This is a genomic window from Lentzea sp. NBRC 105346 (assembly GCF_030269605.1).
Taxonomy (GTDB): Bacteria; Actinomycetota; Actinomycetes; order Mycobacteriales; family Pseudonocardiaceae; genus Lentzea.
Map to the genome: position 1 here is coordinate 56,725 of NZ_BSTQ01000016.1, position 56,223 is coordinate 112,947.

Annotated in this window: 56 protein-coding genes (2 of these 56 cut by a window edge); 28 read left to right on the plus strand and 28 right to left on the minus strand. The window is 69.1% G+C overall.

Annotated elements, in window-relative coordinates; all coding sequences use genetic code 11:
- The 4 genes from lanKC to QSK35_RS30135 form a co-directional block, all read left to right on the plus strand.
- On the plus strand, window positions 1–324 hold the 3' end of the coding sequence (lanKC, locus tag QSK35_RS30120; protein WP_285750942.1) for a class III lanthionine synthetase LanKC. 2,259 nt of this gene lie to the left of the window's left edge; only the last 324 of its 2,583 coding nucleotides appear in the window; its start codon lies beyond the left edge, outside the window; the stop codon is at window positions 322–324.
- A gap of 36 nt (window positions 325–360) precedes the next feature.
- The gene (locus tag QSK35_RS30125; protein WP_285750943.1) at window positions 361–519 is read left to right on the plus strand and encodes a SapB/AmfS family lanthipeptide; all 159 of its coding nucleotides are present in this window, start codon (window positions 361–363) and stop codon (window positions 517–519) included.
- A 140-nt stretch (window positions 520–659) separates the two neighbouring features.
- Window positions 660–2,309, plus strand: a complete 1,650-nt coding sequence (locus QSK35_RS30130; protein ID WP_285750944.1) for an ABC transporter ATP-binding protein — start codon at window positions 660–662, stop codon at window positions 2,307–2,309.
- Window positions 2,310–4,040 (plus strand): ABC transporter ATP-binding protein, encoded by a 1,731-nt coding sequence (locus tag QSK35_RS30135; protein WP_285750945.1) that lies wholly within the window; start codon window positions 2,310–2,312, stop codon window positions 4,038–4,040.
- On the opposite strand, the gene QSK35_RS30140 is transcribed toward QSK35_RS30135, so the two are convergent.
- On the minus strand, window positions 4,015–4,518 hold the full coding sequence (locus QSK35_RS30140) for a DUF3145 domain-containing protein (protein ID WP_285750946.1): 504 nt from the start codon (window positions 4,516–4,518) through the stop codon (window positions 4,015–4,017). The genes QSK35_RS30135 and QSK35_RS30140 overlap by 26 nt on opposite strands.
- 199 nt (window positions 4,519–4,717) lie before the next feature.
- Window positions 4,718–6,076 carry a S8 family peptidase gene (locus QSK35_RS30145; protein ID WP_285750947.1) on the minus strand — a complete coding sequence of 453 codons (1,359 nt, stop codon included), beginning with the start codon at window positions 6,074–6,076 and terminating at the stop codon, window positions 4,718–4,720.
- Between the two features lie 153 nt (window positions 6,077–6,229).
- Between QSK35_RS30145 and QSK35_RS30150 the strand changes: the two genes are divergently transcribed.
- Window positions 6,230–7,471, plus strand: coding sequence for a hypothetical protein (locus tag QSK35_RS30150; protein WP_285750948.1), 1,242 nt, complete (start codon window positions 6,230–6,232; stop codon window positions 7,469–7,471).
- Between the two features lie 9 nt (window positions 7,472–7,480).
- Window positions 7,481–7,840: a VOC family protein gene (locus QSK35_RS30155; protein WP_285750949.1), complete on the plus strand. Its 360-nt coding sequence runs from the start codon at window positions 7,481–7,483 to the stop codon at window positions 7,838–7,840.
- On the opposite strand, the gene QSK35_RS30160 is transcribed toward QSK35_RS30155, so the two are convergent.
- The 4 genes from QSK35_RS30160 to QSK35_RS30175 form a co-directional block, all read right to left on the minus strand.
- Window positions 7,837–9,156, minus strand: a complete 1,320-nt coding sequence (locus QSK35_RS30160; protein WP_285750950.1) for a dihydrolipoyl dehydrogenase family protein — start codon at window positions 9,154–9,156, stop codon at window positions 7,837–7,839. The genes QSK35_RS30155 and QSK35_RS30160 overlap by 4 nt on opposite strands.
- Before the next feature lie 790 nt (window positions 9,157–9,946).
- On the minus strand, window positions 9,947–10,588 hold the full coding sequence (locus tag QSK35_RS30165) for a TetR/AcrR family transcriptional regulator (protein WP_285750951.1): 642 nt from the start codon (window positions 10,586–10,588) through the stop codon (window positions 9,947–9,949).
- A 58-nt stretch (window positions 10,589–10,646) separates the two neighbouring features.
- The gene (locus tag QSK35_RS30170; RefSeq protein ID WP_285750952.1) at window positions 10,647–10,880 is read right to left on the minus strand and encodes a DUF6343 family protein; all 234 of its coding nucleotides are present in this window, start codon (window positions 10,878–10,880) and stop codon (window positions 10,647–10,649) included.
- A gap of 1 nt (window position 10,881) precedes the next feature.
- On the minus strand, window positions 10,882–11,481 hold the full coding sequence (locus tag QSK35_RS30175) for a hypothetical protein (RefSeq protein ID WP_285750953.1): 600 nt from the start codon (window positions 11,479–11,481) through the stop codon (window positions 10,882–10,884).
- Between the two features lie 146 nt (window positions 11,482–11,627).
- Between QSK35_RS30175 and QSK35_RS30180 the strand changes: the two genes are divergently transcribed.
- Window positions 11,628–12,056 (plus strand): MarR family winged helix-turn-helix transcriptional regulator, encoded by a 429-nt coding sequence (locus tag QSK35_RS30180; RefSeq protein ID WP_285750955.1) that lies wholly within the window; start codon window positions 11,628–11,630, stop codon window positions 12,054–12,056.
- Window positions 12,057–12,161: 105 nt separating this feature from the next.
- The gene (locus QSK35_RS30185; protein WP_285750957.1) at window positions 12,162–14,390 is read left to right on the plus strand and encodes a HelD family protein; all 2,229 of its coding nucleotides are present in this window, start codon (window positions 12,162–12,164) and stop codon (window positions 14,388–14,390) included.
- An 86-nt stretch (window positions 14,391–14,476) separates the two neighbouring features.
- Here QSK35_RS30185 and crcB read toward each other — a convergent pair whose 3' ends face one another.
- The 3 genes from crcB to QSK35_RS30200 are packed head-to-tail and all read right to left on the minus strand — an operon-like array spanning window position 14,477 to window position 15,607.
- On the minus strand, window positions 14,477–14,809 hold the full coding sequence (crcB, locus tag QSK35_RS30190) for a fluoride efflux transporter CrcB (RefSeq protein ID WP_502881740.1): 333 nt from the start codon (window positions 14,807–14,809) through the stop codon (window positions 14,477–14,479).
- Window positions 14,809–15,183, minus strand: a complete 375-nt coding sequence (locus QSK35_RS30195) for a fluoride efflux transporter FluC (RefSeq protein ID WP_285750960.1) — start codon at window positions 15,181–15,183, stop codon at window positions 14,809–14,811. The genes crcB and QSK35_RS30195 overlap by 1 nt, the downstream gene beginning before the upstream one ends.
- The gene (locus tag QSK35_RS30200; protein WP_285750961.1) at window positions 15,167–15,607 is read right to left on the minus strand and encodes a MarR family winged helix-turn-helix transcriptional regulator; all 441 of its coding nucleotides are present in this window, start codon (window positions 15,605–15,607) and stop codon (window positions 15,167–15,169) included. The genes QSK35_RS30195 and QSK35_RS30200 overlap by 17 nt, the downstream gene beginning before the upstream one ends.
- 56 nt (window positions 15,608–15,663) lie before the next feature.
- Between QSK35_RS30200 and QSK35_RS30205 the strand changes: the two genes are divergently transcribed.
- The 3 genes from QSK35_RS30205 (at window position 15,664) to QSK35_RS30215 (ending at window position 19,462) form a co-directional block, all read left to right on the plus strand.
- Window positions 15,664–16,653: an MFS transporter gene (locus tag QSK35_RS30205; RefSeq protein WP_285750962.1), complete on the plus strand. Its 990-nt coding sequence runs from the start codon at window positions 15,664–15,666 to the stop codon at window positions 16,651–16,653.
- 65 nt (window positions 16,654–16,718) lie between these two features.
- Window positions 16,719–17,516 carry an SAM-dependent methyltransferase gene (locus QSK35_RS30210; RefSeq protein ID WP_285750963.1) on the plus strand — a complete coding sequence of 266 codons (798 nt, stop codon included), beginning with the start codon at window positions 16,719–16,721 and terminating at the stop codon, window positions 17,514–17,516.
- A 65-nt stretch (window positions 17,517–17,581) separates the two neighbouring features.
- Window positions 17,582–19,462 (plus strand): diguanylate cyclase domain-containing protein, encoded by a 1,881-nt coding sequence (locus QSK35_RS30215; protein ID WP_285750964.1) that lies wholly within the window; start codon window positions 17,582–17,584, stop codon window positions 19,460–19,462.
- Here the strand turns inward: QSK35_RS30215 and QSK35_RS30220 are convergent.
- The 6 genes from QSK35_RS30220 to QSK35_RS30245 form a co-directional block, all read right to left on the minus strand.
- Window positions 19,449–20,807 (minus strand): NAD(P)(+) transhydrogenase (Re/Si-specific) subunit beta, encoded by a 1,359-nt coding sequence (locus QSK35_RS30220; RefSeq protein ID WP_285750965.1) that lies wholly within the window; start codon window positions 20,805–20,807, stop codon window positions 19,449–19,451. The genes QSK35_RS30215 and QSK35_RS30220 overlap by 14 nt on opposite strands.
- Window positions 20,804–21,079 (minus strand): NAD(P) transhydrogenase subunit alpha part 2, encoded by a 276-nt coding sequence (locus QSK35_RS30225; RefSeq protein ID WP_285750966.1) that lies wholly within the window; start codon window positions 21,077–21,079, stop codon window positions 20,804–20,806. The genes QSK35_RS30220 and QSK35_RS30225 overlap by 4 nt, the downstream gene beginning before the upstream one ends.
- Window positions 21,076–22,170: an NAD(P) transhydrogenase subunit alpha gene (locus tag QSK35_RS30230; protein ID WP_285750967.1), complete on the minus strand. Its 1,095-nt coding sequence runs from the start codon at window positions 22,168–22,170 to the stop codon at window positions 21,076–21,078. The genes QSK35_RS30225 and QSK35_RS30230 overlap by 4 nt, the downstream gene beginning before the upstream one ends.
- An 18-nt stretch (window positions 22,171–22,188) precedes the next feature.
- The gene (locus tag QSK35_RS30235) at window positions 22,189–23,361 is read right to left on the minus strand and encodes an APC family permease (RefSeq protein ID WP_285750968.1); all 1,173 of its coding nucleotides are present in this window, start codon (window positions 23,359–23,361) and stop codon (window positions 22,189–22,191) included.
- A 12-nt stretch (window positions 23,362–23,373) separates the two neighbouring features.
- The gene (locus tag QSK35_RS30240; protein WP_285750969.1) at window positions 23,374–24,564 is read right to left on the minus strand and encodes a nitric oxide synthase oxygenase; all 1,191 of its coding nucleotides are present in this window, start codon (window positions 24,562–24,564) and stop codon (window positions 23,374–23,376) included.
- A 182-nt stretch (window positions 24,565–24,746) separates the two neighbouring features.
- Window positions 24,747–25,841, minus strand: a complete 1,095-nt coding sequence (locus QSK35_RS30245; protein ID WP_285750970.1) for an FAD-dependent monooxygenase — start codon at window positions 25,839–25,841, stop codon at window positions 24,747–24,749.
- Between the two features lie 136 nt (window positions 25,842–25,977).
- Here QSK35_RS30245 and QSK35_RS30250 point away from each other — a divergent pair, with 136 nt between their 5' ends.
- The 4 genes from QSK35_RS30250 (at window position 25,978) to QSK35_RS30265 (ending at window position 29,617) form a co-directional block, all read left to right on the plus strand.
- Window positions 25,978–26,535, plus strand: coding sequence for a TetR/AcrR family transcriptional regulator (locus QSK35_RS30250; protein ID WP_285750971.1), 558 nt, complete (start codon window positions 25,978–25,980; stop codon window positions 26,533–26,535).
- A 100-nt stretch (window positions 26,536–26,635) separates the two neighbouring features.
- A complete protein-coding gene (locus tag QSK35_RS30255; RefSeq protein WP_285750972.1) occupies window positions 26,636–28,204 on the plus strand; it encodes an ABC-F family ATP-binding cassette domain-containing protein in 1,569 nt (522 codons plus the stop codon).
- A gap of 19 nt (window positions 28,205–28,223) precedes the next feature.
- Window positions 28,224–29,426 carry a cytochrome P450 gene (locus QSK35_RS30260; protein WP_285750973.1) on the plus strand — a complete coding sequence of 401 codons (1,203 nt, stop codon included), beginning with the start codon at window positions 28,224–28,226 and terminating at the stop codon, window positions 29,424–29,426.
- Window positions 29,423–29,617, plus strand: a complete 195-nt coding sequence (locus QSK35_RS30265; RefSeq protein ID WP_285750974.1) for a ferredoxin — start codon at window positions 29,423–29,425, stop codon at window positions 29,615–29,617. The genes QSK35_RS30260 and QSK35_RS30265 overlap by 4 nt, the downstream gene beginning before the upstream one ends.
- Here the strand turns inward: QSK35_RS30265 and QSK35_RS30270 are convergent.
- Window positions 29,607–30,245 (minus strand): TNT domain-containing protein, encoded by a 639-nt coding sequence (locus QSK35_RS30270; RefSeq protein ID WP_285750975.1) that lies wholly within the window; start codon window positions 30,243–30,245, stop codon window positions 29,607–29,609. The two genes, QSK35_RS30265 and QSK35_RS30270, sit on opposite strands and share 11 nt — an antisense overlap.
- A gap of 28 nt (window positions 30,246–30,273) precedes the next feature.
- Between QSK35_RS30270 and QSK35_RS30275 the strand changes: the two genes are divergently transcribed.
- Window positions 30,274–31,068, plus strand: coding sequence for a phospholipid scramblase-related protein (locus QSK35_RS30275; RefSeq protein ID WP_502881741.1), 795 nt, complete (start codon window positions 30,274–30,276; stop codon window positions 31,066–31,068).
- An 18-nt stretch (window positions 31,069–31,086) separates the two neighbouring features.
- Here QSK35_RS30275 and QSK35_RS30280 read toward each other — a convergent pair whose 3' ends face one another.
- The 6 genes from QSK35_RS30280 to QSK35_RS30305 all read right to left on the minus strand — a co-directional run bounded on the left by QSK35_RS30280 (window position 31,087) and on the right by QSK35_RS30305 (window position 39,121).
- A complete protein-coding gene (locus QSK35_RS30280; RefSeq protein WP_285750977.1) occupies window positions 31,087–34,023 on the minus strand; it encodes an AfsR/SARP family transcriptional regulator in 2,937 nt (978 codons plus the stop codon).
- A gap of 228 nt (window positions 34,024–34,251) precedes the next feature.
- The gene (locus tag QSK35_RS30285) at window positions 34,252–35,223 is read right to left on the minus strand and encodes an NsdA family TPR-like regulatory protein (RefSeq protein ID WP_285750978.1); all 972 of its coding nucleotides are present in this window, start codon (window positions 35,221–35,223) and stop codon (window positions 34,252–34,254) included.
- Between the two features lie 293 nt (window positions 35,224–35,516).
- Window positions 35,517–36,707, minus strand: a complete 1,191-nt coding sequence (locus tag QSK35_RS30290) for a cytochrome P450 (protein WP_285750979.1) — start codon at window positions 36,705–36,707, stop codon at window positions 35,517–35,519.
- A 56-nt stretch (window positions 36,708–36,763) separates the two neighbouring features.
- The gene (locus tag QSK35_RS30295; protein ID WP_285750980.1) at window positions 36,764–38,629 is read right to left on the minus strand and encodes a bifunctional polysaccharide deacetylase/glycosyltransferase family 2 protein; all 1,866 of its coding nucleotides are present in this window, start codon (window positions 38,627–38,629) and stop codon (window positions 36,764–36,766) included.
- Window positions 38,623–38,748 carry a hypothetical protein gene (locus tag QSK35_RS30300; protein ID WP_285750981.1) on the minus strand — a complete coding sequence of 42 codons (126 nt, stop codon included), beginning with the start codon at window positions 38,746–38,748 and terminating at the stop codon, window positions 38,623–38,625. The genes QSK35_RS30295 and QSK35_RS30300 overlap by 7 nt, the downstream gene beginning before the upstream one ends.
- Window positions 38,732–39,121, minus strand: a complete 390-nt coding sequence (locus QSK35_RS30305; protein WP_285750982.1) for a DUF6542 domain-containing protein — start codon at window positions 39,119–39,121, stop codon at window positions 38,732–38,734. The genes QSK35_RS30300 and QSK35_RS30305 overlap by 17 nt, the downstream gene beginning before the upstream one ends.
- Before the next feature lie 34 nt (window positions 39,122–39,155).
- Between QSK35_RS30305 and QSK35_RS30310 the strand changes: the two genes are divergently transcribed.
- A complete protein-coding gene (locus QSK35_RS30310; RefSeq protein WP_285750983.1) occupies window positions 39,156–40,223 on the plus strand; it encodes an LCP family protein in 1,068 nt (355 codons plus the stop codon).
- Here the strand turns inward: QSK35_RS30310 and QSK35_RS30315 are convergent.
- Window positions 40,220–42,493 carry an ATP-binding protein gene (locus QSK35_RS30315; RefSeq protein ID WP_285750984.1) on the minus strand — a complete coding sequence of 758 codons (2,274 nt, stop codon included), beginning with the start codon at window positions 42,491–42,493 and terminating at the stop codon, window positions 40,220–40,222. The two genes, QSK35_RS30310 and QSK35_RS30315, sit on opposite strands and share 4 nt — an antisense overlap.
- 176 nt (window positions 42,494–42,669) lie before the next feature.
- Between QSK35_RS30315 and QSK35_RS30320 the strand changes: the two genes are divergently transcribed.
- On the plus strand, window positions 42,670–43,446 hold the full coding sequence (locus QSK35_RS30320) for an STAS domain-containing protein (protein WP_285750985.1): 777 nt from the start codon (window positions 42,670–42,672) through the stop codon (window positions 43,444–43,446).
- A 60-nt stretch (window positions 43,447–43,506) separates the two neighbouring features.
- On the opposite strand, the gene QSK35_RS30325 is transcribed toward QSK35_RS30320, so the two are convergent.
- The gene (locus QSK35_RS30325) at window positions 43,507–43,890 is read right to left on the minus strand and encodes a hypothetical protein (RefSeq protein ID WP_285750986.1); all 384 of its coding nucleotides are present in this window, start codon (window positions 43,888–43,890) and stop codon (window positions 43,507–43,509) included.
- Window positions 43,891–44,048: 158 nt separating this feature from the next.
- Here QSK35_RS30325 and QSK35_RS30330 point away from each other — a divergent pair, with 158 nt between their 5' ends.
- The 5 genes from QSK35_RS30330 (at window position 44,049) to QSK35_RS30350 (ending at window position 47,532) form a co-directional block, all read left to right on the plus strand.
- Window positions 44,049–44,942, plus strand: a complete 894-nt coding sequence (locus QSK35_RS30330; RefSeq protein WP_285750987.1) for a tetratricopeptide repeat protein — start codon at window positions 44,049–44,051, stop codon at window positions 44,940–44,942.
- 91 nt (window positions 44,943–45,033) lie between these two features.
- Window positions 45,034–45,420, plus strand: coding sequence for a hypothetical protein (locus QSK35_RS30335; protein ID WP_285750988.1), 387 nt, complete (start codon window positions 45,034–45,036; stop codon window positions 45,418–45,420).
- Window positions 45,417–45,551, plus strand: a complete 135-nt coding sequence (locus tag QSK35_RS30340) for a hypothetical protein (protein WP_285750989.1) — start codon at window positions 45,417–45,419, stop codon at window positions 45,549–45,551. The genes QSK35_RS30335 and QSK35_RS30340 overlap by 4 nt, the downstream gene beginning before the upstream one ends.
- Window positions 45,552–45,565: 14 nt before the next feature.
- On the plus strand, window positions 45,566–46,237 hold the full coding sequence (locus QSK35_RS30345; protein WP_285750990.1) for a response regulator transcription factor: 672 nt from the start codon (window positions 45,566–45,568) through the stop codon (window positions 46,235–46,237).
- The gene (locus tag QSK35_RS30350; protein ID WP_285750991.1) at window positions 46,234–47,532 is read left to right on the plus strand and encodes a HAMP domain-containing sensor histidine kinase; all 1,299 of its coding nucleotides are present in this window, start codon (window positions 46,234–46,236) and stop codon (window positions 47,530–47,532) included. Before QSK35_RS30345 ends, QSK35_RS30350 begins: the two co-directional genes overlap by 4 nt.
- On the opposite strand, the gene QSK35_RS30355 is transcribed toward QSK35_RS30350, so the two are convergent.
- From QSK35_RS30355 to QSK35_RS30365, 3 genes are all read right to left on the minus strand, one after another.
- Window positions 47,519–47,683, minus strand: a complete 165-nt coding sequence (locus QSK35_RS30355; RefSeq protein WP_285750992.1) for a hypothetical protein — start codon at window positions 47,681–47,683, stop codon at window positions 47,519–47,521. The genes QSK35_RS30350 and QSK35_RS30355 overlap by 14 nt on opposite strands.
- A 93-nt stretch (window positions 47,684–47,776) precedes the next feature.
- Window positions 47,777–48,640, minus strand: a complete 864-nt coding sequence (locus tag QSK35_RS30360) for an exodeoxyribonuclease III (protein WP_285750993.1) — start codon at window positions 48,638–48,640, stop codon at window positions 47,777–47,779.
- A complete protein-coding gene (locus QSK35_RS30365) occupies window positions 48,631–49,353 on the minus strand; it encodes an IclR family transcriptional regulator (RefSeq protein ID WP_285750994.1) in 723 nt (240 codons plus the stop codon). The genes QSK35_RS30360 and QSK35_RS30365 overlap by 10 nt, the downstream gene beginning before the upstream one ends.
- A 203-nt stretch (window positions 49,354–49,556) precedes the next feature.
- Here QSK35_RS30365 and QSK35_RS30370 point away from each other — a divergent pair, with 203 nt between their 5' ends.
- The 3 genes from QSK35_RS30370 to QSK35_RS30380 are packed head-to-tail and all read left to right on the plus strand — an operon-like array spanning window position 49,557 to window position 53,802.
- The gene (locus tag QSK35_RS30370; RefSeq protein WP_285750995.1) at window positions 49,557–51,248 is read left to right on the plus strand and encodes a hypothetical protein; all 1,692 of its coding nucleotides are present in this window, start codon (window positions 49,557–49,559) and stop codon (window positions 51,246–51,248) included.
- A complete protein-coding gene (locus tag QSK35_RS30375; RefSeq protein ID WP_285750996.1) occupies window positions 51,248–52,504 on the plus strand; it encodes a cytochrome P450 in 1,257 nt (418 codons plus the stop codon). The genes QSK35_RS30370 and QSK35_RS30375 overlap by 1 nt, the downstream gene beginning before the upstream one ends.
- The gene (locus QSK35_RS30380) at window positions 52,501–53,802 is read left to right on the plus strand and encodes a cytochrome P450 (protein ID WP_285750997.1); all 1,302 of its coding nucleotides are present in this window, start codon (window positions 52,501–52,503) and stop codon (window positions 53,800–53,802) included. Before QSK35_RS30375 ends, QSK35_RS30380 begins: the two co-directional genes overlap by 4 nt.
- Before the next feature lie 9 nt (window positions 53,803–53,811).
- Here QSK35_RS30380 and QSK35_RS30385 read toward each other — a convergent pair whose 3' ends face one another.
- Window positions 53,812–54,279 (minus strand): LppA family lipoprotein, encoded by a 468-nt coding sequence (locus tag QSK35_RS30385; RefSeq protein WP_285750998.1) that lies wholly within the window; start codon window positions 54,277–54,279, stop codon window positions 53,812–53,814.
- A gap of 280 nt (window positions 54,280–54,559) precedes the next feature.
- Between QSK35_RS30385 and QSK35_RS30390 the strand changes: the two genes are divergently transcribed.
- On the plus strand, window positions 54,560–54,937 hold the full coding sequence (locus QSK35_RS30390) for a hypothetical protein (protein ID WP_285750999.1): 378 nt from the start codon (window positions 54,560–54,562) through the stop codon (window positions 54,935–54,937).
- A 95-nt stretch (window positions 54,938–55,032) separates the two neighbouring features.
- Window positions 55,033–56,223 carry the 5' portion of an HNH endonuclease gene (locus QSK35_RS30395; protein ID WP_285751000.1) on the plus strand. It continues 438 nt past the right edge of the window, so only the first 1,191 of its 1,629 coding nucleotides appear in the window; it begins with the start codon at window positions 55,033–55,035; its stop codon lies beyond the right edge, outside the window.

Sequence of the window (56,223 nt, forward strand, 5' to 3'; positions counted from 1 at the left end):
GAGTTCGTCATCCAGCCGTCGTTCATGCTCGGACGGGCGGGCCTGCTCGCCACGATCGCGCACGAGCTGCGCCGGCGGCCCGACGACCGGCTGAGCCGCGCGCGGGACCACCACCTGACCGCGCTCGGCTGGCACGCCGTGCACTGGGGCGGCGGCATCGCGTTCCCCGGCATCCAGCTGCGGCGGCTCTCCATGGACCTCAACACCGGTGGCGCGGGCATCCTGCTCGCCATCGCGTCCGCTGTGGACGGCACACCACCACTGCCCTTCCTGGGCACCAAGACCCCGGCTCCACCACAGACACCCTCTGTTCTGGGCCGGTAGCAGTAAAAGACCGATCCCTCTATGAAGGAGAAAGTCATGGGTTTCATCCTCGACATGCAGGACCTCGAGACGCCTGAGGCGCCGGCCAACGCGATGGCGTCGGGTGGCGGCGGTGGCGGCGGCAGCACCACCGCGTCCAACGCGTCGCTGCTCCTGCCCTGCAGCCACTCCACCGTGAGCCTGCTGGCCTGCTGACCTGCAGCACACTGAAATGTCGAGGTAGGTGAGCGGCGTAGGCGAAGTACGCCGCTCACCCACCCGATGGGGGTCCGACAGCCATCCCGCTGCCGGGCCCCTTGTCATGATGCGCCCCCAGTTCGGCGGGAGGAACACGGATGGCGAAACCCGGCGACACGCTGCTGGCCTCGGTGGCCCGGCGGGACCACCGGCCGTGGCTGCTCGTGCTCAACGCGGGCGTGGCGACCGCGGCCGGACTGCTGTTCCCCACGGCGCTCGCGAACACCGTGGACATGGCGATCGGCGGCCGGTTCGTCCTCACCACCGTGCTGTGGCTGATGTTGCTGGCGGGCACCGAGATCGTCGGTGACGCCATCGGGATCGTCCTCGCCGCGACGATCACCAGCCGAGCCACCGCGTGGCTGCGGCACCGCCTCTCCAAGCACCTGCTCGCGCTGGGACATCCCGCGCCGTTCCCCGCGGGTGACGCGGTCAGCCGGATGACCGGAGACTGCGCGAACGCGGGCGGCCTCGCCGTGCTGGTGGTCAACATCGGCATCGCGGTCGTGACGTCGTGCGGCGCGATCGTCGCACTCGCCCTGCTCGACTGGCGGCTCGCGGTCGTGTTCGCGGTCAGCGTTCCACTGGCATTGTTGCTGGTCCGCACGCACATGCGGCTCACCGCCGACGACGTCCTCGCCTACCAGGAGGTGTCCGGTGAGGTGTCGGCGCGGCTGCTCGACGCGGTGACCGGTCTGCGCACGATCACCGCGTCCGGCATCGCCTCCCGGGAGACGGCCCGCGTCCTCGAACCGCTGCCACGCCTGCACGCCGCGGGCGGAGGCATGTGGCGCACCCAGGCGAAGATGATGTGGCGCGCGGGGCTCCTGCTGCCCGCCGTGGAGCTCGCCGTGCTCATCGCCGCCGGTTTCGGCGTGATGGCGGGCCGGCTGACCATCGGCGAGGTGCTCGCCGCACTCGGGTACGCGGCGCTGGGCATGGGCGTCATCGGCCAGGTGCCCCAGCTGACCGCACTGGAACGAACCCGCGCCAGCGCGACGCGGCTGGCCGAGGTGCTGGACCGGCCGGTGTCCCGGCGCGAAACCCCCGGACTGCCACCGGGCCCCGGCGAGGTAGTGCTGCGCGGCGCCGGCGTGACCGGTGCGCTGCACGACGTGGACCTGACCATCCCGGCCGGACTGCTGACGGCGGTCGTCGGACGCTCGGGTGCGGGCAAGTCGGCACTGGCCGCCGTGATCGGCGGTCTGTCCGATGTGGACACCGGTGAGGTGCTGGTGGACGGCGTGGCCGTCGAGGCTCTGCCCCGGTCCGCCGTGGGGTACGCGTTCGAACGTCCCACCCTGCTGGGTGCCACGGTCAGTCGTTCCGTCACGTACGGAACCGACGCCACACCGGACGACGTGCGCTCGGCCTGCGTCGCTGCTCAGGTGCACGACGTCGTGATCCGGCTGCCACTGGGATACGACACGCCCATGCAGGACACACCGTTGTCCGGCGGCGAGGCGCAACGACTGGGGCTCGCCCGCGCGATCGTGCGCGCGCCGCGGGTGCTGGTGCTCGACGACGCCACGGCCAGCCTGGACACCGTCACCGAGTCCAAGGTGGACAGTGCCATCACCTCGGAGCTGTCCGGGCGCACCAGGGTCGTGGTGACCCATCGTGCCGCCACGGCGGCGCGCGCCGACCTCGTGGTGTGGCTGGAGGACGGCCGCGTGCGCGGCACCGGCACGCACGACGAGCTGTGGCGCCACGACGGCTATCGCGCTGTTTTCACCGGAGGCGAATAGATGCGGTTCTACCTCTCCGTACTCGCCGGGCACCGGCGCGGTGTGCTGATCCTGCTGGCCTGGTCGGTGCTGGAGGGCGTCCCCGCGTTCCTCGGCGGCCGCCTCGTCGGCCACGCCGTCGACAACGGCTTCGCGGTGGGCAAACCGTGGACCGGTGTCAGCTGGCTGCTGGTGTTCGCCGCGGTCGCGGTGGTCGGCGCCCTGGGCCAGCGCCAGGTGTTCGCCCGGCTGGGCACGGTGGTCGAGCCGATGCGCGACGCGCTGGTGACCGCCGTGGTGCACGGTGTGCTGCACAACCCGGTCTCACACCGCCGCCTGCCGGACGCGAGCGCGGTCGCGCGGATCACCCGGCACGTCGAGGTCGTGCGCGACGCGACGGCCGGGGTGCTGATCCAGGCCCGCGCGCTGGTGGTCACGACGGTCGCCGCGCTGGTCGGCCTCGCCACGACCGCCGGGCCGATCGCCTGGCTGGTGACGATCCCGGTGGCGGCCTCACTCGTGCTGTTCGGCCTGCTGCTGCCCTCACTCGCCCGCAGGCAACGCGACGCCGTGCTCGCCGAGGAGCACACCGCCGAGCAGACGGGCACCGTGCTGACCGGCCTGCGGGACGTCGTGGCGTGCGGCGCGGAAGCCGAGGCGGCACAGGACATCGCGCGCGAGGTCGACCACCAGGCGCGCACGACCGTGCGGGTCGCGTGGTCGAATGCCTTGCGCGGCACGGTGATCGCGCTCGGCGGGCTCCTGCCGGTGGTGCTGCTGCTCTGCATCGCACCCGGCATGGTCGCGCGCGGTTCACTGTCGTCCGGCGCGGTGCTGGCGGCGGTGGTCTATCTGACGCAGAGCGTGCATCCGGCCCTGCGTGGGCTGGCCAACACGACCAGCACGGTGGTGCTCCGGCTGATGGTCGCGCTGCGCCGGCTCGCCGAGGCCGCGCCCACGCCGGTGGAGCAGGACGGCAAGGAGGTGCCCGCCGGCACGGAGGTCACCGTCCGGGGCCTGACGTTCGGCTGGAGCGCGCACGCCGAGCCGGTCGTGCGCGATCTGGACCTGGACCTGCGCCCCGGCGACCACCTCGCGGTGGTCGGGCCCAGCGGCATCGGCAAGTCCACTGTGGCCGGCCTGCTGACCGGGATCATGACGGCCGAGCGGGGCACGATCCTGTTCGGCGGAGTGGCGATGCACCGGGTGACGCCATCGGTGCGCCACCACTCGATCGCGCTGATCCCGCAGGAGGCCTACGTGTTCACCGGGACCGTCCGGGAGAACCTGGCGCTGCTCGCGCCCTGGGCGTCCGATTCCGATCTGGTGGACGCCGTGACGGCCGTGGGCGCCGGTCCCCTGCTGCAACGCCTGGGCGGGCTCGACGCGCGGCTCGGCCACGCGGGCGAGGGTCTTTCCGCTGGTGAGGCGCAACTACTCGCGCTGGCCAGGGTCTACGCGACGAACGCGTCCGTGGTGATCCTCGACGAGGCGACCTCGCACCTCGACCCGGCCGCGGAGGCGCGCGCCGAGCTGGCGTTCGCCGCTCGGGGCGGCATCCTGATCGTGATCGCGCACCGGCTCAGCTCGGCGTTGCGCGCGGACCGGGTGCTGGTCATGGACGGTGGCGCACCGCTGCTCGGTGCGCACGCCGACCTGCTGAAGAGCTCCACTTTGTACGGTCAGCTGATGCTGGCGTGGGATCCCACGCACTCCGACCCCGAGGTCAGCCGACCCGATGGAGCCAGGTGACGGGAGCGCCGTCGCCCGCCCTGCGGAACGGTTCCAGCGCGTCATCCCACGCGGCACCAAGGAGTTCGTCCACGCCGTGCGCGAACGACTCGCCGCCGCGGCTGCGGGCGGCCAGCGCGCGGAGCTGGTCCTCGGACACCACGATGTCGCCGTTCGCGCTGGTGCGGGCATGCCACAGCCCTAGTACGGGCGCGAAACAGAAGCGTTCGCCGTCGGTGCCGGGGGAAGGTTCCTCGGTCACCTCGAAGCGGAGCATGGGCCACGCGCGCAACGCGGCCGCGAGTTTGGCGCCTGTGCCGGAATCTCCGGTCCAGGCGCATTCAGCGCGCAACTGGCCTGGTGCCGCGGGTTGCGCCGCCCATCGGAGGTCCACTCGTTCACCGAGGGTGCCCGAGATCGCCCACTCGACGTGCGGACAGACCGCAGACGGCGACGAGTGGACGTAGACCACGCCACTGGTGCTGCCACGGGTGCTCACTGCTGACCTCCGCTACTCGACGAGGGACGTCTTCCCCTACGGCCTGTCGAGCGAAGCGATCTTCGGTGAAACCCGTTCGCTGCATTCTGCCTTGCCTGGGCGGTTGTCCGCCATAAGAACCAGCACGATCATCACCCGACCGGGTCAGATCCGGGACTTTAGGCCCCGAGAACCCGGCCGGGTGATACGCGATCGTGATCTAGATTGCGTTTACCGCGGCGACGACATCGACTAGGCCCGTACCCTTGTCGAAGCTGGTCACGTACGGACCCACCTGCTGGTACCCGGTTCCGTACTTGTAGGCCGAGGACTTGAGCGCGCGCTCGATGTCCGCGGGCGTCGCGTTCGGACGGGCTTGGAACAACTGTGCGACGATCCCGGTGATGTGCGGGGCCGCCATCGAGGTGCCGCTGATCGTGTTGAACGTGCCGATGTCGAGCAGGCCGGGGCCGTTCTGCGGCTTGAGGCCCGTCGAGCAGATCAGCAGGTACGGCCGGCACGACGACGTGATGTTCTCACCGGGCGCGGAGATGTCCGGCCACGTCGAGGGGTCGGTCTTGAGGCCGCGCGAGGAGAAGTCGGACAGCGTGCCGTTGCGCGTGCCGGTGTCCTGGTCGTTGTAGGACGCCACCGAGATCACGCCCGGAGTCGGGTCCTGGCCGGGCGGGTTGGACAGGTTCGCCGACCCGTCGCCACCGTCGTTGCCGTTCGCCCACACCGTGACGACACCCTCGGCCGCCAGCGCGCGCTGCAGCTTCGCGGTCACCGAGTTCGGGTCGAACCTGCCACCGCCGGACGGGCCGTACGAGTTGTTGATCACCTTGATCGGCGGGCACACGGTCGGCGACACACCCGCGCCGCACGGCGCGTTGTGGTGCTCCAGCACCCAGTTCAACGCCGCGTCGGCGCCGATGATCAGCAGCGCGGCACCCGTGGAGATCACGACGGCCTTGGCGCCGGGCGCCGCGCCGTGGACCACCGGGCCACCCGAGATCTGCACGTCGTTGCCGACCGCGATGCCCGTGACGTGCGTGCCGTGCCCACCGACGGACAGGGTGTCGGTGTCGGTCGACGTCGGCACGTCGACGATGCAGTTCGTCGCACTGCTGTTCTCGTCCAGGCACGTGCTCTTCAGGTTGCGGACGATCTTCGACGAGCCGTCCGGCAGCTTGAACGACGGGTGCGTCGGGTCGACGCCCGAGTCGATGATCGCGACCGAGACGCCGCGGCCGTCGAGGCCGAGCGTGTTGCGCGCCTCCAGGCCGCGCGTCGCGACGTGCGAGGTGGAGCCGAAGAACTTGATCGCCCGGTTGGCCTCGACCTGCGTGACGCCGGGGTTGAGCCGGGCCGAGCTGACCTGGGCCGATGTGCCCCGCGCGGCGACGACACCGATCTTGCGGAAACTGGTGATCTTGGTCAGTCCGGAGTTCTGTACTGCCTGTTCGGCGGAACCGATGTCGGTTGCGTGCACGAACACGGTGTCGAGCGTCAACGCTGACGCGTACGGGGCGGATACGGCCACGAGCGCGGCGGCGAGCAGGGTGGCGCGTTTGTACATGGACCCTCCGTGAACATCGATAGGCAATACACCTAACGAGTGATCCACTATCAGGTGACGGCTGTCACGGATTGTCTCAAGACGCGGATACGACGGCCCGAACACACCCCGTAGCGCTACGGTGACCTGCCTTCACAGAAAGGTGTTGGAGTAGTGAGGCTGATCCGGTTGGGCGCCGAGCCCTCGGCCGTTGGCGCGGACGTGCGGGCCGCGCTGACCACGTGGGGTGTCGGCAACGAGATCGTCGGCGGCGTCGCGCTGCTCGGCGTGCAGCCACCGGACTGCCCTCGCGCGCTCGACGCCGTCGTCGTCCTCCCGCGCGGCGTGCTGGTGATCGTCGGCGTAGACCTGCCCGATCCCGCCGTGCGCCTGGAGGCGCCGCTGGCCGGCCAGTGGAAGATCGACGGCTGGCCGCTGGTGAGCCCGGACGGCACGCCCAACCCGGCGACCGAGGCCGTCGAGGCGGCGACCGCGGTCGCGCACCGCATCCAGGCGATGCGCGCCGAGCCGCTGCCGGTGAGCACGGTCGTCGCGGTCGGCCCGTTCGTGAAGCAGGTGGTCCAGCCGACTGTCGACCTCAACCGCGGCGTCCGCGTGCTGCACCCCAAGCCGACCTCATTGATCTCCGCCGCGCGCGAGCTGGCCACGTCGTCGCTGCCGTGCGGCGTCGAACACGCGGCCCGGCTGCTGGCCGTGCTGTCGCCGACCGGCACGCCGCCGAAGGTCCCCGAGCTGCTCGCCGAAGGGTTCTCGGACGCCGTGACGCCGGACCTGGCGTCCGCGAGCACCATGCTGATCCCAAAGATCACCGACGCCAGACCGAAGGCACGCAAACGCTTGCCGACGACCTTCTCCCAATGGTCGGTGTGGGCGGCCGGCGCGGCGCTAGTCGTGATCCTGGTGGTGTTCGTGCTGGTCATGTCGTTACGCGACGGCGACGACACCGCGTCCGCCACCGCCTCCTCGGCTCCCCCGCCACAACCGACGACGGTCGTCGTGGACGGCACGAGCTTCACTCCCGTCACCGCCCGCAAGGACAACGACTGCGCGGGCCAGGCCTACGGCGACGTGAAGGCGTGGCTGATCGCGAACGAGTGCCGCGACGTCCAGCGCGCGCAGTACGAGACGGCCATCAACGGCAAGAAGGTCACCGTCGTGGTGTCCGCACTGGACGTGGTAGACGGTCCCAGCGCACAGGCGTTCCACGGCGTGATCATGGCCCCCGGCTCCGGCGGCATCAACGGCCTGGACGGAAAACCCTTGGAGCGCGCGGCTTTCACGTCGTCGATCAAGGGCACGCGCGTCTACATCGCCCAGGCGGTCTGGTCCGGCGGTGCGGGCGACCCGACGCTGGACGCGGTCGCGAAGCAGGCACTGCGCCTGCCCGCGCAATAGCCTGGACGCATGATCGGACGACTTCGCTCCGTTGTACTGGACTGCCCCGCCCCGTGGGAGCTGGCCCGCTTCTACCAGGGCGTGCTCGGCGGTGAGTTCCTACCGGGCAGCGACGACACCTGGGTCGTACTCCTGGAACCGGACGGCCGGCGCCTGGCGTTCCAACTGGCCGGCGACTACCGGCCGCCGGTGTTCCCCGACCCGCACGCGTCCCAGCAGTTCCACCTTGACATCCTGGTCGAGGACGTAGACGCCGCCGAACCCCAGGTCCTGGCGCTGGGCGCGAAGCTGGTGCAGCCCAACGACCCCGACCAGTTCCGCGTCTACACCGACCCGGTCGGCCACCCGTTCTGCCTGGTCTGGCTCTAGAGGCCGTACTCCTCCAGCAACCGCAACCAGACCTCGCTGATCGTCGGATACGACGGCACCGCGTGCCACAACCGTTCGACCGGCACCCGCCCGACGATCGCGACGGTCGCCGCGTGCAACAGCTCGGCCACGTCCTGCCCGACGAACGTGACGCCGCTCAGCCTGCCGTCTTCCACGATCATGCGCGCCTTGCCGCGGTACCCGTCAGCATGCAGCGACGACCCGGCAACCGCGATGTCCAGGTCGATCACCTTGCCGTCCGACTCCCGCGAGGTCTTACCGACGGACGCCACCTCGGGGTCGGTGAACACAACCTGCGGCACGGCAACGTGGTCCGCACTGGCCTGCCCCGCCGACCACGGCTCAGGCTCCTCCCCCTTGGCGCGCATGACGATCGCACTACCTACCGCCCGCGCGAGGTACTTACCTTGGTGCGTCAACATGACGCGACCGGTGACGTCACCCGCCGCGTAGAGCCACCTACCGTCCACTCCGGACACAAGCCCGGTGTCGTCAACCGCGAGCGGCTTCCCGTCCTTGGTGTTCGGCCGACGCCCAGTAGCAATGAGAATCCGCTCGCCGCAGACCTCGCGCCCGTCGTCGAGGGTGAGGGTGCCGGGTGCGAGAGCCGTCGCCTTGGCGTTCTGATGGATCTCGACGCCGTCTTCGCGCAGCCCGTCAACCACCATCGGCCCGACGAAGTCTTCGAAGCGCGGCAACGGGTGCTCACCGGAGATGACCAGCTGCACATTGGATCCCAGCCGCGCCCAGGCCTGCGCCATCTCAACGCCGACCACCCCGCCACCGAGCACGACGAGACTCTCCGGCACCTCCTGCGCGGACGTGGCTTCGCGCGACGTCCACACGGGAACGTCGCCGATTCCGTGCAGCGGCGGCATCTTCGGCACACTGCCAGTGCACACGACCACCGCGTGCCGCGCCCGATACAAGTCCCCGCCGACCGTCACCTCGCGCTCGCCGGTCACCTCACCACGACCGCGCACGATCGTGATGTCGTTGTCCTGAGCCCACTTGACCTGGCTGCTGTCGTCCCAGTTCGAGGTGAACTCGTTGCGTCGCTTGAGCACAGCGCCAGCCTGCAGCGGGCCGACCGGTATCCCGGGAACCCGCTGTGCGGCGACGCGAGCGTGTCCGGGCCGCAACAACGCCTTGCTAGGCATGCACGCCCAGTATGAGCACTCACCACCGATCAACTCGGCCTCGATCATGACCGTGCTGAGCCCACCGGCCGCGGTCCGCCCGGCCACGTTCTCGCCAACGGCTCCGCCGCCGAGCACGACGACGTCAACGTCCATACCCTCCAGCCAACTGGCTGGGCACCAAGCCCGCAACCGCGCGGGAACGTACAGCTCAGGGGTCGGGAACGTACGACTCGCGCCACACACGATGCGCGAAGCGCGAGCCACGGAACCAGGACCACAACGCAACCGGCAGCCAAGGAAGCGAGCACGTACGGAACCGGCAGCCAAAGGCGCGCGCAGCGCAAAGAACCACCAGGTGGTGGGCCCCTCCCGTCGCATCGCAGGCGAAGCCCTGCCGCATCCGAGCCCCCAGGTCAAGCACGCTTTTCGCTTGACCTGGGGGCTCGGATGTGGCTGCCTCAGGTGCGATGCGACGGGAGGGGCACACCACCCCAACGCAACCCACTACGAAACGACACCACGGAGGGGCCCCTCTTTGAGCTGAGCCGGGGTCCGGGGCGGAGCCCCGAGCAGGAAACGCACCACGCACGCAACCGGCAGCCAAGGCGCAACCACGCACGGAACCGGCAGCCAAGGAAAGTCAGCGCGTCGCACTAGCAACCCACCACACAAGCCGCCGCGTCGACACAAACCGGCAGCTGAGAAGAGGCCGACCACGCACGAAACCGGCAGCCAGGCCACGCCCCCAAGGGGTCCCCCGACCGGAGCACCCCTTACACATACCCAAGCACAGACCCCCGACAAGATCGGAAATCCAGACCCCAGCGGACCAGACCCCAGCGGACCAGAACCGAGCGGACCAGAACCGAGCGGACCAGAGCCCTGAGATCACAGCACCGGGATCCAGGGCGTCAGGAACCAAGCCACCACGGAACCAGCCGCGTCAGGGATCCAGGATGCTGCCGAGCAGCCGAGACAGTATGTCGTCAGCCGTCCCCAGCACGTGAGCCCGCTCCGCCGCATCCACGCGCTCAGCCAACTTGAACAGCGCATCCGCGGAATGCACCGCAATCCGGAACGTCAGCATGACCGGCCCAGACCCATGCACGCCGAACCGCTCGACGAACATCTCGGCCAACCGCTCAGCCATCAGCTCGTACTGATCGACGCTCGAATCGAGCCGATGACTGTCCAGCATGTCGCTGAACCGCACCCGCCCGAACCCCGGCACCTCGGCGAGCATGCGCAGGTAGATGCCGACGGTCTGGGCCATCGCGTCCCGCCAGTTGTCCGCGACCAGACCGTTGGCGAAGAGCTCCTCCACCTCGTTGAGGTAGGACTCCATGCCGCGCAACGCGAGTGCGTGCACGACCGAGCGTTTGTCGGGAAAGTATTGGTAGAAGGAGCCAATGGGCACACCGGCAACATCGACGATGCGCGCGGTGGTGATGTCGTCGTAGTCGTAGTCGTTCAGCAGGCTCGCACAAGCGTCCAGGATCGCGGTGACTGTAGCCGCGCCCCGTTGTTGCACCGGCTGTCGACGCATCACCCTGGCTAACCTGCCCCTAGCCGGGTCTTCATGCACATGAACATCTTTATGTATACGGACCGGTATGCCCAGCACAGGTTGCCGACAGGTTTCATCAACCGGGATCGCCGCGGCGCTTTCGGTGGACCACCCAAGCGAAGTCCACGACGCAAACCACGACGAGAACCCACAGCACAATCGCCAGCCACCAGAGGCCGGCTCGAGCCGCGAGCACTCCCGCGACGGAGTTGAACACGACGCCGAATCCGGCGAGCCACAACCGCAGCGTCAACGCGCTGCGCGGCGGAGCGGGCGGGGGCAGGTAGCCCGCTGGGTCTCCGGAAGGCACGTCACCCGGTTTCCCGCAGCGGCGGCGGTTCAACCCGGCGCAGCCGCGGCGGCTTGGTGACGTATGGGCGGACCAGGCGCGTTACCGCCAGACCGGGCGCCAGCAGCGGCACGATGGCGGTCAGCACGGCCGCGGTGACGCCGGCGCGCAGCACGTCGCGCGGCATCACGGCGATGCGGTCGACCACGAAGGCACGCCGCCCGGTCACCGACACCAGCGCCAGGACCAGCAGGAACACGCCCATGCTGAGCATCGCCCGGTGCACGGCCGGTTCGTAGCCGGCGGCTTCGCCCGCCACCAGCACCGCCAGCCAGCCGGCCAGGGCGGGCAGCTGCGCGCGTTCGGTGGTCGCGGCCCAGCTCAGGCCGCCGAGCGTGGCGCACCAGATCAGCACGTCGGCGCGGTCGCGGGCCCACGACGAGGCCGCCTCCAGCGGGATGCCGGTCCACGCGACCAGGTCCAACGGGCTCAGCGGCTCGCGCCCGAGCTGCCCGAGGACCCAGGCGAGCGTCCAGACGGAGAGGAGTGCGGCGAGAACGAGCTGCCAGCGCGGCCTGCGCACGGCACAGCGGCACAGGCGGACGAGCTCCGCACGTGTCATGGCTCCAGCCTGCCGTGCGTGGGCCCGGCGGGAACCGGCATCACCCGCCGGCCAGCACAGAAAACCACTATCGGTCGTATCGACATCACACTGAGTGCTAGACAGTTGCGACATCGGATCGTGGGACCTTTTCCTATGCTCTTCACATGAGCATCGATCGGCTACTGCGGCTACCCAGTTACCTGATGCTCCAGCTCGTGAAGGAAGCCCGCCGGCTCACCACCGGTCACCTGCGCGTTCCGCATCTCGCCGTGCTCGCGTGCGTCGCCGATCTCGGGCCGGTCGCGCAGAAAAAGATCAGCGACCGGCTGCGGATCGACGCCAGTGACCTCGTGACGCTGCTCGACGACCTGCAGGACCACGGGTACGTCGATCGCAAAAGGGACGAACGGGACCGGCGGCGCTACTCCGTCGAGCTGACCTCACACGGCAGGCGGGCGCTGTCGCACCGGTTCGACACCGCTGAGCAGCAGGAAGCCGAGCTGCTGGCGCCACTCACGGACCGTGAACGTGACGATCTGCGCACACTACTGCTGAAGGCGTATCTGCATCGCGAGGATTTGCGTGTAGATTAGACAGTCTGCACACGCGTAAGAATCAGGAACAAAAACCTGATAGAACACCGTATCGAGAAATGAGGCACGTTGTCAAGCCCCTCCGATGACCTCCGGATCTCCGAAATGGAACCGGAGCAGGAATACGTGGCCATGTTGTACGGCCGGCTGGACGACCTCCGCGAGCAGACTTCGAAACGCCTCGCCCAATCCCTCCGGCAGAGCGGCGGCACGCCGCAGATGCGGTCGGAGCGGGACACCTCCGTCGCGATGTACACGGACCAATTGGCTCAGTACAGCGCGGTGGAGAACGGCCTCGCGTTCGGCCGGCTCGATTTCCACAACGGTGACCGCTTCTACATCGGCCGGATCGGCCTGTTCGACGAGGACAAGGAATACGAGCCGCTGTTGATGGACTGGCGCGCACCCGCCGCCAGGCCGTTCTACCTCGCGACCGCCGCGTCACCCGACGGCGTGCGCCGGCGCAGGCACATCCGCACGAAGCAGCGGAAGGTCGTCGGGCTCGACGACGAGGTGCTGGACATCAACTCGGCGGACCTCGGCCGCAACGAGGGGCTGACCGGTGAGGCGACGCTGCTCGCCGCGTTGAACGCCACGCGCACCGGTCAGATGAGCGACATCGTCGCGACGATCCAGGCCGAGCAGGACGTGATCATCCGGTCCGAGCTCAACGGGGTCGTCGTCGTGCAGGGCGGTCCCGGCACCGGCAAGACCGCGGTGGCACTGCACCGCGCGGCCTACCTTCTCTACACGCACCGCCGCCAGCTCGCGAAGCGCGGCGTGCTGGTGGTCGGTCCGAACTCGACGTTCCTGCGCTACATCAGCCAGGTGTTGCCGTCGCTGGGGGAAACCGGTGTCCTGCTGTCCACTGTGGGCGAGCTGTTCCCCGGACTGAACGCCACGGGCAAGGAGCCGAGCGAGGTCGCGGCGTTGAAGGGCCGCATCCAGATGGCCGACGTCGTCGCGGCCGCGGTGCGCGACCGCCAGGAGGCGCCGCCGCTCGTCGAGATCCCGTTCGACCAGGACGTGCTGAAGCTCGACCGGCGGGCGATCAGCGACGCGCGCGGCCGGGCCCGCCGGACCAGGCGCGCGCACAACGAGGCGCGCCGCACGTTCGCCCGCGAGGTCATCTCGACGCTCGCCGGCCAGGTCGTGTCGCGGCTCGGCCGGCATCTGCTGGACAAGGCCGACGTCGACGACATCCGGCGCGAGCTGCGCGAGTCGCCCGAGGTGCAGGCGGCGATCGAGCAGCTGTGGCCGGTGCTCACGCCGCAGGCGCTGCTCACCGAGCTGTACTCGAACCCGAAGCGCCTCAACCGCGCGATGTCCAAGTTCACCAAGGAGGAACGCGCACTGATGCAGCGTTCCCCCGGCGCGCCCTGGACCCCGGCCGACGTACCCCTGCTCGACGAGGCCGCGGAGCTGCTCGGTGAGGACGACACCGAGGCCAAGGCCCGCGCGGAACGGCAGCGGCGGCAGGCCATCGAGTACGCGCAGGGTGTGCTGGACATCCTCGACCTCGAGGACGACGCCGACCCCGAGATCCTGATGGCGACCGACCTGATGGACGCCTACCGCCTGGCCGAACGCCACGGCGTGGACCGCTACGAGACGGCCGCCGAGCGCGCGGCCGCCGACCGCACCTGGACGTTCGGGCACATCATCGTCGACGAGGCGCAGGAGCTCTCGGCGATGGCGTGGCGCACGCTGATGCGCCGCTGCCCCAGCAAGTCCATGACCGTGGTCGGCGACATCGCGCAGACCGGCGACATCGGCGGCGCGACGTCGTGGGACGAGGTGCTGTCGCCGTACGTGATGAACCGCTGGCGCCGCACCGAGCTGACGGTCAACTACCGCACGCCGGCGGAGATCATGGAGGTCGCAGCGGACGTGCTCGCGTCGGTGGACCCGGACCTGGTGCCGCCGACGTCGGTGCGGGAAACCGGTGTCGCGCCGTGGGTTGCGCAGGTGGCGTCCTACGCCGCCGAGCTGCCCGCGCTGATCGCCGACGAGGTGGCCGCGGTCGGCGCGGGCAAGGTCGCGGTCATCGTGCCCGCCGCGGAGCTCTCCGCTCTGGGTGCCGCAGTGGTGGCCGCGGTGCCGGGGTCGTCGATGGGCAACGACCTGGAGGAGGCGCAGACCGTCGTGCTCGGGGTGACCGACGCGAAGGGGCTGGAGTTCGACGCCGTGGTGGTCGTGGACCCGGCCGGGATTCTGGCCGAGTCGCCGCGTGGGGCCAACGACCTGTACGTGGCGCTCACCCGTGCCACGCAACGGCTCGGCGTCGTGCACGCGGATGACCTGCCGGACGTGCTGGCGCGGCTCAAGGGCTGACGGCCCCGGAATTGTCAGACCCGCCTGGGAGAATTAAAGCCGGGGGTCCCCCAGGCGGGTGGACGCCCGCGTGAGCGCGGGCGGGGCTACGCGGCCAGCAGGTAGCCCAGGCGGGCCGCGCCGACGCCGAGGGCGATGCTCACCACGACGTTCAGCAGTCCGAACCGGAACTCGCGGCGCTCCAGGAGCCGCACGGTCTCGTAGCCGAACGTGCTGTACGTGGTGAGCCCGCCGCAGAAACCCGTGCCCAGCAACGGCATCCAGGTGCTGCTCGCCCCGGCGAGCAGCCCCAGCAGGAAGCACCCGGCGACGTTGACGGTCAACGTGCCCCACGGGAAGTCGGACGTGTGCCGCGACTGCACGTACCGGTCGGTCAGGTACCGCGCCGGCGCACCCAAAGCCGCCCCAAGAAAGACCATCAGCGCTTCCACAGCACCACCCGCTGTCCGAGGTAGGCGGCCGTGAACGCGCACACCGGGGTGAGCACCAGCAGCCACGAGAGGTCGAGGGCGTAGGCGGAGAACGTGGTGAAGCCGCCCAGAACACCGGTGCCGAGGAACGCGCGCACCCGTGGGGAAGGAGCGGACGCCATCAGCGCGCCGATCAGGAACGACCCGGCGACGTTGATCCCGAAGATCGACCACGGACCGGCCGACAGCAGGTACCGCGCCAGCGCCCCGAGCCCGCCGCCGAGCGAGACCAGCGCGACAAGTCCGAGGGACAGCTCGGTGCGTTGAGCGGGGACATGAAGATCGACATCCGGGTCGATCGCGTCGTCAGGAGGGATCTGCAAGGTGGTCGACCAGGTGATCGAGGGCCTTCAGCGCGCGGACGACGTCGTCGCGTTCGGACGGCTCGAGCTTGCTCAACGCCGAGCCGATGCGCTTCTCGTGTTCCTTCTGCCACACGGCGAGCTGTTCGTGTCCACGGGATGAGACGGACAAGCGGGCGACCCGGCGGTCCTTGGGGTCGCCGCCCCTGATCACGAGGCCTGACTCGATCAGCTGGCTGATCAGCCCGGACACCGTGTTGGGCGCCAGGCGCAGCTCCGCGGCCAGCTCACCGACCTTCATCGGCGGCCGTTCGGCCAGCGTCTGCAACAGCTCTACCTGCGCCATCGGCAACGACTCCCACGGCCAGTCGCTGCGGATGCTCGTCCGCAGCGCGCGGCGCAGCCTGGTGACGACGTCGGTGAGCGTGCGGGCCTCGTCTGACATGCGACAACTCTACTGATCTCGGAAAGTACCTCGGTGTCAGATATAATCTGGGCACGATGAATCTGACGGTCCTGTTCGGCGCATTCATGGGACAGCTCGACGCGAGCATCGTGCCGCTGGCGTACCCCGCGATCGGGGCGCGCTTCAACGCCGGGCAGAGCGTCGAGTGGGTGTCGCTCGCGTACCTGATCACGCTGGTGGCGCTGCTCGTGCCCATCGGCGGCTTCGCGGACAAGGTCGGGCGCAAGGCCGTCTACCTCGGCGGGTTCGCCGTGTTCGCGGGCGCGTCGCTGGCCTGCTGCGCGGCGCCGGCGCTGGAGTGGCTGGTCGCCGCGCGGGTAGTGCAGGCGGTCGGGGCGGCGATGCTGCAGGCCAACAGCGTTGCGCTGATCGTGACGAACGTGCCGCGGGAACGGATGCGCCAGGCCCTCGGCGTGCAGGCCGGGGCGCAGGCACTCGGGCTGGCGCTCGGGCCGTTGCTCGGCGGGGTGCTGGTGGACCGGTACGGCTGGTCCGCGGTGTTCGCGATCAATGTGCCGGTCGGCATCGTGGCGATCGTCGCCGGATGGTTCCTGTTGCCGGACACCAAGGGTGACGGCCGGGTCGAGCTCACGCCGTTGCGCGACGCGCGGGTGATCACCGGGCTGGTGGGTGTGCTCGTCGCCTACGCGGTGATGTTCGCACCGATGGTGGTGCTGCCGTCGACCCTGCGGGAACCGTTGACACGGATCGGTTTGCTGGTCGCCGTGCTCCCGGCCGGGTTCGCGCTGGCCGCGACACTGCTGCCGAAAATGTCAAGGTCGACCGGTATCGCCGTGTCCACAGTGGGCGGACTGTCACTGTTCACCGCACTGCCGCCGGCGGTCTCGTTGCTGACGCTGGGTATCGGCCTCGGCATCGTCGTGCCGGCGAGCAGCAAAGCCGTCATGGCGCGGATTCCGTCGGGCAACGCCGGCATCGGCAGTGGCCTGGTGAACATGGCCCGTGGCATCGGCACGGCGGCGGGTGTGGCGGTGGCGTCGTTACTCGTTCACTCCTTTCAGTGAGCGTTGTTGCGCCGATCGGGCCCATCCCCTGCCGCACGCGTGCACCCGCTCAGTAGCCTGCTGGCATGACTTTGAGCTGGGTGCCCGAAGGTGTCGACACCGGTCTGCCGAGCGCCGCGAGGCTGTACGACTACTTGCTGGGCGGCGGGCACAACTTCGCCGCCGACCGGGCACTCGCCGAGAAGTTCCTGAAGGCACAACCGAACGCGCGCACGATCGCGCGGCTCAACCGGGCGTTCCTGCGTCGCGCGGTGCTGTTCCTGATCGACAACGGGATCCGCCAGTTCCTCGACCTGGGGTCGGGCATCCCGACGGTCGGCAACGTGCACGAGATCGCACAGAAGGCCGATCCGGACGCGCGGGTCGTCTATGTGGACTTCGAGGACGTCGCGGTCGCGCACAGCAGGCTGATCCTGGAGCACGACGACCGCGCGACGATCATCCAGGAGGACATGACCGAGCCGGAGGCCGTGCTGGAGGCGGCCCGCAAGAGCGGGTTGATCGACTTCTCCCAGCCGGTCGGCGTGCTCACCGTCGGCGTCTTCCACTTCGTCTCCCCGGAACGCGACCCCGCGCGGGTGATCGCCGCGTACCGGGACGCCGTCGCACCGGGCAGCTACCTGGCGTTCTCCCAGTTCACCCAGGACCTGCAGCCCGAGGAGATGGCCGGGATCGTCGAGGTCATGAAGAAGAGCATGAACCCGATGTACCCGCGCACGAAGGCGGAGATCTCGGGCCTGTTCTCGGGCTTCGACATCGTGGAACCGGGTGTCGTGCCGTTGCCGTTGTGGCGCCCCGAAGGCCCCAACGACGACGACCCCGCGAAGGCGGGCATCTTCGCGGCGGTCGGCCGCAAGCGGTAGGTCCGTCTCGTCCGGTCCGTCCGGCTAGGCCACGCGGCGTCCGGGACGTACGCTGTGTAACCAGAATGCAACACGACGATCTGGCCAAGGCCTGGGCGCGCGCGATCTCCGCCACCGCGTACGTCCCGCTCTCGCCTGCCGAGCTCGAGGCGCTGTTGCGCGAACTGCTCGACCTGCTGCCCAAAGATCCGGAGACGGTGGCACGCAGGCTTGTCGAGGCGCACGTCGTGGGCCCGGAGTCGTTGCGGCGCACCATCGATCTGCTCCTGCCGGTGTTCGGCCCGGAGCTGCTGGCGAACCTGAGCTCGTGCTACGCGTTCGCGATGCGGCAGGACGCGTTCGACCAGCAGGAACAGATCAAGCTGGCCCTGCTCGCGTCGAAGCGCCACGCGGAACGCACGCTGAAGGTCAGTGAGGCGCGGTTTCGCGAGGTGTTCACGTCGTCCGCGCTGGGCATCGCGATCACCGACTTCTCCGGCATCTGCGTCGAGGCCAACGACACGCTCGCCGAGATCGTCGGCCACGGCTCCCTGGTCGGCCGGTCGCTCTTCGACTTCTTCCACCCGGCCGACGCGCAACACCTGCACCTCGCCTACCGCAAGGTCCGGGAGGGCCTCGTCGACCGGTTCCGGGAGCAGCGCAAGCTGATCCGCCACGACGGCGAACCCGTGTGGGTCTACCTGGCGGGCTCGCTGCTGCACGACGCGGACGGCGTGCCGGCGCACCACGTCACGATGATCGAGGACATCAGCGAGCTGCACCTGTTGCAGAAGAACCTCGACCACCAGCTGCTGCACGACCTGCTGACCGGCCTGTCGAACCGCCAGCGCTTCGTGACGCAACTGGAGAAGCTGCACCTGCGCGGCCCGATCACCTTGTACCACCTGGATCTCGACTCGTTCGCCGTGGTCAACAACGGTCTGGGACACGACGCGGGTGACAAGCTCCTGCGCGAGGTCGCCCGCCGGTTGAACAACGTCGTCCCCGCCGGCGCCGTGCTCGCCCGCATCGGCGGTGACGAGTTCGCCATCGTGAGCCCGGCGGGCAACGTGCCGGAGATGGTGGCGCTGATCCAGGAGGAGCTCACCGAGCCGACCTTTGTGGACGGACACGGCATCGCGCTGTCCGCCAGCATCGGCGTGGTCGACCGGCCCGCACTGGGCACGCCCATCCCCGAGCTGCTGCGCGCGGCCAACTCGGCGCTGCGCGAGGCCAAAGCCCGCGGCAAACGCCAGTGGGCGCTGTACGACGCGCACGCCGACGCCCTGCGCCGTGACCACCACTCCCTGGCCGCCGCGATGCCCGGTGCGGTCGAGAGCGGTGAGCTGGAGATCGCGTACGAACCCGTGCTGAACCTGGCCACCCGCTCCCCGCTCGGCCTGCACGCGCGGCTGCGCTGGGGCACGCTGCACCACGCGCAAACCCTTGCCCTGGCGGAGGAAACGGGCCTCTCGCTGCCCATCGGCCAGTGGCTGCTCCGCGAGGCGTGCCGGTACGCCGCCGAGCACCCGGACGCCCCGATGCTGCACGTGACGCTGAGCGCGCTGCAGTCACGGGACGAGGACCTCGTCGGTCACGTCAAACGCACCCTCGACGAGACCGGCCTGCCGCCCTCCCGGTTGCGGGTCGCACTGAACATCGGGTCCGTCGTAGCCGGCGACGACAACGTGCAGGTGCTCGCCGACAGCGGGATCGCCACCGGGCTCGACGGGTTCCGCGGCGGGTACGACCACCTCGAGCTGCTCGCCGAGCTGCCGGTGCGCGCGGTGCTCGTGCGGGCACCGGTTCCCGCACCGGATTCCGTGCTGCACAAGGCCATCCGCGACATGGTGACCGCCGTGCACGCGCTCGGCGCCAAGGTCGTCGTCGACGATGTGGCCTCCGCCGCGGACGCCGACTGGTGGGCCGCCGCGGGCGCCGACGCCGCCTGCCTCAGAGCTGTTTGACGGCCGCCAGCAGCTTGGTGAGCGAGTCCTTGGCGTCGCCGAACAGCAGCGTGGTCTTCGGGTTGTAGAGCAACGTGTTGTCCACGCCCGCGAACCCCGGCCGCATCGACCGCTTCATGAACACCACGGACTTGGCCCGGTCCACGTCGAAGATCGGCATCCCGTAGATCGGCGACGAGGGCTCGTCGCGCGCACCGGGGTTCACCACGTCGTTGGCGCCGACGACCAGCGCGACGTCCACCGACGTGATGCCAGGGTTGATGTCGTCGAGCTCCTTGAGCTGGTCGTACGGCACATCGGCCTCGGCGAGCAGCACGTTCATGTGCCCCGGCATCCGCCCGGCCACCGGGTGGATGCCGTACGACACGGACACCCCTCGTCCCTCCAGCTGCGCCACCAGCTCCCGCGCGGCGTGCTGGGCCTGCGCGACGGCGAGGCCGTAGCCGGGTACGACGACGACGTTGTGCGCGTACCCCAGCAGGATCGCAACGTCCTCGACCGTGCCGGCGCGCACGGTGCGCTGCTCGCCCGACGCGGCAGTCGCGGCGACGGCGGTGAAGGCGCCGAACAGGATGTTCGCCAGCGGCCGGCCCATGGCCTGCGCCATCAGCCGGGTCAGGATGGTGCCGGACGCGCCGACGAGCGTGCCCGCCACGATCAGCAGGGTGTTGGCCAGGACGTAGCCCGAGGCGGCGACCGCGAGACCGGTGAAGGCGTTCAGCAGCGAGATCGCGATCGGGACGTCCGCGCCGCCCACCGGGAGCACGAACAGCACACCGAACGCGAGGCCGGCCAGCGCGAGCAGCACCAGCAGAAACCCCGACGGCACAACGGAAACCGCGACGGCCAGCACCACGGACACGGCCGCGACACCGATCGACAGGATCTGCCCGAACGGCAGCACGACCGGGCGGGACGTCATGAGCTCCTGCAGCTTCAGGAACGTCACCACGCTGCCGGAGAACGACACCGAGCCGATCAGCACGGTGAGCACGGTCGCGATCCGGAACAGAACATCTGGCTCCGTTACGCCCAGGAACTCGGTGAACGCGACCAGCGCGGCCGCGGCGCCACCGACACCGTTGAACAGGGCCACCATCTGCGGGATCGCGGTCATCTTCACCGACCGCGCGGCCGGAATGCCCACGGCCACCCCGAGCACGATCGCGACCACGATCAACAGTCCATTGTGCTCAACACCGTGCACGAACGCCGTGACGACCGCGACCGCCATCCCGGCGGCGCCGAGCAGGTTGCCCGCCCGCGCGTACCGCGGGGTGGACAGGCCCTTCAGCGCGAGGATGAAGCAGAGGGCCGCGACCAGGTAGATCAGCTGGACCGTCATCGCTTGTGCCCCTTGAACATCTCGAGCATCCGGTCGGTCACCACGAAGCCGCCGACCACGTTCACGGTGGCGAGGAAGACGGCGAGCAGCCCGAGCACCAGCTCCAGCCCGGACGTGGCGTGGCCGGTGATCAGGATGGCGCCGACCAGGATCACGCCGTGGATCGCGTTCGCGCCGGACATCAGGGGCGTGTGCAGGATCGTGGACACCTTCGACACGACCTCGAAGCCCACGAAGACGGCCAGCACGAAGATCGTCAGCAGGTCGATCATGGCAGCTCCCTGCGCACCACGCCGTCGTGGGTGAGACAGCACCCGGCGAGCACCTCGTCCTCGAGGTTCACCAGCACGGCGCCGTCGACCATCATCAGCTTCAACAGGTTGACCACGTTGCGCGCGTACAGCTTGCTGGCGTGCACCGGCATGCCGGACGGCATGTTGAGCGCGCCGTGCACCAGCACGTCGCCGATCCAGACGTCCTCGCCCGGCGCCGAGCCCATGACGTTGCCGCCGGACTCCGCGGCCAGGTCGACGACGACCGAGCCGGGAGCCATCGCCTTCAGCATGTCGGTGGTGACGAGCACCGGCGCCTTGCGGCCGGGAACGGCCGCCGTGGTGATCACGATGTCGGACGCGGCGACGTGTTCACCGATCAGATCCCGTTGGCGTTCCAGGAACTCCTCGGACTGCACGGACGCGTAGACGCCGTCCTGCTTCTCCAGGTCGAGCTCCAGGAACTTGGCGCCGAGGCTGCGGACCTCCTCGGCCGCGGCGGCGCGCACGTCGTATGCCTCGACGACGGCACCGAGCCGGCGCGCGGTCGCGATGGCCTGCAGGCCGGCCACACCGGCGCCGAGCACCAGGGCCTTGGCGGGCGGGACCGTGCCCGCGGCCGTCGTGAACATCGGCAGGAAGCGCGGCAGGCGTTCCGCGGCGACCAGCGCGGCGCGGTAGCCGGAGACGAGCGCCTGCGACGACAGGGCGTCCGCGCTCTGCGCTCGGGTGACGCGCGGGAGGAGGTCGAAGCTGAACGACGTGACGCCGCGTTCGGCATAGATCTCGATCAGCTCGCGTTCCGCCAGGGGCAGGAAGCTGACCGTGATGTCGCCGGGCCGCAGTCTTCGGGCTTGGTCAAGGGTTAACGGCTGGACGCTGATGACGACGTTGACATCACCGACGGGATCGTCCGGTGTGACGGTCGCTCCGGCCGCGCGGTAGGCGGCGTCGACCGCGTGCGCGTGGCGTCCCGCACCTTCCTGGACGAGCACGGTGAGTCCCGCTTCCACCAGCGGCGGAACGGTTTCCGGTACACAGGCGACGCGACGCTCGGCGGGCCGCGACTCTGCGGGTGTTCCCACTCTCACAGGACAGACGTTACGGGATCACCGTGACCTGGACCACAGTACTTTCCGCGTGAACCAGGCGGCGGTACCCAGCGCGAGCACCACGACACCGCCGATGACCGACGCGATCGGCAGGCTGAACGCGAGCACCACACAGCCCGCCAGACCGAACGCCGGGACGACCCGTTTACCCAGTGACCAGGCGCTCGCGTTCGCGACGGCGTAGTAGGTGAGGACGCAGAACGACGAGAACCCGATCGCGCCGCGCAGGTCCACCAGCAGCACGAGAGCGATGACGACAAGTCCGACCGCGAGCTCGGCGTGTCGCGGCACCCCGGCGTGCACACGCGCGAGCACTGGCGGCAGATGGCGGTCGCGGGCCATCGCGAGCACGGTCCGCGACACGCCCAGGATCAGCCCGAGCAACGAGCCGAGCGCGGCCAGGCACGCGGACACCCGGATCACCGCGGCGAGCTGCGGTGCCACGCTGACGAGCGGAGCGCTCGAGGAGGCGAGCACGTCCGCGCCCACAGCGCTCAGCGCGGTGAACGCGACGACCGCGTAGACGGCGAGCACGATGCCGAGCGCGAGCGGGATCGCCCGCGGGATCGTGCGTTCCGGATCGCGGACCTCCTCACCGAGCGTCGCGATGCGCGCGTACCCGGCGAACGCGAAGAAGATCAGTCCGGCCGCCTGCAGCACGCCGCCGGCCTTGATCGCGCCGAAGTCGGCGTCGTGCGGGGCGACCGCGACCACGGTTCCCAGGCCCAGCAACGTGATCGTCACGATGATCTTCGTCAGCAGTACGGACTTCTGCACTCCGAACAGGTTCAGAGTGGTCAGTGCGACGACGCCGGCGACCGCGAAGAGCTTCGGGTACCCGGCGTACGCGCCGAACGTCAGCGCCATCGCCGCGCAGCTCGCCGTCTTGCCGACGACGAACCCCCAGCCGGCCAGGTAACCCCAGAACGGGCCGAGGCGTTCGCGTCCGTAGACGTAGGTGCCGCCGGACTCCGGGTAGCGCGCCGCCAGCCAGGCCGACGACATCGCGTTGCAGTACGCCACGAGCCCGGCGATCACGAGCGCCACGAGCAGTCCCGATCCGGCGGCCGCGGCCGCCGGTCCGAACACCGCGAACACCCCGGCGCCGATCATCGAGCCGAGCCCGATGACGACCGCGTCGGTCAGACCGAGCCTGCGCGTGAGTTCCACGCGGACATCTTGTCAGTGCTTCACCGGGCAGCTCGACGGGAAGAAGTTCGGCAGCAGCTCTTCGGTGTCGTAGTACCGGTGGTAGACGGGCGTGATGCCGCCGGACACGGGCGGCACGATCCACGACCAGTCGGCCGGGCAGGTGCGGCCCGCCGCCTCCTCCTTCTTGAGGTGCGTGAGGAAGCGCTGCGACTCGGTGTGGTGGTCGGTGATCGTCACGTTCGCCTGCTGGAACGAGTGCAGCACCGCCCGGTTCAGCTCGACGAGCGCCCGGTCGCGCCACAGCGTCGTCTCCGACGACGTGTCGAGGCCCATCCGTTTCCCGATGTAGGGCAACAGGTCGTAGCGGTCGTGGTCGGCCAGGTTGCGCGCACCGATCTCGGTGCCCATGTACCAGCCGTTGAACGGCGCCGACGGGTAGTCGATGCCGCCGATGCGCAGGCGCATGTTGCTGATCGCGGGCACGGCGTGCCACTTCACGCCGAGACGTTCGAGCCAGTCGAGCTCGGGGTGGGACAGCGGGACCTCCAGCACGGCGTCCTCGGGGACGTCGACCAGGCACGTCTTTCCGTTGTGCTCCACCATCAACGGCAGCACGTCGAACGGACCGCGGTGGGCGGGCGGCTCCCAGCCGCGCTGCACGGCGAGCTCGGTGAGCGCGAGGTTGCGCGCGTCGCCCATGATGCCGCCGTCGGATCCGCGGTACGCGGCGTAGCGGATGATCTGCTCGTTGCGGATGAGCGGCGCGGGCGAACCCGGCTCCTCCGGGGCGAAGATGCTGATGACCGGCCGGATCTTGCCGCCGTTCGTGGCGAGCCGCAGGTGCTCGACGCACTCCTTGGCGACCTCGGTGGGCTCGCTCACCTCACGCAGGTCGCGCACTTTCAGGCTGCGCCAGTACAACCGGCCGATGCAGCGGGCGCTGTTGCGCCACGCGACCCTGGCGCCGTAGGTGAGTTCGGCCGTGGTGTGCCGGTAGGTGCCGGTCGCGGCGATCTCCGCGTGCACCTCGGCGAGTCGGGCTTCCACCTTGCCGATGTCGCCAAATCCAACTTGCACAGCTTCGGCGTGGTGTTGGCGTACGAAGTCCTCCGCTTCCGCGATGTCGAACTCGGCTTCGTTCGGGGTCTCCGTGATCGAGTGCTCGACAAGGGAAGCGGACAGGGACATCACAACAGTCGGGGAGCTCGGGACGGGGGCCATGGCGGGACACCGTAATTGCACATTCGTGGAGCTGGAACCGCCTGTTCGGTTAGCCCAAAACGATCTCTGAAGCGCGTCCGATGCATTGGGTAGGTACTTGATAGTGCAAAGGGGTGACGAGTCCCGCGAAAAAGGGTGGTGTTGAACCGTTATCGCGCCGAGACCGCCCGTTGATCAGTGAGTCACGTCACCGATGGATTCGACCCGATCGGGTGAAGTCGTGGCGCCTGCCAGGCACTGAACCGAGTCATTCCGCGCAGAGCGATGTTCGACGGCAGTGCGCGGAACACGAAATCCCGCATCCCGACGGCGACCGGGTTGCGCAGCTCCAGCCCGAACCGCCCGATCTGCCTTGCGGCGCGGGCGATTCGCTGCGTGCGCGGACGTCGTGCCTGGTCATAACGGGCCAATGCGGACGGTAGTTCGTCATCCGCCACACAGGACGCGAGCACCACCGCGTCCTCCAGTGCCATGCACGCGCCCTGCCCCAGGTACGGCGTCATCGCGTGCGCCGCGTCGCCGAGCAACGCGACTTTGCCCCGAACATAAGTAGGCAATGGAGCCGCCAGTTCGAAAATGTCGTGCCGCAGGATGTTCTCCGTTGCCGCCATCAGCCGCGGAATCGGGTCGTGCCACTTCTCGAAGAGCTCGAACGGGTCGAGGTCGGCGTTGGGCGGCGCGACGGTCGAGACGTACCAGCAGACCCGCCCGTCGCCGAGCGGCAGCACACCACATTCGCCGCCGGGGCCGAGGGTCTGGGCGATCTCCAGGTCTTCGAACGGGCCCGGCGCAACGCCGCGCCACGCGGTCGCCCCGGCGTAGACCGGTTCCGGGAAGTGCGGGAACAGCTGGGCGCGGATCCCGCTGCGGATGCCGTCCGCCGCGACGACCAGGTCGGCGTCGACGCCATCCTGCAAGGTCGCCTTGACGTTGTTGTGCAGGCACTTCGCCGGCAGCGCTTCGAGCAGCGTGCGGTGCAGGTCCGCCCGGTGGATCGCGACGATCTCCTCCTGCCCGACGGCCGGCAGCTTGGCGAGCCAGCGGCCGTCGGCCGCCCGGATGCCGCCGGCGACGCGAGGCGTGCCGAGCCGGCGCACCTCGGCGCCGAGGCCGAGCTCGTCGAGCGCGCGCAGGGCGTTGGGCATCATGCCGATACCGGCTCCGACCTCGCCGAACTCCGGCGCGCGCTCCAGCACGTCGACGTCCCAGCCGACCTTGCGCAGCGCGACGGCCGCCGCGAGACCACCGAGTCCGCCGCCGATCACGATCGCTTTCACGCCCGCCTCCTTCTACAGGTGTAGAGAGGTTCATACTACAGCTGTAGAACGGAAGGGCAAGGGCGTGAGTGGTTTCCGTCGCTATGACGACGGAAACCACTCACGATCCCGATGACGCGCGAGCGGGAGGGCAACAGTGACGGAGCGCCTGGAGCGGCGGCCCCCGATGACCGGGCGCGTGGCGGCACTCGCCGACGCGGCCATTCACCTCGTGGCCACGAAAGGGATGCGCGGCCTCACCCACCGCGCGGTCGACGCACAGGCCGGACTCCCCCAGGGCACGACCTCGGCGTACTTCCGCACCCGCAAGGCGTTGATCGAAGGCCTGGTCCGCCGCCTCGCCGAAGTCGAACAAGCCGAGCTCGAACTGGACCCGGCCGATCTCGCGGGCAGCATCGCCCACGTGCTCGAAGCCTGGCTCACCACGGGTCGCGAACGGACACTCGCCCGGTACGCGTGCATGCTCGAAGCCACGCACCACACCGAGCTGCGCGACATCCTCGTGCACGGCGTGGCGCCGCGGGAACGCGCCGAACAGCTCGTGCAGGCCCTCGGTTCCACGGATCCGAAGCGCGATGGCGCGCACCTCGTGGCGTTCCTGGAGGGCCTGCTCTTCTACAACCTGGTGGGCGCGGGCTCGACGCAGCCGCTGCCCGACCTGAAGTCCGCCGTGGAAAAGGCGTTGCGGCTCTGAGTAGCGTCGGACGCATGGGATTCGGGTACGGGGTCTTCTACCTCTGAGCAGGACGTGACCACAGCACACGTCCTAGTTCACCCATGCCCAGGGGACTCCCATGCGTACCCACGTTCATTTGACGACCGAAGATCTCACCAAGGGATACGACACCGCGCCCGTGCTCAGCGGCGTGACGCTCACCGTCGGCGCCGGTCAGCGGCTCGGCGTGATCGGCGAGAACGGTCGCGGCAAGACCACGTTGCTCCGGCTGCTCGCCGGTGACCTCCCGCCCGACCACGGCACCGTCACCAGGCACGGCAGCGTTTGCCTTGTCACCCAAGAAATGGCCGCCACCGGCACGGTCGGCGACCTGCTCGACGAAGCACTGAAACCCGCCCGCGAAGCACTGTCCGAACTGGATGAAGCGGCGACAACGATCACCGAGGACGAGCAGCGCTTCACCGAGGCACTGGCACACGCCGAGGCGATCGAGGCGTGGGACGCGGAAAGGCGCGCCGATATGGCGTTGAAAAGCCTTGACGCGCAACACGATCGCGCGCGACGGCTGGACGAGCTGTCGGTGGGGCAACGCTACCGCGTGCGGCTGGCGTGCCTGCTCGCCGAACGCGCGGACGTGCTGTTGCTCGACGAACCGACCAATCACCTCGACGAGAACGCCTTGAGGTACCTGGCGGATCGGCTCGCCGAGCACCCCGGCGTGGTGGTGCTGGTGAGCCACGACCGCGCGTTGCTCGACGACGTGTGCACGGCCGTGCTCGACCTCGACCCCACCGCGGACGGCGAACCGCGCCTGCACGGTGGCGGGTACACGGCGTTCAAGGCGGCCAAGAAGGCCGAACGGGCGCGCTGGGAACAGCGGTTTCAGCAGGAGAACGACGAGCACGACCGGCTGGAGGAGCAGGTCGAGAAGGCGAAGTCGCGGCTGGTCGACGGGTGGCGTCCGCCCAAGGGGGCGTTCAAGCACAAGCGGTCGACGCGCGCTCCCAGCAAGGTGCGCAACGTCGCCCGCCGGCTCGCGGAGCTCGGCGAACGCCGGGTGCCACCGCCACCGCCGCCGCTGCGGTTCGCGCCGCCAGACCTGCGAGCCGAAGGCGATCTGCTCAGCGCGACACCGTTCGTCGTGCCGGGGCGGGTCGACTGGGCCGAGCCGCTCGCGCTGTCCGCGGGTGACCGGCTGCTCGTGGTGGGCCCCAACGGTTCCGGCAAGTCGACCGCGCTGAACGTGCTCGCCGGGCTGGTCGCGCCGGCCGAAGGGGCGGTGCACCACCACGGCCGGATCGGTTTGCTGGCACAGGAATCGTCGTTCGACGACGAGACCACCCGAGCGGGTGACGTGTGTCCGCTCGCGGCGGAACTCGGTCTGCTGAGCGGAAAAGACCTCGAAAAGCCCGTCGCGGTGCTGTCGACTGGTCAGCGAAGGAGGCTTTCGCTGGCGTGTCTGCTGATCGCGCGACCGGACGTGCTGCTGCTCGACGAACCGACGAACCACCTGTCGATCACGCTCGTCGACGAGCTGACCGAGGCGCTGCACGCGACCGCGGCCGCGGTCGTCGTGGCGACGCACGACCGTTGGTTTCGCACGGAATGTGCCGGCTGGCGGACGCTGCGCACAAAACTTCCTTCACAGTGTCGTGAAACTTCTGTAGCTTCGAAAGCAGGTCGCTGAGCACTGGGAGGTGTGCGACATGACCGAACTGGTCACCACAGGGCTGCCACTGAAACGTGAAACGCCGTTGGATCCACCCACTGAGCTGCACAAGATCCGCGAGCAGGCGCACGTCAGCCGGATGAGGATGGCCGACGGGCACCTCGGCTGGCTGATCACCGGCCACGCCGAGGTGAGGGCGTTGATGGCGGACAACCGGCTGAGCACCCGGTCGGAAAAACACCATCCGCTGATGGCGTTGCCGAACGGCGACATCCCGGAGCGCCGGGCCGCCGAGCCGGGGATGTTCCTCGGCCAGGACGCGCCGGACCACACGCGGCTGCGCCGGATGCTCACCGGCCAGTTCACGGTGCGGCGGATGAACCAGCTGGCGGCGTGGATCGCGCAGATCGTCGACGAGCAGCTGAAGTCCATGCGGGCGAAGGGTTCGCCGGTCGACCTGGTGGAGGAGTTCGCGCTGCCGGTGCCGTCGCTGGTGATCTGCGAGCTGCTCGGTGTGCCCTACGAGGAGCGCAACCGGTTCCAGGACGACACCGCGAAGATGCTGAACTTCGAGCACGGCTTCCAGGAGATGATGGACGCCAGCCAACGGGTCGTTGACTACGTCGGCGAACTGGTCGCGCGCAAGAAGGTCGAGCCGGGCGAGGACATGCTCAGCGGCCTGCTCGCGGCGGGCGAGGCGACCGACGAGGAAGTCAAGAACATGGGCTTCCTGCTGCTGGTCGCCGGGCACGAGACGACCGCGAACATGCTGGGGCTGGGGACGTTCACGCTGCTGCAGCACCCCGATCAGCTCGAGCTGCTGAAGAACGACCCGTCGCTGATCGACAACGCGGTCGAGGAACTGTTGCGGTACCTGACGATCGTGCACTTCGGCACGATCCGCACCGCGCTGGTGGACTTCGAGTTCCAGGGTCACCAGATCAAGGCGGGCGACACGCTGTCGCTGCACCTGCCCACCGCGAACCGGGACCCGGAGAAGTTCCAGGACCCGGACCGGCTGGACATCCTGCGGCCGGCGACGGGGCACGTCACGTTCGGGCACGGCATCCACCAGTGCCTGGGCCAGCAGCTGGCGCGTATCGAGATGCGAGTCGGGTTCACGGCACTGTTCCGCGAGTTCCCCGACCTGCGGCTCGACGTGCCGGCGTCGGAAGTTCCGATGCGAACGAACATGTCCATCTACGGAGTGCACTCGCTACCAGTAGCGTGGTCGGTATGAGGATTTCGGTCGACCAGACTCGCTGTTGCGGCTCCGGCATGTGCGTTCTGACGGACCCGGAGCTGTTCGATCAGAGCGAGGAGGACGGCACCGTCGTCCTCCTCGAGCCCAACCCGTCCGCGGAGCACGAGGCCACGGCGAAGGAAGCCGCCGGCCTGTGCCCCGCGGGGGCGATCACGGTCACGGACTGAGGGTCTGGTTCCGCGCCAGGTACCCGTTGGCGATCAGCCAGCTCACGTTGAGCGGGCCGTCACCGGGTACCAGGGCGCGGTCCAGCTTCTCCTGCAGTCCGTTGCCGCGCTGCTCGAACCACGGTGCGATCGGGCCTTCCCACACTTTGAAGGCCTTCTTGACCTCGTACGAGTGGTAGTTGCAGCGGTACGCGGGATCGAACGTGTTCAGGCTCTGCGGCGGAATGGACCGGCTCGCGTACGGCGAGCCCTCCGGCGCGAGGAAGGCGCCGAACTCGCTGCCGAAACGGTCCAGATCCTGACCCGGCTTCAGTTCGATCACCCACTTGATGGGCTCGCCCCGGTGGTCCAGCTTGTAGCCGTCCTGCGGCGGGTACTTCCAGCCGTTGTCCCACCACTTGGCCAGGAACGCGGCCGCGTCGAGGTGGCCGAACCGGTGGTAGCCCGCGAGGATCGGGCCGACCGGTCGTTGATAGGGGCGGGGCAGGTTGTTCGGCCCCAGCCTCGAGTCGTTCTGGTAGGCGCCATCGCACAGAGCCGGTGCGGACGCGAGGGCCGGGGTTACGCCACCGAGCAGACCGATGACCGAGACGAAGACAGCCAGCAGTAACCGTTTGCCTGCGAACATCCTGCCATCTTGGCGGATCTTCCCTACGCTGCACAGCATGAACGTCGCGCCGGGCTGGTACCCGGATCAGGCCGACCCGCGGCTCGTGCGGTGGTGGGACGGCTTCCAGTGGACCCCGCACACGCAGCCACGCCAGTCCGGTTTGGAGATGCAGGTCGGCGGCACCGGTCAGGGCCAGGTCCAGCAGCAGGTGCAACGCGCGGGCGTGCAGCAGCCCGTCGCGGGTGGCGGCGGCACGCTGTTCAGCGAGCCCGTGCTCGTCGTCAACCAGAAGGCCAAGCTGATGGAGATGACGAACGAGTACGTCGTCTACGACCAGCACGCCCGACAGATCGGCTCGGTCGCCCAGATCGGCCAGAACGGCGCCACGAAGGCGTTGCGCGCGCTGACGAACCTCGACTCGATGCTCGACGTGAAGCTCGAGGTGCGCGACCTGCGCGGGGTGCCGGTGCTGCGGCTCACCCGCCCCTCGACGATGTGGAAGTCCAAGGTGCTCGTCGAACGCGGTGACGGCATGCCGATCGGCGAGATCCAGCAGGAGAACGTCTGGGGCAAGGTGCGGTTCGCGTTCGTGGCCGGCGGCTACAAGGTCGGCGCCATCCTCGCGGAGAACCTGCGGGCGTGGGACTTCTCCATCCGTGATCACGCCGACCAGGAGGTCGGGCGGATCACCAAGACTTGGCAGGGGTTCGGGAAGGCCTTGTTCACCACCGCGGACAACTACGTCGTGCAGTTGCACCGGCCGCTGCAGGATCCGTTGCTCAGCATGGTAGTCGCGTCCGGGGTCACCGTGGACACCGTGCTCGGGCAGGTGAAGGGGTAAGTGTCCTGAAGGGCACCCTCAGGACACCCCTAGGGAAGCCCGCAGCTCCTCGGCCTCGGCGTGAAACCCGGCCGACCCGAGCACGTCCTCGGCCTCCAGCCAGTGCGCCCGCGCCTCGTCGCCGCGCCCGGCCCGCGCCAGCGCGTCGCCCATGCAGCGCAACGACCGGCCGAGCTCGGGTGGCAGGTTCAGCTCGCCGGAGAGCTCCAACGCCAGCGAGGCCAGCCGCAGGGCCTCGTCGGCCGACGCCTCCAGTTGCGACGACAGCCGCCACACCCAGACCTTGCCGACCCGGTCGTCCTGCTCGTCGAAGAACGTGGACGCCACCAGGAGCTGTTCCACCGCAAGGGAATCCTGCCCCGACCGGATCAGCGTGTCGGCGAGGAACAGCCGGATGTTGGCCGCCATGTCCGGGTCGCCCAGCTTCTCGGCGGCGGCCAGGGAGGCCCGCAGGAAGTCCGCCGACTGGTCGAGCTCGCCGGTGAACTGGTGCAGCCGCCCGAGTTCCAGGGTCGCGGACAGCTCCGAAGCCTCGTCCCCCAACTGCTGCGCGAGGCCGCGGGCCCGGTTCAGGTACTCCTGGGCCGAGGTCAGACCGCCGGCGCGGCGTTCGATGGCGCCCAGTGAACAGAGCACCTCGATCTCGCCGTGCGGGTTGCCCGCGGCGACGAAGCCGGCCATGGCCTCGCGGTGCGCGGCGCGGGCGAGGGGCTCGCGGCCGCCCCACTCGTGCATCCAGCCCTGGCCGTACCAGGCGTAGGCCTCACCCCACTGGTCGCCGGCACGGGCGAACTCCGCCTGTGCCGCGGTGAAGTCCTCCAGGGCCAGCGCGAACTCGTTGCGGCGGCCGCGCAGGATTCCCCGTTGTTGCAACAGGATCGCGCGCGTGCCGCCCTCGGCCAGGCCGAGCGCGGTCTGGTTGATCTCCGCCCAGTCGTCGAACCGGGCGCGCAGGTCGCAGAACGCGCCCGAGCGGATCGCCAGGCCACAGGCTAGGTCGGCGAACCCCAGTGCGGCGCACTGGGTGATCGCCGACTGGATGTTGAGCCACTCGGCGTCGAACCACGCGATGGCATCGCCCTCGAAGTGTTCCAGCGCAAGGGGTTCCAGGCGCAGCGCGGAGTGCGGCACCTCGACGTCCGCGCGCATCACCAGGTCCAGCAAAGCGGTGAACAACGCGTGCAGGGCGGCACCGGATTCGCGGGCCACCTCACGGCCGTAGGCGCGCAGCAGGTCGTGCAGGCGGTACCGGGCCTGGCCGATCGCGTCGCGGCCCGCGTAGTCGACCAGGCGGGCATCGACCAAGGCCTCGACCAGGTCCTCGGCGTCGTCGGAGTCGAGGTCCAGCAGCGGGCCCGCCATCCACGCGGGGAAGTCCGGGAAGTCGAGCATCGCCAGCAGGCCGAAACCACGCTGCAGCTCGGGATCCAGGCCGTTGTAGGTCAACGCCAGGCTGGCCCGCACGTCGAGGTCGCCGACGACGAGCTCGTCGAACCGGCGGCGTTCGTCGGACAACCTGGTCGCCAGCTTCGCCAGCTGCCAGTGCGGGCGCGCCACGAGCCGGGCCGCGCACACCCGCAGCGCCAGCGGCAGGCGGCCGCAGTAGCCCGCGATCGCTTCGGCCGCAACGGGTTCCGCGGTCACCCGCGGGTCGCCGACGGCTGCGGACAACAGCTGCAGCGCGTCCTCGGCGGGCAGCACGTCCAGCGGCACCAGGTGCGCGGCCTCCAGGCCGGCGAGCGCGGCGCGGGACGTGATCAGGGCGGCGCCCGCGGACGTGCCGGGCAGCAGCGGGCGGACCTGGGCCTCGTTGACCGCGTTGTCCAGCACGACCAGCACCCGTCTGTCCGCCAGGCGTTCCCGGTACAGGTCGATCCGGTCCTCCAGCGACGCCGGGATCGCGTTGCCCGCCACGCCCAGGCCGCGCAGCACGCGGTCCAGCGCGGCCGCGGGCTCCACCGGGCGCTGCTCGCCGCCGCGCAGGTTCAGATACAGCTGGCCGTCGGGGAAGCTGTCCCGCACGGCGTGCGCGACGTGCACGGCCAGCGACGTCTTCCCGACTCCGCCGGGGCCGGTGATCGTCCACGTCCCACCGGCGCGCAGACCCTCCACCAAGGTCGATATCTCGTGCGCACGCCCGGTGAAGTCCGCCACGTCCGGCGGCAGCCAGCTCGGACCGGCCGGCGCGGGCGCGGTCAGCACGATCGGCTTCGACGAGCCCTCCAGCACCTCCATGTGCAGGCGGCGCAGGTCGGCGTTCGGGTCGATGCCGAGCTCGTCGGCGAGCACCTCGGAGGCACGCCGGAAGGCATCCAGCGCCTGCGCCTGCTGACCGCCCCGGTGCAACGCCAGCATCAGCTGGTACCAGAACCGTTCGCGCAGCGGGTGTTGCGCGACGAGCGCGCGCAGCTCGTCGACGAGCTGGTCGTGCCGGCCCAGGCGCAGCTCGACGTCGTTGCGGCGTTCGAGGGTCTCCAGGCGCTGCTCGTTCAACCGGGCCGCGTCGCCGTGCTCCAGCCGGTACGACGGCACCTGGTCCAGGGCCGGTCCGCGCCACAGCGCCACCGCCTCGCCGAGCAGCCGGGACTCCTCCTCCGGCGAGGTCGCCTCCTTCGCCGCCGCGCGGAGGTTGCGGAACCGCGCCAGGTCGAACTGGTCGTCCTCGACGTGGATCGAGTAGCCGGTCGGCCACGTCCGCACGATCTGCCGGTCCGCGAGGTCGTCGAGCGACCCGCGCAGGCGCATGGCGTAGGTCTGCAACGTCGCGCGCGCGGCGCCGGGGGCGTCCTCACCCCACAGGTGATCGATCAGCTCGTCCGAGGGGACGGGCGTGTTGGCCCGCATCAGCAACGCCGCGAGCAGCACCCGCTGTTTGGCCGAACGCAGCTCGACCACTCGGCCCGCGTCCAGGACCTGCAGTGATCCGAGTACGCGGAACTCCCAACGACGCCCCATGACGCGATCTAACCACGGGCCTAAATAGTTGAACCCTCAACTGTCAGCGAAGTGTCAGAGCGCTCGTGAATGCTGCCGAAGGCCGGTGCCTACCGCAGGGCGCCGATGAGTGGGCCGGCGGACGGGCCCCCCAGCTTCACGCCGCCCCACGTCGCGCTGCCGGCGAACTGCGCAACCTCTCCGCCAGTTCGCCGGCAGCGCCACCACCCACGAACCGACCGCCGAGCCTCACGCCGCGCCGCGCGCGCTCCCCACGAACTGAGCCAACCTCTCCGCCAGTTCGCCGGCAGCGCGACTACCCGTGAACCGCTCGGCCTCGGCCTTGAGCGGACGCATCCGGTCGCGCGTGCGCACCGAGCGGATCGGCCCGGACAGAGTGATCGCCGACGTGCCGGCGTCGTGCGCGGCCTCGGCGTCGTTGGTCAGCAGGTGGCTCATCGACAGGGCGGCGTAGCGGAACGACTGGCTGCGCGAGCTGTTCGCACCGGCCGTCGAGATCGCCTTGGTCAGCAATGGAATCGCGCTGCGCGCGTACTTCACATCACACGTGCGGGCGAGCTCGGTGTGCACGATCCCGCCGATCGACACGAGGTCGGCCTCGTCGAAGAACCGCGCCCACGGCGGCGCCTCCTCGTCCCCGGCGTTCCAGAACTCCTCCTGCGCGCGGGCGAACTGGCGCAGCGCCTGACGTTCGGCACCCATTTTCGCGAACGCCCACGCCTCGTTGGCGTGCAAAATGCTGACTGCAAGAAGCGATCCGCTTGCTTGCGCGATGGGTAGCCCGCGTTGGAACGAGGCGAGCGCGTCCTCGGCAAGGTCGTAGTGCAGGTGCACCCGGCCCATCCGGTAAAGGATGTCCGCTTCCAGCGCGCTGTTGCCGGCTTTCTTCGCCAGTTCCATCGCGCGCCCGAAATGCGCGTGCGCGGATTCCAGCAACCCGAGGTCGAACGACGCCCAGCCGGCCAGGTTGTGCAGGTCGGCGATGGCCACGCTCAGGCGGTCGCGCACCTGACCTGCGGCGTCGGCGGACATCATCGGCGTCGCCCAGTCGAGCAGCGCGATCGCCGCTTCCCGGCACGACCCGCCGCCATACTCGTGGTCCAGCGTCCGCAGCGCGCCGGTCAGTGTCTCCACGTGCACCACGTCGGCGGTGTCCACACGACCTGGAAACGCGGGCGGATTCGATTCGCCACCGAACATCGCTGATCCTCCTGACGCGCGCCGGGCACCGTTGCTGGGTTCCCCGGTGTACGCCTGTGTATTCGCCGCGCCGGTGCAGCATCCCGCTGTTCCACCCGTTCGGACAGAGCCTTTCGACTCCGACCGCACGGGAAGCCGGGAAACGGCGCGGCCACTGCGACTCTGCAGCGGCCGCGCTTACGATCGTGGATCGATGGCGTGAACCGATAGAGGCCACCCAGGTGGCGCGAAATCTGCCGTCGGTGTTTTCCCCGTGACGGCCGCTCACCGGTTCGGCCTACCGCGTCACCCGGTCACCACACGACGGGTACGCTGGCCGGTCCGTAGGTCAGCATGTCGGTGCGAAACGGCAGGTCCGCCAGCGGTTCCGCGAGGCGCAGTCCGGGGAACCGGGTGAACAGCGAACGCAGCATGATCTGCAGTTCGGCGCGCGCCAGGTTCTGGCCCACGCACTGGTGCGGGCCGAAGCCGAACGCCACGTGTGGCGTGCTCTCCCGGGACAGGTCCAGCCGGTCGGCGTGCGGGCACAGCGCCGGGTCGGAGTTGGCGTAGAGCGACGCGGCCACCCACTCGCCGCCGCGCACCAGCACGTCCCCGACCCGCACGTCCTCGGTCGCGCGCCGCACCAGCCCGCCACCGCCGATGGACACGGTGTGCCGCATCAGCTCCTCCACCACACTGTCCACACGGGACAGATCGGCGCGCAGCAGGTCCAGCTGCTCGGGGTGGTCGAACAGCGTGAGCACGAACAGTCCCATGAAGTTCGAGGTCGTCTCGTGCCCCGCGACGAGCAGCCCGATGGCGAGGAACAGCAGCTCCTCGAGGTCGAAGTCGTAGTCGCCGTTGACCAGCAGCCCGAGCAGGTCGCCGGTGACGCCTTCCGCGCGCTTGCGGTCGACGACCTTCTCCAGCACGCCGCCGAGCTCGGCCGCGGCCTCCTCGTACTCCGCGAGCGTGCTCCGCAGCCCGAGCATCGCCTGCGCGGTGCGCTGGAACAGCGCCTGATGCTCGTGTGGCACGCCGAGCAGTTCGGCGATCACCAGCGACGGCACCGGCAGGCACAGCATCGGCACCAGGTCCGCGGGCGCGCCCGCCCGCTCGATCGCGTCGAGGTGCGTGTCCACGATCTCCTGGATCCGCGGGCGCATCCGGTCGATCCGCTTCACGACCAGCGCCCGCGACACCGGGCGGCGCAGCCGCAGGTGCTCGGCGCCGTCCCGGATGATCATGTTGCCGGGCTGTTCGGCGCCGATGATCGATTCCTCGGTGCGCATCTCCGGCGCGTCGCCGTTCTTGTAGGCGGTGAATCTGCGGTCGGACAACAGCATCCGCACGTCGGCGTAGCGGGTGAACAGCCACGTCTCGACCCCGTTGGGGAAGACCACCTTGCGGGCGCCCTCGGCGGCGATGGCGTCGGTGCCGTCCGGAACCTGCAGCGGGTGCGTGCGATCGATGGGCAGAGGGGACACAACCGAGTCGGTCACAGGGCCTCCAAGAGCTGAACCGTTGCCACCCAAATGATCGAAACGTAGCGCACCGACTACGGAGAGGTAAGTAGAAGCCCTGTCCTCTGGACTGACTGCCACCTCAGCGGAGTGCCGTGCAGCGCCGTCACCAACGACTGGATCACGACCAGGTACATCAACTGCCGGTACACGAGTTGCTGGAGCGGATACGCCCAGAGCGGCCGCAAAGGTTCACCGTCCAGCCGCAGCGCGTAGCCGGCACTGGCCGTCTGCAGCGCGAGGAAGACACCCCACACGGCCAGGGCCGCCGGTGCGTCCGCGACGAAAGTTCCATAGAGCACGTAGAGGTCCATCACCGGTGCGAGCAACGGCAGCAAGAGGTGGAACGCGAGCAGGTACAGCAGCCCGAAGCGGCCCATCCGGCCCGCCTGACCCCGTTCGAACAGGGCCCCGCGGTGCTTCCACATCGCCTGGAAAGTGCCGTAGGACCAGCGGTACCGCTGGCGGTACAGGCCGCGCATGGTGATCGGCGCCTCGGTCCACGCCCGCGCCGCCGGCTGGTAGGCCACCCGCCAGCCCGCGCGGGTGACCGCCATCGTGAGGTCGGTGTCCTCGGCGAGCGTGTCCGCGCTGACGCCGCCGACGTCGCGCAACGCCTCGCGCCGGAACGCCCCGACCGCGCCCGGCACCGTCGGGATGCAGCGCAGCGCGTGCAGGATCTGTCTGTCCAAATTGGACCCTGCGCAGTACTCCAGGTGCTGCCACGTGCCGAGCAGCCCGCGCCGGTTGCCGACCTTGGCGTTGCCCGACACGGCACCGACACCCGCGTCCTTCAACGGCTGCACGAGCGCGCCGATCGTGCCCGGTTCGAAGATCGTGTCGCCGTCGAGCAGGACGAGCACGTCGTACCGCGCCTCGGCGATGCCCGCGTTCAACGCGGCCGGTTTGCCCCGGTTCGGTTGCCGGACCACGCGCACGCCGGGCAGGTTCAGCGCCTCCACGAGGTCGCCGGTGCCGTCGGTCGAGCCGTCGTCCACGACGATCACCTCGACGTCGGCGAGGTGATCGTTGCCCGCGATCGACCGGACCGTCCCGGCGATGTTCACCGCCTCGTTGAACGCGGGCACGATCACCGAGACCGCGGGCGTGATCGTGGTTTCGTCGATCGCCTCACGGCGCAAGCGCCGGTCAGTGTGCGCCAGCCCTAGTTGCATTAACGTGCGGAACAACGCCAGCAGCGCCGCGATACCGATGACCGTGCCGAGGAACACCAGCACAATGCCACCGTTGCGCTGTGACCACGTTGTCACGGCGCCGGTGACCCGTTGCGCGGTGTCCGCCTCGACGAGATCCGGCACCGGCGCGGCGACCGTGGTCCGGTCGAGCAGCGCGCGGGTGATGTCGATCGAGATGCTGCCGGTGTCGTGCAACCGGATCACGCCGTAGCGGTACCTGCCGATCCCCGCGACGATCGTCTCCACGTCCTGCATCGAGCGGTCGCCGCTGTCCAGCTCCTTCGGTGCGCCGACGAGTCGCGTGTGGACACTCAGCGCGCCGGCGAGCGCCGCCTGCGCGTAGGCGAGGTCCAGCGGGTCGCGCCAGTCGCCCTCCTGCCGGAAGCCGTCGATCCCGATGGCGTGCCCCTCGGCGAGGATGCGCCGCGCGATGCCCGGATGCTCGGTGACCTGCCTGCCCAGCACGTAGAAGGTCGCCTTGACGCCGCGTTCGCGCAGCACGTCGAGCAGCCGCGGGGTCCACTTCGGATCCGGGCCGCCGTGGTAGGCCAGCGTCAGCTCGTCGCCGAACGGCACGTGCGTGCCGGGCGGTGGATCCGCCTGCTCTGGCAACGTTGTCGCGTAGCTGTGGAACGACAGCACGCCGAACAGAGTGAGCAGGCCGAGCGTGAGCGAGACCCAGTGGAGGAACGGATTCCTCACCATTGGGCCAGCAGGGTGCTCACGACCAGCACCACGAACGCCAGCAGCCCACCGGCCAGCGCGGCGCTGACGAGCCGCACGCCGGTCCGTCTCCACCCCGTCGCGTCAACGAAGATCTGCACTTCTCTTCTCCCCCAGTTGTCGCAATCCCCTCATGACCGCGACGAGTACCCCCGCACCCACCGCCGCCGCGAGCCACGGGAACCCGTGCACCAGCCACGGCACGGTGTTCCCGGCGAACTGCCGCCTGCTACCCCACAGGTCCTGCTGGCGCCACACCGTGTTCGCCGCCATGAGCACGACGAACACGACCGGTGGCGCCGGTGCCACCACCCACAGCCCGATCCGCCGGACGGTCGTGGCGGCGAAGATCGCCCCCGCCACCAACCAGACGCCGAACGGCCACCCCAGGTTGTCCCCGTCCACCCAGATGCCGACCTGCGCGAAAACGGCCATCACCGCGAGCGCGGCCAGGCTGGGTATCTGCACCCCCACGGCCGACTAGAATAGGCGAGGGGGTGGGGGAAACATGCGCCGACGTGCGCGCGGTCACGGGCTCGTCTTCATTCGTCTCTTATGGATAGTCGTCTGCTCCGCGGTGCTGGTCGTGTCCGGCGTCGCGTGGTCGACCGTGTCCGAGATCGAGACGGGTGTGCAGCGTTCGCACGCCATTCCGGCCGACGCGCCCAGGTCCGCGAACGGCGTCAACATCCTGATCATGGGCCTCACCACGCGGCTCGACCTGGACGGCCGGCCGTTGCCCGACGACCTGCTGGAGCGCATGCGTGCCGGTGAGAGCGACCGCGGCGGCTACAACGCCAACACGCTGATCCTGGTGCACCTGCCGCACGACGGGACCGCGGCCGTCGCGATGTCCGTGCCCCGCGACAACCTGGTGCCGTTGCACGGCGTCTCCGAGGGTCCTGGGGAAGGCAAGATCAAGGAGGCCTACGGGCGCGCCAAGGAGATCGAGGAACGACGGCTGCGCGCCGCGGGCGTCGGTGATCCGCGCGAGCTCGAGTTCGGCGGCCGCGAGGCGGGCCGACGGGCGCAGGTACAGACGGTGTCGGCATTTCTTGGCGCGCCGATCGACCATCTCGTCGAGGTCAGCCTCGTCGGGTTCTTCCACATCGCCGACGCGCTGGGCGGCGTCGACGTGTGCCTCAACCGGGCGGTGCGGGACCGGATGTCGGGCGCGGACTTCCCCGCCGGGCCCCAGCACCTGGACGCGGCACAGGCGCTGTCGTTCGTGCGGCAACGGCACGGCCTGGCCAACGGTGACCTCGACCGGACCCGCCGCGCGCAGGCGTTCCTCGCCTACCTGGGGCAACGCATCCGCAGTGCCGACGTGACCGCCGTGCGCGGGCTGATCGACGCGGCGAAGCAGGACGTGGTGCTGTCCGACGGCCTCGACCTCGTCGCGCTGGCCGAGCACCTGCCGCCGGCGGTCCGGTTCCACACGCTGTCCGTCGAGGGTGGCGCGACCGTCAACGGCCAGGACGTGAACAAGGTCGACCAGGGCAAGGTCCAGGCCGAGGTGGCCGGGATCATCTCCCCCGCCGCGCAGCCACCGGCGACCGTCCCCTGCGTGGACTAGTTGCGGCGCTCGGTCACCCACGTCGCGATCTGCGCACGTGAGGTGAAACCGAGCTTCTGCAGGATGCGCTCGACGTGCCCCTCTGCCGTGCGCCGCGCGATGACCAGCTGCGCCGCGATCTCCTTGTTGCTCATGCCGCCCGCGATGAGGTCGGCGACCTCCTGCTCGCGCCGGGTCAGCGGGGTGTCGTTGCCGATGCGGGCCTCGGCCGGTTCGGGCGGAACGTCACCGATGGCGTAGGTGAGCGCGTCGTCGCGGCTGAGGTCCATGCCCGCCCGGAACGCGAGGCGGAACGCGGCCTCGCCGATCTGCTCGATGGTCGCCGTCTCGCAGTCGCCGTGCGGCGCGCCGAAGTAGCGCGAGCCGAACATCGGGTAGCCGACGGACTGCCAGATCTGGTTGGTGGCGCCGAGCAGCGTCGCGGCCCTGGTGCCGTCACCGCGGGAGGCGGAGATCCAAGCGAGCAGTTCCATCCCGAGCACGATGCCCAGCAGGTCGTTGAACGTCCGCTTGATGCGCAGGCAGTCGCGGCCGAGCTCGTCCGCGTACGCCAGGTCGCCGCGGGCCCAGTGGCACAACGAACGCACGTAGATCGCATAGGCGTAGGCCCACTGTTCGCCGTGTTCCTCGCCTACCGCGCAGGCCTCCTCGCACAGCTTCTCGGCCCGGTCGAAGTCGCCCTGGAACGTCGCGGCGATGGCCAGCTCGATGACGGCGAGCATCGTGTTGCTGTTGACCAGTCCCAGGCTCCGGTAGCGGTTGCGGGCCTCTCCGAAGAGCTGGTCGGCGACGTCCAGGTCGTCGCCGACCAGCGTGGTGCAGGCGAGCTTGTGCGTCGAGTACGCGAGCGAGGCCTCGTCACCGACGTCGCGGCTGTAGCGGCGGCATTCCTCCAGCACGCGCACCGCCGCCGAGAGGTCACCCTGCAGGGTCGCCACATATCCGTTGACCCACAACAACTTCGCGCGCTCGGGGCTCGGTTCGGACGAGGCGGCGAGCGCGCGTTCGAGCCAGTGCCGTCCCTCGGCGAGGAATCCGCAACCGGACCAGTAGAACCACAGCGTGCCCGCGAGGTGCTGGGCGGCGCGCACATCGCCGGAGTCGAAGCAGAAGTCGAGCGCCGCACGAAGATTTGCGTGGTCGAGGCGCGTTCGCGCGAAGATGTTCGGCTGTTGGGGCCCGAACCAGTCGTGTTCGCTCTGCTCGGCCAGCGCGACGAAGTGGTCGCGGTGCCGTTCGCGCAGCACCCGCTCCCGGCCCGCGTCGCGCAGCTTGTCCATGCCGAACTGCCGCAGCGGTTCGAGCAGGCGGTACCGGTCGTGTGGTTCGCGCACCAGCACGGACTTGTCGATGAGCGCCGAAAGCACATCGAGAACGTCCGTGCCGGGCACACCCTCGCCCGCGCAGACGGTCCGCGCCGCACCGAGGTCGAACGATCCGGCGAACACCGACGCGCGCGCCCAGATCGTCTGTTCCGCCCTGGTGCACAGGCGGAAGCTCCAGTCCACGGCGGCGAGCAACGTCTGATGCCGCGGCAGGCCACCACGTTTGCCCGAGGCAAGGACGCGGTATGTGTCGTCCAATCTGGACAGCAGGTGGTCCAGCGTGAGCACGCGCAACCGCACCGCGGCCAGTTCGATCGCGAGCGGGATGCCGCCGAGCAGGTGACACACCTGCGCCACCTGGTCCTGGTTGAACGGCGTGATGGCGAAGTCCGAATCGACAGCGCACGCGCGTTCGGCGAACAGCATCATCGACGGGTAGATCCCGCCCGCGCCCACCGGCAGCGGACGATGTGGATCGGGCAGCGGCAACGGGGACACCACGCGCAGGTGTTCCGCATCGATCCCGAGCCGTTCGCGGCTCGTGGCGAGCACGCGCAGCCTGGGAACCACGCGCAGCAACAGGTCGACGAGATCGGCGCACGCGTCGACGAGGTGCTCGCAGTTGTCCAGGACGATCAGGATGTGCCGGTCGCGCAGGTGTTCGACCAGGACGGTCGTGTGGTTGCGGTCGGTGTCGTCGTGCACGCCCAGCGATTTCAGGAACGTGTGCACGATGAGGTCCGGATCGCTCAGGTCGGCGAGTTCGACTATCCACACACCATCAGGAAAGGCTCGCCTCAGTTCGGCCGCGACGCGGACGGCCAGCCGGGTCTTACCGACTCCCCCGACACCTGACAAGGTGACCAGGCGGGCATCGGCCAGCAACCGCTTGACCTCGGCGACGTCGTGCTTGCGGCCGACGAAGCTAGTTGCGTCAGCAGGCAAATTACCTTTGCGCCCAGGCGGAACCGCAGCACCCACAGCAGAACCCTATGGGCGTCCGATGAGCTGGGGCAACGCGGTCCCCCGGACCGACTAACCGCGCGATACGGGTAGTTACCCCCTAGTGGTGCGTTGTGGTGAAACGCGAGCCTGCCCTCAGTGCCTTGGCTGGAGGACTCATGGGGAACGACGACAGGCTCAGCATCGAGATCCGGGAACAGAACGGCGTGCTCGTGGTGCGGCTGACCGGCAGCCTGGACTGGTCCACGTACCTCAGAGTGCAGGACGTTCTGCTGGACTGCGCCACGCGGGAACTCGTCGGTGTCGTGGTCGAGCTCGACTCGTTGGTGGCCGAATCTCCGGCCCTGCTCGTGGTTTTCGATGTCGTCTGGCTGTCGGCGGCGCGCTGGCCCGGTATCCCGCTGATGCTCGTCGTGTCCGACCACCAGCTCCGGTCCACCCTGGAGGCACGCGGACTGCCACGTCACATTCCGTGCTACCCCAGCACGCAGGCCGCACTGGCCGCCGTCGTCCGGTTGCGCCAGGAGGACCGCGTCGACGCGACGCTGCCGACGTGCCGCTGCCAGCCCCACGTCGCCGAACGCATCACCGAGCGCGCGTGCGAACGCTGGGGAGTCCCGTCGCTGCTGGACGTCGCGCCGCAGGTGGCGGTCGAGCTCGTGAGCCACACCGACGACAAGCAAGCCGTTTCGCTGCTGTTGCGGATGCGCGGCGACAAGATGTCCGTCGCGGTGCGTACCTACTCGAGGCTGGACCTCCGGCAGTGGAACACGATGCGGCGCAACGTCGCATCCATTGCCGTGTGCAACTTCACGATGGGCGAGACGCCGGCCGGTGGCGGGCGGCACGTGATCTGGACCGTGCTGGACGTGCCGGCGGAGATGCCGCGCAGCGTCGGGTTCGTCCCGGATACCGCCTTCACGTATCAGTCGTGAAGCCAGCAGCCCCCGAGCCCGAGCTCTCGGGGGCCGCCGCCTTCACCATCGAAGCGTCGGTCAGGGCGCGCACAGGGGCAGTTCGTCGATCCCGTGCATGGCGGCGATGCTGGTCCGGCAGGCGCGCACGAGCTGCCGGTTGGCGATGGTGTCGGCGCCCCCGCCGCAACTCGGGCAGTAGAGGTGGACGCTGCGCGTGGTCGTCTCGTCGACCGAGACCTCCAGCGGGCGCGCGCACGCGCGGCACCACCGGTGTCCGGTGACGGCGATGACGTGGTCGGGCGCCGAGACGCACTGGTGCAGCCAGCACCGGTGCACCGCGCAGGTGATCCGGGCGTGCGGGTCCAGTCCTAGCTCCTCGGCGAGGTCCTCCGCGGCGAGCACCGCGACCACGGTGGTGGCCTCGTCGGAGTTGACCAATCGGAGATGCCTGCGTCGGGCCATGTCCGCACACTCTCTCAGGGGGTGCTGCAGGGGATACCCGCATTAATACCTGTTTATGCGTCGATTAGGCGAATTCCAGGCGGCGAAGAACAGGCTTCCGCTGGCCTGGGCGTGGGCTTACGCTCGTTTCGACAGCGCGCGGCGCAGAGGTATTCCACATGGCTGATCCTGCGTACTTTCCTCCACCCCACTCCGCTCGCATCGGCATGCCCGACGTAGAGCAGTTGGAGGCCCAGACCAAGGCGCTTCGTTCCGTGGACTACCAGTTCGGCGGCGGCGTCTGCCGCGACGCCGTGGTGGTGCGGATCTATTGGGCACAACAGTTGTTGTCCGCCGAGGCGACCGACCAGGTGCGCCGCAGGCTGTTGAGCGCGGTCGCGGACCTGCACAACCTGGCCGGCTGGACCTCGTTCGACTGCGGCCAGGTGGGGGCCGCCTACCACCATTTCGATCGAGCCCTGGAATTCGCGCGCCATGACGAGGAATTGACGACGAACATCGTTTACCGGCGGGGCCGCGTACATCTGCACCACGGCGCGCCCGGCGACGCGCTCGCCTATTTCCAGCGAAGCGCCCTGTCGCCACTCGCGGCTAGCATCATGCACGCGAACGAGGCCTGGGCGTACGCCCGGCAGAGCCGCGCCGCCGAGGCTGTCCGCGCGCTGGGCAAGGCCCAGGACGCCTTCGAGCGCGCCGACCACGACCACGCGCCGGACTGGGTCCGTTTCCACGACGAGACGGACCTGACCGCCATGATCGGCACCGTCCACGCCGAGCTCGGCGACACCCGCGTCGCCATCCCCGCGCTGCAACGAGCCATCGCGGAGTTCGGCCCCACGATGGCGCGCAGCTGGACGTTCTGCCTGATCTCCCTGGCGTCGTGTCACTTCCTGGACGGCGACATCGACGCCGGCCTGATCGTCGGAAACCAGGCCGTCACGGCCGCCGAGGGCCTGCGCTCCGAACGCGTCTGGGACCGCATCCGCCCCATGGAACACCTCGCCGCCGCGCGCGGCGTGGAACTGGTCGCGCGCCGCCCCTGCCACGAGTAGGACGGTCTTTGCACAACCCGAACATTCGCCCCACAGTGCGCTGATCAACGCCCTCCACAGTGGTCGCCAGACCTACTGGATGGGAGTTGTCATGAAGCGCACAGTGATCGGCCTCCTGGTGGCCGGTATCGCTCTGGCCGGCGCGGGCACGGCGAACGCCGACGAGAGCACGCCCGCACCCGTCACGCTCAGCTCGGAGCAGGTCAAGAAGATCTGCGAGCAGCGCATCCCGCGGGCCGAGGAGCGCGTCAACCGCCTGACGCAGCGGATCAACGGCGGTCCGGACGTCCTCGGCTCCACCGAGAACCTCAAGAAACGCGCCGAGGAGGCGCGCAAGGCCGGTCGTACCGAGCAGGCCGAGCGGCTGGAGACCCGTGCCGGTTGGCGGGCCGGGCACATCGACAAGCTGAACAAGGCCAAGGAGCGGCTGGCGAAGTTCAAGACCGAGCACTGCGGCTACCTGGGCGGCGGCAAGTGAAGCGGTTGATCGCGGTCGTCGCCGTGGTTCTGGCCTGCGCGGCCTGCCAGAGCTCCAATGGTTCCAGCAGTGATATCGACAGCGTCGAGACCACGCTGAACGGCATCGAGGCGGATCTCGACCAGCCGTGACAGCATCTGCACCCGTGGAACGTGGCCTGGTGCTCGTCGTCGAGGACGAGCCTGCGATCTCCGAGCTCGTCTCGCTGTACCTCAAGCGGGACGGGTTCGGGGTGCACGTCGAGTCGGACGGCGCCGCGGGGCTCGCCGCGGCCCGCCGGCTCAAGCCCGTCGCGATCGTCCTCGACGTGGGGCTGCCCGGAGTGAGCGGTATCGACGTGTGCCGCTCACTGCGCGCGGCGGACGACTGGACGCCCGTGCTGTTCGTGACGGCACGCGACGACGAGGTCGACCGGCTGCTCGGCCTCGAGCTGGGGGCCGACGACTACATCACCAAACCGTTCAGCCCGCGCGAGCTGGCCGTGCGGGTGCGAACCGTGCTACGGCGCGCGGCGCGGCCCACGCCGTCGGACGTCCTGGAGATCGGTGCCGTGCGACTCGACGCGGGCCAGCGCCGGGCGTGGGCGGCGGGCGAGGAGGTCTCGTTGACGTCGACGGAGTTCGACCTGCTCGCACACCTGATGCGCAGCCCGCGCCAGGTCTTCTCCCGCGAGCAGCTGCTGAGCTCGGTGTGGGGCTACGAGGCGCTCGGCACGCGCACGGTCGACGTGCACATCGCCCAGCTGCGCGCGAAACTCGGCCCAGCTAGTCCACTTCGGACGGTCCGTGGCGTCGGCTACTCGGCGGACGCCTCGTGAGCCTCGCGGCACGGATCGCCGTGCTGTGCCTGGGAGTCGCGGCCGTGGCGGTGTTCGTCGCCGGTCTCGTCTCGTCCCGGCTCGTGCTGTCCGCGTCACGTGACGTCAGCCGCCAGGTGCTGGCCGACCAGGCCGACGTCGTCAACGGACAGCTCGGCAGGAACATCAGGGACGTGTTGGAGCGCCAAGGAATCGCGGTCGTGACCATCTCCGCGACCGGCGACTTCACCGGCACCGACCAGCAGGCGATCCGGGCCGCGCGCGAGGCGGGCGCGGTCCGGGTCACCCAGGGCGCCGCGGTTCACAGCGGCAGCGGCGGCTATCTCGTCGAGGCCCGCCCGAACGGCAAGGGCGGCTTCGCACTCGTGCAGGAGCCGGAAGTATCGGGCAACGGCCGAAAACTCGTGCGCAACATCCTGTTCGCACTCGGCGTCGGCCTGCTGGTGGCGGCGTTGGCCGGTCTCGCACTGGGCACGGTCCTGTCGCGACCTTTGCGCCGGGTGGCATCGGTCGCCCACGCGATGAGCGACGGCCGCCGCGACCTGCGCGTCGAGGTGTCCGGCCCGGCCGAACTGGCCGAGGTCGCCTCGTCGGTCAACGGCCTGGCGGAGGCGTTGCAGCGCAGCGAATCCCGCCAGCGCGACTTCCTGCTGTCGGTGTCCCACGAGCTGCGCACCCCGCTGACCGCCGTGACGGGCTTCGCCGAGTCCCTGGCCGACGGCGTCGTCACCGGCGCGGACGTCGTCCCGGTCGGCCGCGTGATCCTCGACGAGTCACGCCGCCTCGATCGCCTGGTCACCGACCTGCTCGACCTGGCGCGACTGGGCGCCGACGACTTCCGGCTCGACCTGGCCACCGTCGACCTGGTCCCCCTGGTCCGCGCCGCCTCCGACGTGTGGCACGCGCGCTGCCACGCCCGCGGTGTCACGTTCTCCCTGGAACTCCCCTCCTCGCCGGTGCTCGCGCGGACCGACGCCCGGCGTCTGCGCCAGGTGATCGACGGCCTGCTGGAGAACGCCCTGCGCGTGACGCCGTCGGGCCGGCCGGTCGTGCTGTCACTGACTTCCGTTCTGCAGGTGCGCGACGGCGGCCCTGGCCTGGCCGCCGAGGACTACGCCGTGGCGTTCGACCGCGGCGTGCTGCACCAGCGCTACCAGTCGTCCCGCCCGGTCGGCACCGGCGTCGGTCTCGCCCTGGTACACGGCCTGGTGACGCGCATGGGCGGCACCATCACCGCCGGCCCGGCCCCGGAGGGCGGGGCCGCGTTCACGGTGACGCTCCCTACGGCAACGTGAACGTCTTGGCCACCTGCTGCACGTCGTGCACCTGTCGCAGCCCCTCGTCACTGAGCCCGGCCGCGCTGATCGCGATCATCCCGGCCAGCACCGCCGCCACGACCACCATCCGGCCGCCTCGGTCCGGCGTGCAGACCTTCCCGTCCCTCATGTAGAAATCCGGCACTGCTCCCACCCCCGCCATCGAGCATGAGCCGTGCGGGGTGGTTCACGGGACGGTTCCAAACGACTTCACCCGACCGAACTAGCGCGATTGGGGCAACTTCTTCGAACCACGTTTGGCCGCCGGAGCCGACGGCGGCGGTACAACGGGCCCGATGTCGCCGTCCGGCGCCTCGTCGAGATCCACGATCACGGGCGCGTGGTCACTCGGCCCGGTGCCCTTCCGTACGTGCCGATCCACCCACGCGGCCTTGACCCGATCGGCCACCGGAGCCGACGCCAGCACGAGGTCGATCCGCATCCCGAGGTCCTGGTGGAACATGCCGGCCCGGTAATCCCAGTACGTGAATACGCGCTGGTCCGGCCACCGATCCCGGACAACGTCCTGGAGGCCCAACGCCTGCAGGTCGGCGAGCGCCTGACGCTCGGGTGGAGTGACGTGTGTCTGCCCGATGTAGGCGTCCGGGTCGAACACGTCCGCATCGGTCGGCGCGATGTTCATGTCACCGCACACCACGGCAGCTTCAGGTCCTCGGCCGACGACGTCTTTGAGTGCCGCCAGCCAGGCCAGTTTGTAGTGGTAGTGGTCCGAGTCGGGCGTGCGCCCGTTCGGCACGTACACCGAGTGCACGCGGACGCCACCGCAGGTCGCCGCCACGGCCCGCGCCTCCTGATGCGGAAATCCAGGGCAGTCCTCGAGGCCGACGACCACGTCGTCGAGTCCGACGCGGGACAGGATCGCGACGCCGTTCCACTGGACCTCGCCGGACAGCGCGGCCTCGTAGCCGCGTTCGGCCAGCGCCTCGCCGAGCAGCGCGGTGAACGCGTCGTCGGCGAGTTTGGTCTCCTGCAGGCAGACCACGTCCGGCCGCCGTTGATCCAGCCACGGCAACAGCCGCGGCACGCGTTGCTTGACCGAGTTGACGTTCCAGGTCGCTACCCGCACGAGCCCACACTACGACGGGTCCGCATGAGCGCGCGCAGGATGAGGTGCCCGACGCGGCCGGACGCGATCTCGCCCGGCGTCGCACTGACCGAGATCGCGGCGACGACCTGTCCGCTGTCCTGGTCGAACACGGGCGCGGCGACACAGGAGACGCCGGGGACGTACTCCTCGCGGTCGTACGCCAGGCCGTGGTGGCGCACTTGTTCCAGCTCGGCGTGCAGTGCCTGCGTCGATGTCAGGGTGTTGCGCGTGTAGCGCGGCAACGGCCCGGCGGGCACCGCGCCGTGGGCGAGCAGCACCTTGCCGAGCGCGGTGCTGTGGGCGGGCAGGAGTGCGCCGGTGCGGCTCGGCACCGGGACCGTGTCGCGGTCGGCGAGCTTCTCGACGACCAGCGCGCCGGACTCGGTGGGCAGCGCGAGGTGCACCGCGCCGTTGGTGCTCTTGTAGAGGAAGAGCAGGCTGGGGAACAGGTTCTCGCGCAGTTCGGCCGACGCGTCGGCGCTGCGCCAGGCCGTGCGATACCCGTCGGCGCTGCGCAGCACCGCGCCGTTCTCGGTCAGCATCGTGACCAGCCGGTGGGTGGTGGACTTCGGCAGGCCGGCCTGTCTGGCGAGGTCGGACAGCGCGAGCGTGCGGTCCTGCGCGGACAGCACGCGCAACAGGTGAAACGCCCGTCCCACAAGCGTTGACGGGGCAACGGGAACCGGCACCATGCGCCGATCCTCACCGCCGTGACGGGTCAGCGGTACACGCGGCCCCGACTCATGGCCGAAAGATGCGAGATCGCTCCCACGTCGCGTTCCGCGCGGCGGAACGAACCCCTCGGCTGAAGGGGTGAAGCCAATTGCGACGCATTCCTGTCAGCCGAACCACTCCAGCAGACTCCCGCCGGAATTCACGGACAGGGGAATGAGAAATGACGGACTTGTTGCCCGACCTGTGCGAGCGCGTGCACCGCGGTGGACCCGCCGTCACCGCGCTGAACCCGTTGGAACTGCTGTGGACGCGCAAGGCGATCGCGGGATCGCCGCTGGCCCGGCACGTCGCTTTAGTCACCGGCGGTGGCCCAGAGCCGACCGGTTGGCGGTACGACCCGCAGGCCGCGCGCGCCGAGCTGCGCGACAACCCGGCGGGCCTCGGGCCGGAGTTCGAACCGTGGAACCGCGCGTGCGGCGAAATGGTCGAGCACGCCTGCGCGTTGCTCGACGAGATCAGCCAGGTGCGGCTCGGCGGCGACGGACCGGGCCTCTGGCACACCCCGGTCGAGGTCGGCGACGACTCGGCCGGCGCGATCCTCGCCCAGGCTCGCGCGGGCGCGAACCGCGGCCGCACAACCAAGTCGAACCCGTGGGTCTGCACGAGCCCGCACTGGGCCGCGGTGCTCGACGAGCTCGGTATGGCCGGCGTCGCCTGGTTTCCCACCGTCGCACTGGGTTCGTGGTGGATGTCGCACCTCACGCGTGACTACACCGACTGGCGCGAGGACTACATCTCCGTGCTCAGCTACACGTTCTACTTCGAGTACAACCTCGACAGCGCCGAGTTCGGCAGGTCGCGCGCCGAGCGGATGCTGCATGACCTCAACCGCCTCTGGGACGTCCCAGATCTGCCTTCCGACTTGCGGGCCCGGCGCCTGCACATGGCCGCGTCAATGGCGTTCTTCGACGCCAAGCGCAAACACGAGGGCGCGGTGCGCACACGACCGACCGACGGCCTGACGGCGTGGGTGCACCGCGACCGCGACCGTTGGCGTGACTTCAAAGCGCAGGACAGCGGCGCGTGGGGGCACTACCTGTCGTTCCCCTCGGGCGAGGAGGGCCGCGACGACATGATGCTGACCGGGTTGACCAACGACTGGGTCGACCTGGGGCCGGACCTGCGCAACGACGAGTGCAACCAGAGCGTGCTGGCGCTGACCCGCGGTTCGCTCACCACATCCGCCTTGCTGCAGTGCTACGAGCGCACCGTCTGGATGATGAACGCCCAGCTCACGCCGTCTGCTGACGTGAAGCCCGATCGCTATGCGGCGTGCCTGGGCACGATCGGCACGTGCATGTGGGAGATGTCGAACCACCGGCACGACCTGTGGCGCTACTACCTGATCGGCCTGTCCTCGTGCGCCGAGGCGGTTTCGCGGAACCTGTATCGCGCCTGCCAGCTCGCCGACTGCTACACGCCGGATCTTCAACCGTGCTCACCTGTTCGGGTTTCTTCGATCACCGTGCCGCGGCGTGCTCTTTTGTATGACGTCGTCGTGGCGGACGAGCGGCACATCGGTGAAGTTCTGTTGCACAACGCCGTCTGTTCCGCGGTGGAGAGCGGCCTGCTCCCGATGAGCGTGGTCACCTACGCCTACGTGGTGCCGATGCTGGTTCGTACCGGCAAGATCACTTTTGCTGGTTTTTTGACCTATATGGACAGTGTCTACTGCTCGAACTTCGCTCTTGTCATGCGAGCCGGTCACGCATGCTCGTTCAGCGAGCCGTTCGGCCGTGGCATCGCAGCTCTCGTGTTCGAGCAGTGGTGGTGCGGCATGTACTTCGCCATCGGCCTGGGCAGCCTGATCGAGGCACAGCCGGGCAACGTGGCGAACGACCGGGCGCACTGATGGCGCCGCGCGGGTTGCCACTGCTGGGTCACGTCCTCCAACTGGCCCTGCCCAGCAGACTGCGGTTCATCCAGTCGCTGCGCACACACGGCCCGGTCGTACAGCTGCGCCTGGGCCCCCGGCGCGCGTACGTGCTGACGTCGCCGGAAGCCATGCGCCAGCTACTTCAGGTGCAGGCCAAGAAGTTCACGAAGGGCCGGCTGTTCGAGAAGTCCCGCCCGTTCATCGGCGACGGCGTCCTCACCACGGACGGCGACGTCAACCGCCGCCAGCGACGCGCGATGCAGCCGGCGTTCCACCGACCCCGAATCGCTTCTTACGCCCCACAGATGCAGGCGGTGACCGCACGCCACATCTCGACGTGGCAATCGGGTCAGGTCCTGGACGTGCAACGCGACATGCGCACGTTGGCCGGTTCGCTCATCTCCCACGTGCTGTTCTCCGACGACCTGGCGAGCGAGTTGTCCACGACCGTCGAGGAGGCGCTGCCGATCGTCCAGGCCGGCGTGAACTGGCGCGTGCTAGGCCCCGGCTCGCTGTTCGCCGGCCTGCCCACGCCGGGCAACCGCCGGTTCTCCTCCGCGTGCACCCGTCTGTGGCAAACAACCGACGACCTCATCAAGGCCTACCGTTCGTCCACTGTGGAGCGTTCGGACCTGGTCTCACTACTGATGGCGGCCCCGGACCCGCACACCGGCGGCCCGATGTCGGACACCGAGCTACGCGACGAGATCATCACCATCTTCATCGCGGGCATCGAGACGGTGGCCACCACGATGTCGTGGGCGCTGCACGTACTGTCCACCAGGGACGACATAGCACGCCGACTGGTAGACGTGCCTTACCTGCAGGCGTTCATCAACGAGGTCCTGCGGTACTACACCCCGAACGTGCTGCTGATGCGCAACACCACAGAAGCAGTGGAAATCGAGGGCACTGCTATCCCTCCGGGCGCCGAGGTCCTCTACAGCCCAGCAGCCCTGCACCGCGACCCGTCGTTGTATCCGAACCCCTCACACTTCGATCCCTCACGTTGGCTGCGGCGTGTGGACCTGCCCAAATGCGCGTTCATCCCGTTCGGCATGGGCACACACCGCTGCGTAGGCGACAACCTCGCACTGGCCGAGCTGCAAGTCGTACTCACGACGCTGGTCGCCCAATGGCGTTTCGTTCCGATCACCAAGGTCCGCGAGGTAGCGGCCATCCTCGTCCACCCCTCACCGGGTTTCGCACTGCGTCTGCAGGAGAGGTCATGACGATTCCGCTAGCCCCCAAGGCATTACCGCTGGCGGGCCACGCCATGTCCCTGTTCACCGACCCACTGGGATTCCTGCGCTCGCTGCCTTCCTGTGGTGACCTGGTCCGAATCCGCATCGGCCCGGTAGAGGCCATCGTGATCTGCGATCCGGACCTACTACGCGGCGTCCTGCTGGACGACCGCACGTTCGACCGCGAGGGCCCCATCATCGACGCCGTCCGCGAAGCCGTAGGCGGCGGCATCACCACCGCCCCGCACCGCACCCACCGCCGCCTGCGCAAACTCGCGCAGCCCGCGTTCCACCGCAACCGCATGCCGGGCTACGCCGCCGCCATGACCGCGGAGATCGATGCTGTGACGGCCAGTTGGCGCTCCGGCCAGGTACTCGACGTGCCGACCGAGCTGCTGAACCTGACGATGACGATCATCGCCCGCACGATGTTCTCGGGCTCCCTGCCCGCTGTTGTCGTAAATCAGGCCGTCGAGGATCTGACGACCTTGCTCCGGGGCATGTACCGCAGAACGCTCAGCCCGCCGTGGCTGAACAGGCTCCCCATCCCGGCCAACCGCCGCCACGTCGCCGCCCGTACCCGGATGGAACGCACCATCGCTTCCGTGATCGCTTCCCGGCGGGCCAGCGGTTCTTGTCCGGATGATCTGCTTTCGGCCCTGATCACGGCCCGCGACTCCACTGATGCGTTGACCGATCTCGAGCTTCAGGAGCAGGTGCTGACGTTCTTCGTGTCGGGCTCGGAGACTTCGTCCAACATCATGAGCTGGGCGCTGCACCTGCTGTCTCTATCCCCTGCTCTCGCTGCGCGTGTTCGTGCCGAAGTCGACGCGGTGTTGTCCGGTCCGGCCACGCTGGACGATCTGGCGTCGTTGGAGCTGACGAACCGGGTCATTCTTGAGGTGCTGCGGCTCTATCCGCCGGCCTGGATCCTCAACCGGGTCGTCTCGGCCGACACTTCTTTGGGCGGCCACTCGATTCCCGCCGGCACGACCCTCGTTTACAGCCCATATCTCATCCACCACCGGGCCGATCTCTATCCGTCGCCGTCGCGGTTCGACCCGGACCGGTGGCTTGCCGCTCCGCCGCACCCGTTGACGTTCGTGCCGTTCGGGGGTGGGGCTCGGAAGTGCATCGGGGACCAGTTCGGGGTTGTTGAGGCGACTTTGGTGCTGGCTACCGTGATGCGGCGGTGGGAGTTGGAGCCGGTGGGGCGGGCGGTACGGCCTAGCGCCGCGCTGACGCTGCGGCCCGTTGGTCTGCGAATGCGGCTGAAGCAGCGGTAGACCCGTCGATCACCTATGCGCGGCCTTCGGCGTGCCACGCCGATGTGCCTCGGGCGTGAGGTGACATCCGGTCATAACACCCAGCACGGTGTTGACCGCCGTGCCGAAAGTGATCTGTGCGCCGTCCGGCTTGTCGTAGACGACCTCGTGATCACCTTGTCGCTTCACGATGATCACTGGACTCTTGTGAAAGCCGTAGCCTTCCGCGACCTCCCCGACGATCGCTTCAGCGCGTGGCCACTGGTCGTCTGGCAAGTTGCCTTTCGAAGTCCAACTCGGCAGGTGACGATTCTCGGCATCGTCCAACACGTTGTACTCGTCGCCGCATCCAGCACCACTGCCCTCGCTCATCTGCTCCCACGCGCGGCCGAACTCGGCCGTGAGCCGCTCCCTGATCTTGGTGGTCATCTCCGTGTACGAAGCCACCGCCTGCTCGATGTCGGGCCTCTGCAACACCTTCGCGAAGACCTCGTCCACATCAGAACCTCCACAAGCGGAAACCGTCACGAGCAACGCGACGACCGCTGCTCGCACCGAGTTCCCGCGCCCCCGAACGTTGGTCATCAGCGCCAGCCCCCGTTCCCGATCACTTCACCCATGGCACATGATCGACTATGACGGCCGGTGACCAAGTTCGTGCGTGGCCGATACGGCCGGTCACGACGCACCACCCAGGCGAGTGACCTTCATTGCCTGACCACCCGCACGGGCGTTCACTGCTGGCGCGGCGGCGTTCACCCGACGTGAGGAGCGAACGATGTCACGTATCGCCTCGATTGCCAGCGCCGCCATCCTGATCGCCGCGACCCTGGTCACGACAGCACCGGCCGCCCAAGCCGCCGTCGCCGACGAGACCGTCGTGCAATACGACGAAAACGACTCCCCGGTGGCGTTCAACAACTTCAACCTCAACAACGACCAGGACGGCATCCTGTTCGACGCGCCGGGCGCGACGCATTTCACCTTCACCAACCTGGGCACGGGCGAGGTCGAGTACGCGCAAGGTGTGTCCACCGGCTCCGGCTCCGAGCGCCTCTGCACGGTGACCAGTTCGTTCGCCGATGAGCCGCTCCTGGTACCGATCAACGTCCAGCGCGGCGGACAGGACGACTGCGTCAGGTTCAGGATCAAGTGACCTCACACGGTCACCTTGTCCCTGCTGCCGACTAGCGGGCTTCATTGCTGCGTTTGGCGGATGTTTGCTCGGCGTTTGCCTGAAAACGTTTCAAGGTGGGTTTAGGGGACATTACCGCGGAAGCGGTACGCGCAGCGTTGCATGAGCACGACCAGGTAGGGGCCGAGGAGTTCTGCGGCCGGTACGGATTCGATCGGTTCCGCAATCATCTGATCGCCGACGACGGCCGCCGGTATGGGACACGGGTGATCGCCGCGGCCGCGTACGGCCACCTACCTGGTCGCGCACCACTGTCACCGGATGACGTCGCCGACGAAGACCTGGTGAACCAGACCCTCACGGGTCTGGGATTTGAGGTCAGGGAACAGCGGCCTCCGAAGTGGACCCGTGAAGAGTTGATTTTGGCGTGCTCCCTGCTGTTCGCCAACAACCGGGTGGCGCAACGGGTCACCGACCGGCCGGTGCAGGACCTCGCGTTGTTCCTGCAGCAGCTACCGTTCCACGCCCCACAAGATCGTGGCTTGAACTTCCGATCCGTCAACAGCGTGCAACGCAAGCTGTTCGATCTGATGACCAGATTGCCGGGCTACACAAAGAAGAAGACCCGCGGCGGAACCCTCGACGAACAAATCCTGACCGAGTTCCTCGCTGACGAGGACGGCATGCACAAGCAGGCCGCCGCAATCCGCGCGGAACACACACCGAAGGCGTGGGCGCTGTTTTCTGCCGACGGTGACCGCAAGTACGGCGGTAACAACGGCTACCCGGATGTGCTGGGTTCCAGCTACGTCTACGACAACAAGGTCGGTAACTCCAAGCGGCTCCGCAAAGGCCACGTGATCGTGGTCCGCAACGACGAAGACGCACTCGGTATTGCCCGCGTCAGCCGCATCGAGGAGCAGGATGGGGTGCCCAAGCTACAGCGAGGCTGCCCCAAGCCCGACTGTGGTTCGAAGTTCGATGAACGCAGCAAGCAGCGCCCGAAGTACCGGTGCCGTAAGGATGACTGCCACTTCGAGTTCGACGAGCCGGCCGAAAAGACCGTGGAGGTGACCCAGTACGTCGCCTACTACGGCGGAACGTGGCGGGCACTGGATGGGGCGATCACCGCCGAGGAACTCAAACAAGCATGCACCGACGGAGCCGTGCAGAACGCTATCCGTCCCTTGGATGTCGGCAAGCTCGAAGCCATGCTCGAGCGCGTGGCCGTGCAGCTACCCCCTGAGCTGACCGAGACCAGCACTACCGCGAAGGTGGAGTCCACCCGCCGCAAAGTGACCGACCAG

Excerpts from the sequence above, each read along its gene's own strand:
- QSK35_RS30125 (WP_285750943.1), top strand. The coding sequence starts at position 361 with ATGGGTTTCATCCTCGACATGCAGGACCTCGAGACGCCTGAGGCGCCG.
- QSK35_RS30130 (WP_285750944.1), top strand. The coding sequence starts at position 660 with ATGGCGAAACCCGGCGACACGCTGCTGGCCTCGGTGGCCCGGCGGGAC.
- QSK35_RS30135 (WP_285750945.1), top strand. The coding sequence starts at position 2,310 with ATGCGGTTCTACCTCTCCGTACTCGCCGGGCACCGGCGCGGTGTGCTG.
- QSK35_RS30145 (WP_285750947.1), bottom strand. The coding sequence starts at position 6,076 with ATGTACAAACGCGCCACCCTGCTCGCCGCCGCGCTCGTGGCCGTATCC.
- QSK35_RS30155 (WP_285750949.1), top strand. The coding sequence starts at position 7,481 with ATGATCGGACGACTTCGCTCCGTTGTACTGGACTGCCCCGCCCCGTGG.
- QSK35_RS30160 (WP_285750950.1), bottom strand. The coding sequence starts at position 9,156 with ATGGACGTTGACGTCGTCGTGCTCGGCGGCGGAGCCGTTGGCGAGAAC.
- QSK35_RS30175 (WP_285750953.1), bottom strand. The coding sequence starts at position 11,481 with ATGACACGTGCGGAGCTCGTCCGCCTGTGCCGCTGTGCCGTGCGCAGG.
- QSK35_RS30180 (WP_285750955.1), top strand. The coding sequence starts at position 11,628 with ATGAGCATCGATCGGCTACTGCGGCTACCCAGTTACCTGATGCTCCAG.
- QSK35_RS30185 (WP_285750957.1), top strand. The coding sequence starts at position 12,162 with ATGGAACCGGAGCAGGAATACGTGGCCATGTTGTACGGCCGGCTGGAC.
- crcB (WP_502881740.1), bottom strand. The coding sequence starts at position 14,809 with ATGGTCTTTCTTGGGGCGGCTTTGGGTGCGCCGGCGCGGTACCTGACC.
- QSK35_RS30200 (WP_285750961.1), bottom strand. The coding sequence starts at position 15,607 with ATGTCAGACGAGGCCCGCACGCTCACCGACGTCGTCACCAGGCTGCGC.
- QSK35_RS30205 (WP_285750962.1), top strand. The coding sequence starts at position 15,664 with ATGAATCTGACGGTCCTGTTCGGCGCATTCATGGGACAGCTCGACGCG.
- QSK35_RS30210 (WP_285750963.1), top strand. The coding sequence starts at position 16,719 with ATGACTTTGAGCTGGGTGCCCGAAGGTGTCGACACCGGTCTGCCGAGC.
- QSK35_RS30215 (WP_285750964.1), top strand. The coding sequence starts at position 17,582 with ATGCAACACGACGATCTGGCCAAGGCCTGGGCGCGCGCGATCTCCGCC.
- QSK35_RS30220 (WP_285750965.1), bottom strand. The coding sequence starts at position 20,807 with ATGACGGTCCAGCTGATCTACCTGGTCGCGGCCCTCTGCTTCATCCTC.
- QSK35_RS30225 (WP_285750966.1), bottom strand. The coding sequence starts at position 21,079 with ATGATCGACCTGCTGACGATCTTCGTGCTGGCCGTCTTCGTGGGCTTC.
- QSK35_RS30240 (WP_285750969.1), bottom strand. The coding sequence starts at position 24,564 with ATGGCCCCCGTCCCGAGCTCCCCGACTGTTGTGATGTCCCTGTCCGCT.
- QSK35_RS30255 (WP_285750972.1), top strand. The coding sequence starts at position 26,636 with ATGCGTACCCACGTTCATTTGACGACCGAAGATCTCACCAAGGGATAC.
- QSK35_RS30260 (WP_285750973.1), top strand. The coding sequence starts at position 28,224 with ATGACCGAACTGGTCACCACAGGGCTGCCACTGAAACGTGAAACGCCG.
- QSK35_RS30265 (WP_285750974.1), top strand. The coding sequence starts at position 29,423 with ATGAGGATTTCGGTCGACCAGACTCGCTGTTGCGGCTCCGGCATGTGC.
- QSK35_RS30270 (WP_285750975.1), bottom strand. The coding sequence starts at position 30,245 with ATGTTCGCAGGCAAACGGTTACTGCTGGCTGTCTTCGTCTCGGTCATC.
- QSK35_RS30280 (WP_285750977.1), bottom strand. The coding sequence starts at position 34,023 with ATGGGGCGTCGTTGGGAGTTCCGCGTACTCGGATCACTGCAGGTCCTG.
- QSK35_RS30285 (WP_285750978.1), bottom strand. The coding sequence starts at position 35,223 with ATGTTCGGTGGCGAATCGAATCCGCCCGCGTTTCCAGGTCGTGTGGAC.
- QSK35_RS30295 (WP_285750980.1), bottom strand. The coding sequence starts at position 38,629 with ATGGTGAGGAATCCGTTCCTCCACTGGGTCTCGCTCACGCTCGGCCTG.
- QSK35_RS30310 (WP_285750983.1), top strand. The coding sequence starts at position 39,156 with ATGCGCCGACGTGCGCGCGGTCACGGGCTCGTCTTCATTCGTCTCTTA.
- QSK35_RS30320 (WP_285750985.1), top strand. The coding sequence starts at position 42,670 with ATGGGGAACGACGACAGGCTCAGCATCGAGATCCGGGAACAGAACGGC.
- QSK35_RS30325 (WP_285750986.1), bottom strand. The coding sequence starts at position 43,890 with ATGGCCCGACGCAGGCATCTCCGATTGGTCAACTCCGACGAGGCCACC.
- QSK35_RS30330 (WP_285750987.1), top strand. The coding sequence starts at position 44,049 with ATGGCTGATCCTGCGTACTTTCCTCCACCCCACTCCGCTCGCATCGGC.
- QSK35_RS30335 (WP_285750988.1), top strand. The coding sequence starts at position 45,034 with ATGAAGCGCACAGTGATCGGCCTCCTGGTGGCCGGTATCGCTCTGGCC.
- QSK35_RS30355 (WP_285750992.1), bottom strand. The coding sequence starts at position 47,683 with ATGAGGGACGGGAAGGTCTGCACGCCGGACCGAGGCGGCCGGATGGTG.
- QSK35_RS30365 (WP_285750994.1), bottom strand. The coding sequence starts at position 49,353 with ATGGTGCCGGTTCCCGTTGCCCCGTCAACGCTTGTGGGACGGGCGTTT.
- QSK35_RS30370 (WP_285750995.1), top strand. The coding sequence starts at position 49,557 with ATGACGGACTTGTTGCCCGACCTGTGCGAGCGCGTGCACCGCGGTGGA.
- QSK35_RS30375 (WP_285750996.1), top strand. The coding sequence starts at position 51,248 with ATGGCGCCGCGCGGGTTGCCACTGCTGGGTCACGTCCTCCAACTGGCC.
- QSK35_RS30380 (WP_285750997.1), top strand. The coding sequence starts at position 52,501 with ATGACGATTCCGCTAGCCCCCAAGGCATTACCGCTGGCGGGCCACGCC.
- QSK35_RS30390 (WP_285750999.1), top strand. The coding sequence starts at position 54,560 with ATGTCACGTATCGCCTCGATTGCCAGCGCCGCCATCCTGATCGCCGCG.